Source organism: Streptomyces sp. CC53 (assembly GCF_001865245.1).
In the GTDB taxonomy this organism is placed as follows: Bacteria; Actinomycetota; Actinomycetes; order Streptomycetales; family Streptomycetaceae; genus Streptomyces.
Window position 1 is genome coordinate 39,742 of record NZ_MKXB01000235.1, and the last position, 44,185, is coordinate 83,926.

Annotated in this window: 37 protein-coding genes, 1 tRNA gene and 2 pseudogenes; 23 read left to right on the forward strand and 17 right to left on the reverse strand. The window is 75.4% G+C overall.

Annotated elements, in window-relative coordinates; genetic code table 11:
• Positions 1 to 455 precede the first annotated feature (455 nt).
• Entirely contained in the window at positions 456 to 1,253 is a 798-nt protein-coding gene (locus tag BJP40_RS30565) for a DeoR/GlpR family DNA-binding transcription regulator (protein WP_071284094.1), read from the reverse strand.
• A gap of 358 nt (positions 1,254 to 1,611) precedes the next feature.
• Between BJP40_RS30565 and BJP40_RS30570 the strand changes: the two genes are divergently transcribed.
• Entirely contained in the window at positions 1,612 to 2,448 is an 837-nt protein-coding gene (locus BJP40_RS30570; protein ID WP_071284097.1) for a class II fructose-bisphosphate aldolase, read from the forward strand.
• Between the two features lie 186 nt (positions 2,449 to 2,634).
• Here BJP40_RS30570 and BJP40_RS30575 read toward each other — a convergent pair whose 3' ends face one another.
• A complete protein-coding gene (locus BJP40_RS30575; protein ID WP_071284100.1) occupies positions 2,635 to 3,765 on the reverse strand; it encodes a CapA family protein in 1,131 nt (376 codons plus the stop codon).
• Positions 3,766 to 3,865: 100 nt separating this feature from the next.
• On the opposite strand from BJP40_RS30575, the gene BJP40_RS30580 reads away from it, so the two are divergent.
• The 3 genes from BJP40_RS30580 to BJP40_RS30590 all read left to right on the forward strand — a co-directional run bounded on the left by BJP40_RS30580 (position 3,866) and on the right by BJP40_RS30590 (position 5,866).
• On the forward strand, positions 3,866 to 4,486 hold the full coding sequence (locus BJP40_RS30580; RefSeq protein ID WP_071284103.1) for a Type-2Aa cytolytic delta-endotoxin: 621 nt from the start codon (positions 3,866 to 3,868) through the stop codon (positions 4,484 to 4,486).
• A gap of 89 nt (positions 4,487 to 4,575) precedes the next feature.
• Positions 4,576 to 4,648, forward strand: a tRNA-Cys gene (locus BJP40_RS30585).
• A 48-nt stretch (positions 4,649 to 4,696) separates the two neighbouring features.
• On the forward strand, positions 4,697 to 5,866 hold the full coding sequence (locus BJP40_RS30590; protein ID WP_371258721.1) for a gala protein: 1,170 nt from the start codon (positions 4,697 to 4,699) through the stop codon (positions 5,864 to 5,866).
• A gap of 380 nt (positions 5,867 to 6,246) precedes the next feature.
• Here the strand turns inward: BJP40_RS30590 and BJP40_RS30595 are convergent.
• Both BJP40_RS30595 and BJP40_RS30600 read right to left on the reverse strand, forming a co-directional pair.
• Positions 6,247 to 7,207: pseudogene (locus BJP40_RS30595) on the reverse strand (acetylxylan esterase).
• Positions 7,208 to 7,615: 408 nt separating this feature from the next.
• Entirely contained in the window at positions 7,616 to 8,050 is a 435-nt protein-coding gene (locus BJP40_RS30600; protein ID WP_218153245.1) for a nuclear transport factor 2 family protein, read from the reverse strand.
• Positions 8,051 to 8,254: 204 nt separating this feature from the next.
• Between BJP40_RS30600 and BJP40_RS30605 the strand changes: the two genes are divergently transcribed.
• From BJP40_RS30605 to BJP40_RS30640, 8 genes are all read left to right on the forward strand, one after another.
• Positions 8,255 to 9,010 carry a PIG-L deacetylase family protein gene (locus BJP40_RS30605; protein WP_071284182.1) on the forward strand — a complete coding sequence of 252 codons (756 nt, stop codon included), beginning with the start codon at positions 8,255 to 8,257 and terminating at the stop codon, positions 9,008 to 9,010.
• Between the two features lie 161 nt (positions 9,011 to 9,171).
• On the forward strand, positions 9,172 to 10,128 hold the full coding sequence (locus BJP40_RS30610) for an NADPH:quinone oxidoreductase family protein (RefSeq protein ID WP_071284109.1): 957 nt from the start codon (positions 9,172 to 9,174) through the stop codon (positions 10,126 to 10,128).
• 471 nt (positions 10,129 to 10,599) lie between these two features.
• On the forward strand, positions 10,600 to 12,225 hold the full coding sequence (locus BJP40_RS30615) for an ABC transporter substrate-binding protein (protein ID WP_071284112.1): 1,626 nt from the start codon (positions 10,600 to 10,602) through the stop codon (positions 12,223 to 12,225).
• Between the two features lie 26 nt (positions 12,226 to 12,251).
• On the forward strand, positions 12,252 to 13,217 hold the full coding sequence (locus BJP40_RS30620; protein ID WP_071284185.1) for an ABC transporter permease: 966 nt from the start codon (positions 12,252 to 12,254) through the stop codon (positions 13,215 to 13,217).
• On the forward strand, positions 13,210 to 14,097 hold the full coding sequence (locus BJP40_RS30625; RefSeq protein WP_071284115.1) for an ABC transporter permease: 888 nt from the start codon (positions 13,210 to 13,212) through the stop codon (positions 14,095 to 14,097). Before BJP40_RS30620 ends, BJP40_RS30625 begins: the two co-directional genes overlap by 8 nt.
• Positions 14,098 to 14,138: 41 nt before the next feature.
• Positions 14,139 to 15,179 (forward strand): ABC transporter ATP-binding protein, encoded by a 1,041-nt coding sequence (locus BJP40_RS30630; protein ID WP_071284188.1) that lies wholly within the window; start codon positions 14,139 to 14,141, stop codon positions 15,177 to 15,179.
• On the forward strand, positions 15,163 to 15,810 hold the full coding sequence (locus BJP40_RS30635; RefSeq protein ID WP_071284117.1) for an ABC transporter ATP-binding protein: 648 nt from the start codon (positions 15,163 to 15,165) through the stop codon (positions 15,808 to 15,810). The genes BJP40_RS30630 and BJP40_RS30635 overlap by 17 nt, the downstream gene beginning before the upstream one ends.
• 168 nt (positions 15,811 to 15,978) lie before the next feature.
• Positions 15,979 to 16,173: a hypothetical protein gene (locus BJP40_RS30640; protein WP_071284120.1), complete on the forward strand. Its 195-nt coding sequence runs from the start codon at positions 15,979 to 15,981 to the stop codon at positions 16,171 to 16,173.
• A gap of 7 nt (positions 16,174 to 16,180) precedes the next feature.
• Here BJP40_RS30640 and BJP40_RS30645 read toward each other — a convergent pair whose 3' ends face one another.
• The gene (locus tag BJP40_RS30645; protein ID WP_256220841.1) at positions 16,181 to 17,509 is read right to left on the reverse strand and encodes a phosphodiester glycosidase family protein; all 1,329 of its coding nucleotides are present in this window, start codon (positions 17,507 to 17,509) and stop codon (positions 16,181 to 16,183) included.
• A 458-nt stretch (positions 17,510 to 17,967) separates the two neighbouring features.
• Between BJP40_RS30645 and BJP40_RS30650 the strand changes: the two genes are divergently transcribed.
• Positions 17,968 to 18,639: a polysaccharide deacetylase family protein gene (locus BJP40_RS30650; protein WP_071284126.1), complete on the forward strand. Its 672-nt coding sequence runs from the start codon at positions 17,968 to 17,970 to the stop codon at positions 18,637 to 18,639.
• A 268-nt stretch (positions 18,640 to 18,907) separates the two neighbouring features.
• On the forward strand, positions 18,908 to 19,501 hold the full coding sequence (locus BJP40_RS30655) for a hypothetical protein (protein ID WP_071284128.1): 594 nt from the start codon (positions 18,908 to 18,910) through the stop codon (positions 19,499 to 19,501).
• Positions 19,502 to 20,044: 543 nt separating this feature from the next.
• On the opposite strand, the gene BJP40_RS36145 is transcribed toward BJP40_RS30655, so the two are convergent.
• From BJP40_RS36145 to BJP40_RS30670, 3 genes are all read right to left on the reverse strand, one after another.
• A complete protein-coding gene (locus BJP40_RS36145) occupies positions 20,045 to 22,981 on the reverse strand; it encodes a hypothetical protein (protein WP_071284130.1) in 2,937 nt (978 codons plus the stop codon).
• The gene (locus BJP40_RS30665; RefSeq protein ID WP_071284133.1) at positions 22,978 to 24,828 is read right to left on the reverse strand and encodes an HSP90 family protein; all 1,851 of its coding nucleotides are present in this window, start codon (positions 24,826 to 24,828) and stop codon (positions 22,978 to 22,980) included. The genes BJP40_RS36145 and BJP40_RS30665 overlap by 4 nt, the downstream gene beginning before the upstream one ends.
• Before the next feature lie 642 nt (positions 24,829 to 25,470).
• Positions 25,471 to 26,466 carry a GerMN domain-containing protein gene (locus tag BJP40_RS30670; RefSeq protein WP_071284190.1) on the reverse strand — a complete coding sequence of 332 codons (996 nt, stop codon included), beginning with the start codon at positions 26,464 to 26,466 and terminating at the stop codon, positions 25,471 to 25,473.
• A gap of 482 nt (positions 26,467 to 26,948) precedes the next feature.
• Between BJP40_RS30670 and BJP40_RS30675 the strand changes: the two genes are divergently transcribed.
• The 3 genes from BJP40_RS30675 to BJP40_RS30685 all read left to right on the forward strand — a co-directional run bounded on the left by BJP40_RS30675 (position 26,949) and on the right by BJP40_RS30685 (position 30,040).
• Positions 26,949 to 28,844 (forward strand): FHA domain-containing protein, encoded by a 1,896-nt coding sequence (locus tag BJP40_RS30675; RefSeq protein ID WP_079171593.1) that lies wholly within the window; start codon positions 26,949 to 26,951, stop codon positions 28,842 to 28,844.
• A gap of 91 nt (positions 28,845 to 28,935) precedes the next feature.
• The gene (locus BJP40_RS30680) at positions 28,936 to 29,484 is read left to right on the forward strand and encodes an NADPH-dependent FMN reductase (RefSeq protein WP_071273677.1); all 549 of its coding nucleotides are present in this window, start codon (positions 28,936 to 28,938) and stop codon (positions 29,482 to 29,484) included.
• A 337-nt stretch (positions 29,485 to 29,821) separates the two neighbouring features.
• Entirely contained in the window at positions 29,822 to 30,040 is a 219-nt protein-coding gene (locus BJP40_RS30685; protein WP_071284135.1) for a hypothetical protein, read from the forward strand.
• A 261-nt stretch (positions 30,041 to 30,301) separates the two neighbouring features.
• Here the strand turns inward: BJP40_RS30685 and BJP40_RS33445 are convergent.
• Positions 30,302 to 30,475, reverse strand: a pseudogene (locus BJP40_RS33445) (LLM class F420-dependent oxidoreductase); the annotation flags it as partial.
• A gap of 283 nt (positions 30,476 to 30,758) precedes the next feature.
• Here BJP40_RS33445 and BJP40_RS30690 point away from each other — a divergent pair.
• Positions 30,759 to 31,691, forward strand: a complete 933-nt coding sequence (locus tag BJP40_RS30690; protein ID WP_071284138.1) for a nucleoside hydrolase — start codon at positions 30,759 to 30,761, stop codon at positions 31,689 to 31,691.
• Between the two features lie 109 nt (positions 31,692 to 31,800).
• Here BJP40_RS30690 and BJP40_RS30695 read toward each other — a convergent pair whose 3' ends face one another.
• Complete coding sequence (locus BJP40_RS30695) at positions 31,801 to 32,010, reverse strand: hypothetical protein (protein WP_071273669.1); 210 nt, start codon at positions 32,008 to 32,010, stop codon at positions 31,801 to 31,803.
• Between the two features lie 567 nt (positions 32,011 to 32,577).
• The gene (locus BJP40_RS30700; RefSeq protein ID WP_071284141.1) at positions 32,578 to 32,880 is read right to left on the reverse strand and encodes a hypothetical protein; all 303 of its coding nucleotides are present in this window, start codon (positions 32,878 to 32,880) and stop codon (positions 32,578 to 32,580) included.
• Between the two features lie 418 nt (positions 32,881 to 33,298).
• On the opposite strand from BJP40_RS30700, the gene BJP40_RS30705 reads away from it, so the two are divergent.
• Both BJP40_RS30705 and BJP40_RS30710 read left to right on the forward strand, forming a co-directional pair.
• Positions 33,299 to 34,132 carry a hypothetical protein gene (locus BJP40_RS30705; protein ID WP_071284143.1) on the forward strand — a complete coding sequence of 278 codons (834 nt, stop codon included), beginning with the start codon at positions 33,299 to 33,301 and terminating at the stop codon, positions 34,130 to 34,132.
• 86 nt (positions 34,133 to 34,218) lie between these two features.
• Positions 34,219 to 34,716 carry a hypothetical protein gene (locus tag BJP40_RS30710; protein ID WP_071284146.1) on the forward strand — a complete coding sequence of 166 codons (498 nt, stop codon included), beginning with the start codon at positions 34,219 to 34,221 and terminating at the stop codon, positions 34,714 to 34,716.
• A gap of 198 nt (positions 34,717 to 34,914) precedes the next feature.
• On the opposite strand, the gene mmuM is transcribed toward BJP40_RS30710, so the two are convergent.
• The 3 genes from mmuM to BJP40_RS30725 form a co-directional block, all read right to left on the reverse strand.
• Positions 34,915 to 35,856, reverse strand: a complete 942-nt coding sequence (gene mmuM, locus BJP40_RS30715; protein WP_071284149.1) for a homocysteine S-methyltransferase — start codon at positions 35,854 to 35,856, stop codon at positions 34,915 to 34,917.
• A 143-nt stretch (positions 35,857 to 35,999) separates the two neighbouring features.
• The gene (locus BJP40_RS30720; protein ID WP_071284152.1) at positions 36,000 to 36,422 is read right to left on the reverse strand and encodes a hypothetical protein; all 423 of its coding nucleotides are present in this window, start codon (positions 36,420 to 36,422) and stop codon (positions 36,000 to 36,002) included.
• Positions 36,423 to 36,432: 10 nt separating this feature from the next.
• Positions 36,433 to 36,930, reverse strand: coding sequence for an anti-sigma regulatory factor (locus BJP40_RS30725; protein ID WP_079171594.1), 498 nt, complete (start codon positions 36,928 to 36,930; stop codon positions 36,433 to 36,435).
• A 223-nt stretch (positions 36,931 to 37,153) separates the two neighbouring features.
• On the opposite strand from BJP40_RS30725, the gene BJP40_RS30730 reads away from it, so the two are divergent.
• The 3 genes from BJP40_RS30730 (at position 37,154) to BJP40_RS30740 (ending at position 39,177) form a co-directional block, all read left to right on the forward strand.
• Positions 37,154 to 38,020 carry a helix-turn-helix transcriptional regulator gene (locus tag BJP40_RS30730; RefSeq protein WP_071284155.1) on the forward strand — a complete coding sequence of 289 codons (867 nt, stop codon included), beginning with the start codon at positions 37,154 to 37,156 and terminating at the stop codon, positions 38,018 to 38,020.
• Positions 38,021 to 38,266, forward strand: a complete 246-nt coding sequence (locus BJP40_RS30735) for a DUF397 domain-containing protein (protein ID WP_071284158.1) — start codon at positions 38,021 to 38,023, stop codon at positions 38,264 to 38,266.
• Positions 38,267 to 38,364: 98 nt separating this feature from the next.
• Entirely contained in the window at positions 38,365 to 39,177 is an 813-nt protein-coding gene (locus tag BJP40_RS30740) for an SAM-dependent methyltransferase (RefSeq protein WP_071284161.1), read from the forward strand.
• Between the two features lie 7 nt (positions 39,178 to 39,184).
• Here BJP40_RS30740 and BJP40_RS30745 read toward each other — a convergent pair whose 3' ends face one another.
• The 3 genes from BJP40_RS30745 to BJP40_RS30755 all read right to left on the reverse strand — a co-directional run.
• Positions 39,185 to 41,098 (reverse strand): M64 family metallopeptidase, encoded by a 1,914-nt coding sequence (locus tag BJP40_RS30745; RefSeq protein ID WP_079171595.1) that lies wholly within the window; start codon positions 41,096 to 41,098, stop codon positions 39,185 to 39,187.
• 88 nt (positions 41,099 to 41,186) lie between these two features.
• Positions 41,187 to 42,539, reverse strand: a complete 1,353-nt coding sequence (locus BJP40_RS30750) for a 6-phospho-beta-glucosidase (protein WP_071284164.1) — start codon at positions 42,537 to 42,539, stop codon at positions 41,187 to 41,189.
• A 27-nt stretch (positions 42,540 to 42,566) separates the two neighbouring features.
• Positions 42,567 to 44,185, reverse strand: a 1,619-nt coding sequence (locus tag BJP40_RS30755; RefSeq protein WP_256220842.1) for an FAD-dependent oxidoreductase, incomplete at its 5' end; no start/stop codon positions are given.

Below are 44,185 nucleotides of genomic sequence, written 5' to 3' on the forward strand. Positions count from 1 at the left end.
CCACGCAGCAGACCCGCGCGCCCCGGGCCCCGCCCTTGACCTCCCACCGGCACGGCACCCCGCCGTGCCGGTGCCCGGCCGTCTGACGGACCGTGGTGCGCGGACGGCGCGGGGACTCGGCGGGTAGGGCGGCCGGCGGTCGCCCCCCGCCGCGCGGTCCCGCCCCCGCGGGCGCGGCCTGCCGCCTCCTGCTGCGGACCGGCGCCGCGAGCGCGTGACTCCTCTGGCGAGGGGGCGTCGTTCGAGAGCGGGTGCCGCAGCGGCGGGCACCCAGGGCGATGGCCGGACCGGCCGCCTCGGGCGTTCCCGCGACCGGAAGGACCGCCGCGCCGCCCGCCGCGCCGAAGGAGAGCGCCCGCGGTCCGCCACCGCGCCGGTGGAGGGGGCGACGCCCGCCGGCGGCGCGTCCGCGCGCCGAGGAGAGCCGCCGGTCGCCGGCGCCACCCTCGGCGGGATCAGACGCTGATGACCTCGATGCCCGCCTCGGTGAGGAGCTCCGCCACGTCGGGAGCGAGGCCGGAGTCGGTGACGAGGGTGTCGACCCGGTCGAGACCGCAGATCCTCGCGAACGCGCGCCTGCCCATCTTCGACGAGTCCGTCGCGAGGACCACCTTGCGGGCGCGCTCCGCGAGGAGTCTGCTGACGGCCGCCTCGTCCTCGTGGTGCGTCATCACGCCGATCTCCGGATCGATGCCGTCCACCCCGAGCACGGCGACGTCGAGCACCACCTGGCTGAGGACGCCTTCGCACAACGGACCCACCAGCTCGTACGTCTGCGGGCGCGCCACACCCCCGGTCAACACGATCTTGAACTGCGGGCGCACCGCAAGCTCGCTCGCGATGTTCAGCGCGTTCGTGACGACCGTGCACCTCGGGCCGGAGGATGCCTCGCCACGCTCCACCGCGCCGCCCGCCCGGAGGACCAGGGCCCGTGCCACCTCGGTGGTGGTGGTGCCGCCGTTGAGACCGACCACGTCACCCACGCCCAGGAGGTCCGCCACGGCGCCGGCGATGCGCTGCTTCTCGGAGACGTGGCGGGAGGACTTGTAGCGCAGCGGAAGCTCGTACGACACGCCGTGCGCGATCGCCCCTCCGCGCGTGCGGACCAGCAGCTTCTGCTCGGCGAGTTCGTCCAGGTCGCGCCGGATGGTCGCCGGCGAGACCGCCACCGAGGCGGCCGCGTCCTCGACGGCCAGCCTGCCGTCGGCCGCGAGCAGCTCCAGCAGCCTGCTCCACCGCTCCTGCTTGGACATCGCGCCCCCTCCGTGCCTGACTTCTGCGGTCGCGCACGGCGGGGCCGTGGCAGCCGGGGCGACCGACCGGCACCCCGCCGGGTCCGCGCGGCCTTGATCGTAACGCCGGCGGCCCGCGGCCGTCCGGCGCGAGGAGCGCGCCCGCACCGCCGGAGTCCCGGGCGATCGCCTTATGGACGCCGACGCCCGTGCGCTCGATACTGCACTCACCTCGGATGACGCAGAACGCGTGAGAGGGGTGAGAAACACGCATCTTCGCTCATCCGAGTGGTGCGCGAGGCGGTTCCTCCCTGACGCGTACCCGCCCCGCCGACCGCCCCGCGGCCTTCGGGCCCGCCACCGTGTAGGGAGGCCCCCCATGCCCCTGACCTCCACCGGCGACATCGTCGGCCCCGCGCGCGCCGAGGGGCGCGGCGTCGGGGCGTTCAACGTCGTGCAGATGGAGCACGCCGAGGCGATCGTCGCCGGAGCGGAACACGCCGCGCTGCCCGTCGTCCTCCAGATCAGCGAGAACACCGCGCGCTACCACGGGTCGCTCGTCCCGATCGGGCTCGCCGCCCTCGCCCTCGCCCGCGCGGCCTCGGTGCCGGTGGCGGTGCACCTCGACCACGCCGAGACCCGCCCGCTCGTCCGGGAAGCCGTCGAACTCGGCTTCACCTCCGTCATGTTCGACGCCTCCCGGCTCCCGTACGAGGAGAACGTGGCGGCGACCCGGGCCGTCACCGCGTACTGCCACCGGGCCGGAGTGTGGGTCGAGGCCGAACTGGGCGAGGTCGGAGGCAAGGACGGTGCGCACGCGCCCGGCACGCGCACCGATCCCGACGAGGCCCGCGCGTTCGCCGAGGCGACCGCCGTCGACGCCCTGGCCGTCGCCGTGGGCAACTCCCACGCGATGCCCACCCGCGACGCCGTCCTCGACTTCGGCCTCGTCACCCGGCTGCGGGACTCGCTCGACATACCCCTGGTGCTGCACGGCTCGTCCGGGGTCTGCGACGCCGACCTCGTCAAGGCCGTCGCGGCCGGGATGACCAAGGTGAACATCTCGACGCGCCTCAACACCCTCTTCACCCGTACCGTGCGCGACCGCCTGGAGGAATCGCCCGGCGTCGTCGACCCGCGCCGCTACCTCGGCGCGGCGCGGGAGGCGGTGGCCGCCGAGGTGGCCCGGCTGCTGGGCGTCCTCGCGGCACGGTAGCCCCGCGTCCCTCCTGCCGCCTCCCCGCCCCCGGGCTGCGAGCCGCCCGCGCACCACGGCCCGCCACCTGCCCCCCGGCCGCCGCCTCCCCCCGCCGCCCGTCCCGCGCCGGTCGGCTGCCCGCTCCCGCCGCTCCCTCGTGGCCGACCGGCCACCCGAACCGTCGGCTCCCGGCCCCGTCCTCCGTCAGCCCGTGGCCGGCTCCGCGTACAGCAGCCCGCCGAGCACGTCCGGCTCCTGCCCCACGCGCACCCCGAAGCCCCGGCTCACCCGGTCCAGCACCGACCGCAGCCAGGCGCGCTCCTCTGACGCCGCCTCCTCCAGGCGCAGCCGTCGTGCCCGCACCGGGGCCATCCGCAGCTCCGCCGGCGCCCCGCCCCCCGGCACCAGCCGCGCGAGGTACAGCAGCCGCAGCTCGTCCCGGTACTCCTCGTGGCCACGGATCCCCTCGTAGTCGTCGATCAGGTCCCCACAGCCGTACAGCACCGGCCTGCCCCGGTACAGCTCCAGCGGCCGCGGGTGGTGCGACGAGTGGCCGTGGACCACGTCCACCCCGCCGTCCACCAGGGTGTGCGCGAACTCCACCTGCCCCGGCGGCACCCCGTACCCCCAGTTGGACCCCCAGTGCACCGACACCACCGCCACGTCCCCGGGCCGCTTCACCGCCCGCACCAGCCGCACCACCTCCTCGGCCGCGGCCCGCGAGGCCACCGGGACGTACGCCACCCCCGACCGGCCGGCGCCGGCCGCCCAGTCGGGCGGGACGCCGCTGGACGGCATGGCGCACCCCCACACCAGCACCCTGCCCCCGCCGCGGCCCGCGGGCACCACGGCCGGCCGCCACGCCGCTTCCGCGTCGCGCCCCGCCCCCGCCGAGCGCAGGCCCGCGTCCGCCAGCGAGCCGAGAGTCTCCCGCAGGCCGGCGCGGCCGAAGTCCAGCACGTGGTTGTTGGCCAGCACGCACACGTCGGGCCGCGCGACCGCCAGCGCCGGCAGGTTCGCCGGCGCCATCCGGTACAGCACCGCCTTGTCCGGCGCGGCGTCCGCGGACCGCGTCACACTCGTCTCCAGGTTCACCACCCGGACGTCGGGCGCCGCCTCGTCCAGCAGCCGCAGGGCCTCCCCCCACGGCCACGACGGGTCCACCGGCCGCGGCACCGGGCCGTTCGCCGCCTCCGCCAGGGACACGTACGCGCGGGCGTCCCGGACGTACTCCTCCCACAGGCGCGGGTCGCCCGGGTGCGGCAGCACCTGGTCGACCCCGCGGCCGAGCATCACGTCACCGCAGAGGAACAACGTCACCGCGTCCCCGCGCATGCCTCCACGGTAGGCGCACCCTGCGGCCGGGGCAGGCCCCGCCGGGTGCATACTGGCGCGCGGCGCGGCGCGACCCCTTCCAGCCCCGAGGAGCAGCCACATGGCCGAGCAGGCCACCGCCGGACGGACCCCCGCCCGGGCGGACGGGAAGACCACCTTCGCGACCGTCCTCGAAGTGGACCCGACCCACGAGCAGCGGGCCCGTGACATCGCGGCCCGGTTCCAGCACGCCATCGCCCCCGCGGCCGTGGACTTCGACTCCGGCGGCCTCAGCCGGGCCGCCGCCGCCGTCCCGCACGCCCGTACCACCCGGATCGTGCGCGGCTGGGGCCTCCAGGAGACCGCCCCCGTCGGCGTCATGGTGGTGTCCCTCAAGGAAGCGGTACGCCAGGCCCTGGCCGAGCCGTTCGCCAACCCCCGCTTCTGGGAACGCGTCGAGGCCGCCCTCACGGGTGCGTTCGTCGGCCTCGGCAGCCAGGAGGGCACCCACCTGTCCTTCCACGAGGAGACCGCGGAACGCACCGGCTACTCCTACCACCTGCTGTTCGTCCTCCAGGACGAGGAGACCGGCGACGCCGTCCACGCCGTCGCCCTCCGCCTCGACGCCACGGTCGGACTCGACGGCGCGCGCACCCGCGCCCTGACCGTCGACGACACCGCCTTCTTCGCCCTGCGGGTCAACGCCGTCTCCGTGACGCAAGTGCCGCCCACCGTGGGCTGACGGGCCGTCAGCCGACCCGGAGCCGGTCACCCGGAACGGGCGAACTGGTGATCGACTCCGGGTCGTCGCGCGCTATGATCGCCCGCGGCAAGGCCGTAGCGCAGAGGTCGTCGCGCCCGAGCTGCAAGCTGGAGGACGTCGGTTCGAATCCGGCCGGCCTTGCCGCCTTCGCATCCGACGCACCGTCAGCGCGACACCGGGGGAGTGGTGATGACGCAGGCCACGGAGCCCGTACCCGTGCACGAGCCCCTCGGCACGCCCGTACGCTGCCCGGCGATCCGCCACCCGGACGTCCCGTCCGCCGACCCGGACGCCCTCACCCCCCTCCTCGACCGGCTGGCGGACCCCCGCCCCGTCACCGCCGACGAGACCCACCCCGTCGGCACACTGCGCACCGACGGCCGCGTCGACCTGTGCAAGCAGGGTCTCGGCGCCGCCGGTGCGGCCCGGCTGCTGCCCGCCGCCGCGGCCTCCCCGCACGCCGTCCACGTCCTCCTCGGCACCAACGCCATCGGCGACGACGGCGCCCGCACCCTGGCGCGGACCCTCACCGCCGGCCGCCACGGCCTGCACACCCTCTACCTGGGCTGCAACCGCATCGGCCCCGAAGGCGCCGCCGCCCTCGCCGGCCCCCTCGCCACCGACGGCACCGTCCGCGCACTGTGGCTCAAGCGCAACCCCCTCGGTGACGCCGGTGCCCGCACCCTCGCCGCGATGCTGCGCCGCAACACCGCGCTCCGCACCCTGGACCTCGTCAACACCGGCCTGACCACCGACGGCCTGCACGCCCTCACCGACGCCCTCACCGACCGCCCCGAGCCCGTCGAGCGGCTCTTCCTCGGCGGCAACGGCCTCACTGCCGCCGCCGCGCCGCTCCTCGCCGCACTGCTGCGGACCGGCGTGCGCGAGCTGTACCTGTCCGCCAACCACCTCGGGGACGACGGCGCCGCCGCCCTCGCCGCTGCCGCCGACCCCCACCGGCCCGTACGCCTCGGCCTCGGCGGCAACGGCATCGGACCCGCGGGAGCCGCCGCGCTCGCCGACGCCCTCGGCGCCATCGACACCCTCGACCTCGGCCGGCCCCGCTCCGAACGCAGCCTCGGCGCACCCGGCAACACCACCGGCGACGCGGGCGCGGCCGCCCTGGCCGCCGCCCTGCCCGGCAGCCCCCTGCGCAGCCTCGAACTCCGCCACACCGGGCTGACCGGACGCGGCGCGAAGACCCTCCTCGCGGCCGTACCCGACGGCTCGCCCCTGGAGTACGTCGGCCTCGGCCCCGGGCTGCCCCGCCGGGTCAAGCGCTCGTTCCACCAGCGCCTGCGCCCCGCCGTCCGGCCCGCGCACCCCGACCTGCGCGCGATCGGGAGCGTCTACCGGTGAGCCCCCTGCCGCGCGACGAGGCGGCCGCCTGGCAGCGCGTCCGCCGCTACGCCGTCCCCCGCTGGATGATCCGGGGCGAGGCGGTGCCTCCGGCGAGGTGAGGGCACCTCCGCGCGTGGCCGTCGGAGCTGGATGGGCCTGCCCTGCCGGAAGGGTCAGGGGAGCCGGCACGGCGGGCGGCGTCGGGCCGGTCACCGGTCCTGCACGTCGCAGGCACCCCCCGAGTCCCGACCCTGCCGACGGCCGCTCCCGGTCTGCCCGGTCGGCAGCGGAGACCGCCGGCCCGAGCGGTGCAGGCGCCCGGGGCCGCCGCCGGCGTGCCGAAGAGCCTGCCCGACGGTGTCGCGGAAACCTCCCGCGCGCGCCAGCCGCCGGGCCCGTCAGCCGCTCAGCCGGGCGGGCGGCCAGCGCAGTTGGACCGCCTGCTGGTGCTGCTCGCCGCCCTCGTGGTCGTTGAAGTCGTACACCTCGATCCGCTTCTCCGCGTGCGCGTACGCGTTGAACGCGGCGAAGACGGTCGACGGCGGGCACGTCAGGTCCTCCAGCGCGGTGGAGAACAGCGCCGGTGCGGTGGCCCGGGCCGCGAAGTGGACGCCGTCGAAGCAGGCCAGCGTCCGCACGACCCGTTCGACCTTGCCGCGGTGCGTCTTCAGGTAGTCCCCGATCTCGCGGTACGGCATCCGGTCCGTGACCGTCGTCGCCCGAGGGAAGCCGCACAGGAACGGCACGTCCGGGAGCACGGCCGACAGATCCGGTAACGAGCCCCGCCACGGCCAGCGCGATGCCGCCGCCCTGGCTCTTCCCGTGGACGGCGGTGCGGGCGGCGTCGGCCGACGGGTGCGCGCGTGCGGCCTCCACGGCCCGCACCGCGTCGGCGAACACCCTCCGGTAGTAGTACGCCCCGGGGTCCTCGACGCCCCGCGTCATGTATCCGGGCACGGCGGAGGCGCTGCCCACCGGGTCGCGCGTGTCCCCGGCCGACCAGGCGCCGCCCTGGCCGCGGGTGTCCATCACGAAGTGGGCGTAGCCCGCCGACGCCCACAGCATGTGCGTGTGCGGCAGGCCGCGTCCGCCGCCGTACCCCACGAACTCCACGAGCAGGGGCAGCGGGGCGGACGCGCCCGCGGGTATGACGAACCAGCCCTTGACCGGGTGGCCGCCGAAGCCGGCGAAGGTGACGTCGTACACGTCCAGCGTCGCGAGCCCTGAGTCCTCGACCCGGACGAACCGCGCCTCCAGCGGGTGCGAGCGGGTCTCCGCCAGGGTCTTCGCCCAGAAGGCGTCGAAGTCCCCCGGTTCCTCGGAGGAACTGCGGTACGCCCGCGGGTCGTCGGGTGGCAGGCGGCCGAAGCGGGCCGTACCAGCGCTCTCCTTGGTCGGGGGAAGTGACGGGCACACACCGTACGCGCCGCGGCGGTCCGTTGGACGGAGGAGCCGGCGGAGCCACCGGCGAGGGGACGACACCCGGGGCTGCCCCGCCGATGCGGGCCGTGCTCATCAGGGAGCACGGCCCGCATCCCGGCTTCCCGCTGGGGCGGGAGCGCCGCCGGAGCGGACGGTGAGCGGAGCGGCCGGCGGAGCGGCGCAGAGACGCCCGGACGGTCGACGGCCAAGCACGGCCGCGGTCGCCGTACGGGCCGGGCGTATGCCGCCGCCGCGCGGTACGGAGTCCCGCCGCCCCCGTCCGCCGCCGCACGGCCGCAGCTCCCCGGGGGCGGCAGGCGGGGCGTGTGCCGCGCGCCGCCGGTGCTACCCGGCTTCCCCGGGGGCGAACGCCCGGGCGACGGCGAGGCTGTCCTCGTAGACGTGGTGCCGGGTGACCAGGCCGTCCTCCACCGTCAGATGCAGGGCGAACCGGGCGCGGTAGGCACGCCCCGTGGAGCGGGCCGTCTGACGGATCTCACCGAGGACGACCGCGTCCCGGCCGTCGACGAGGACACGTTCGACCGCGGTGGCCGCCTGCCCGGGCACATGGTGCTCGGCGAGCTCGCGGAAGTGCGCGGCGGCGTCGGCGCGGGTGGACCGGTGGCGTATCCACGGGAGCGTGCCGCGGCCGTGCTCGGCCTCCGGCCAGGCGAGCTTCCAGTCACCCTGCTCGGCGTACATCTCGGCGATGCGCTCGGGATCGCCCTCGCCGATGCGGCGCAGCAGCTCCTCCACGACGGCTCGGGTGGACGCGGGCACTGGTGCGGACACGACTCATCACTCCCGTTCGGCCTCCGCGTCGGGCTGACGCGACGTCACCGGCATTCTCACCGGCGCCGGCGGGGCGGCGCCATGACCTCCGAGGTCATGGCGACCGGCCGCGGGACCACCGCGGCGACAGGCCGCCGTCCGGGCCGTGCCGGGTGCCGGGCCGCGCGTGTGACGGCCCGTATCCTGCGCTCCATGGACGACCGCGACACCGCACCGGAGCACCGCCCGCTCGCCCCCCTGCCCGGCGACTGGGGGCGGGCCCTCGCCGTCGTGGCGCACCCCGACGACCTGGAGTACGGCTGCACGGCCGCCGTCGCCGCCTGGACCGACGCCGGCCGCGAGGTCGCCTACGTCCTGGTCACCCGCGGGGAGGCCGGGATCGACGGCCTCGCCCCCGACGTCTGCGCCCCCTTGCGGGAGCGGGAGCAGCGGGCGAGCGCCGCGGTCGTCGGCGTGACCGACGTGGAGTTCCTCGACCACAGGGACGGGGTGGTCGAGTACGGGGTGCCGCTGCGGCGGGACATCGCCGCAGCGATCCGCCGCCACCGCCCCGAGCTTCTCCTCACCGTCAACCACCGGGACACCTGGGACGGCACGGTCTGGAACACCCCCGACCACGTGGCCGTCGGCCGCGCGGCCCTCGACGCCGCCGCGGACGCGGGCAACCGGTGGATCTTCCCCGAGCTGGCCGAGCGGGGGCTCGAACCGTGGGACGGGGTCCGGTGGGTGGCCGTGGCGGGCTCGCCCCGCCCCACCCACGCGGTCGACGCCCGTCCGGGCCTGGAACGCGCGGTGCGGTCGCTGCTGGAGCACCGCACGTACGTGGAGGCGCTCACCGACCGGGACCCGGAGGCGTACTGCCGGGACTTCCTCGCCGGCCACGCCGAGGCGGCGGCCGAGCGGTTCGGCGGAGTGCCCGCCGTGACCTTCGAGGTCTTCACCCGCTGAAGCCCGCTCCCGGTGGCGGGCGGTGTCCCGCCGGGCCGGGCCCGTCCGGCCCGCTGCGCGGAGCCGGCGACCGGAAGGCCGGAGCCGTTCCCCTCAAGGCAAGCGACTGCTTAGTATGCCCGGGTGCGGGTACCGCGCGGACGACGACCACGGAGGCGGACATGCGGGCATGGCGGGTGCACAGGAACGGCGAGCCGGGCGAGGTGATGCGCCTGGAGGAGACGGAGCGGCCGACCCCCGGCCCCGGACAGCTCCTCCTCAAGGTGCGGGCCGCCAACGTGAACTTCCCCGACGCGCTGCTGTGCCGGGGGCACTACCAGGTGCGTCCCCCGCTGCCGTTCACGCCGGGCGTGGAACTGTGCGGTGTCACGGAGGACGGACGGCGGGTCATCGCCACCGCGGCCCTGCCGCACGGCGCGCTCGCCGAGTACGCCGTCGCCGACGCGGCCGCCGTGCTGCCCGCGCCCGACGCCCTCGACGACGCCGAGGCGGCCGCCCTGCACATCGGCTACCAGACCGGCTGGTTCGGCCTGCACCGGCGTGCCGCGCTCCGGCCGGGCGAGACGCTGCTCGTGCACGCCGCAGCCGGGGGAGTGGGCAGCGCCGCCGTCCAGCTCGGCAAGGCGGCCGGGGCGAAGGTCGTCGGCGTGGTCGGCGGCGCCGGCAAGGCCGCCACGGCCCGCGACCTGGGGTGCGACGTCGTCGTGGACCGGCACGCCGAGGACGTCGTGGCCGCCGTCAAGGACGCCACGGGCGGGCGCGGCGCCGACGTCGTGTACGACCCCGTCGGCGGAGCCGCGTACGCCGCGTCGGCGAAGTGCGTGGCCTTCGAGGGCCGGATCGTCGTCGTCGGCTTCGCCGGCGGCGACATACCGGCCCCCGCGCTCAACCACGTCCTGGTGAAGAACTACGCGATCCTCGGCCTCCACTGGGGCCTCTACCAGCGCCACGACCCGGCGGCCGTCGCCCGGTGCCACGAGACGCTCACCGAGTACGCCGCGAAGGGCCTGATCAGGCCGCTCGTCAGTGAGCGGCTGCCCCTGGCGGACGCGTCCGACGCCGTGCGGCGCGTCGCCGACGGCACCACCACCGGGCGCCTCGCCGTCCTCCCGGCCTGAGCGCCGCCGTCGGGTCCCGCCGCGGCGTCACCGTCCGGCGCCGGTGAGGACGGTCGGGCGGGGCACCGGAGGCTGAGCGGACGCCTTCGGGAACATCCCGCCCGCGGACCGCCCTCGCGGCGGGGCGCTCCGGCATGAGGGCGGTCCGCCGGCTCGGGAGCGCCGGGCCGTCGGGCACGCAGGCGGGACGGGGCTTCGGCGCCTGGTTGCCGGACCGGCCGCCGCAGTCCCCGGGCGTGCTCGCCCGCGTGCAGCGGCCGCGCCGGGCGGCGCGCCTCCGAACACGGCGGCGGGCCCGTTCACCGTTGGCCGGGCCGGTTCGCCGTGGTCGCCCCGCACCGGCGGGCCCCGCCGAGCGCGGACCGCTGCCCTGGGCGCCGGTAAGGGGCAGCGTGACGCGCACCCCTGTACGTGCGGTTTAATTGCGAAGAATTCGCAACAACTGTTGATCTTCACGAGGGGTGCGGCACCATGAACGCCCGATCCGCCCGATCCATACGCGGCCTGGTCGCCGCGGCGCTGGCCACCGTCCTGGCCGGCACCGCGGCGGCCTGCTCCAAGCCGGGCGGCTCCTCCGGGGGCGCCGGCGGGGACGGCGCCGCGGACGCGGTGACCGTCGGCATCGCGTACGAACCCGAAAGCCTCAGCCCCCTCCTCGGCTACGGCCGTGAGGGCAACTCGAAGATCTTCGACGGCCTCCTCGCCCACGGCGCGGACGGACGCCTCACCCCCGCCCTCGCCACCGCCCTGCCCGAGGTCAGCGCCGACGGCCTCACTTACACCTACACACTGCGCCGCGGGGTCACCTTCAGCGACGGCACGCCCTTCACCGCGAAGGACGTCGTCTTCACGTACCGCACCATCCTCGACCCGAAGACCAACAACCCGGCCCGCACCGAACTCGACGCGCTGAAGGACGTGAAGGCCGAAGGGGACCACACCGTCGTCTTCACCCTCAAGTACCCCTACGCCCCCTTCGCCGAGCGGACCGTCCACGCCATCGCCCCCGCCGCCGTCGCCGGCGCGCAGGACGTCAACTCGGGCACCTTCGGCACCAAGCCCGTCGGCACCGGCCCGTACGTCCTCGCCGACTGGTCCAAGGGCGAGAAGCTCACCTTCAAGGCCAACCCCCGCTACTGGGGCGGCGAGCCCGAGGTGAAGCGGCTCACCATGGCGATCGTCAAGGACGACGACGTCCGCGCCACCCGGCTGCGCGCCGGCGACCTCGACGGCGCGATCCTGCCGCCCGCGCTGGCCGGCACGTTCGCCGGCGACAAGGGCATGAAGACGCACGCCGCCCGCACCTACGACTACCGGACCGTCACCCTCCCCACCCATCACGACGTCACCGGCGACCTCGCGATCCGCCGCGCCCTGGACGTGGCCGTCGACCGCCAGGCCATGGTGGACAAGATCCTCGACGGGGCCGGAAAGCCCGCGTACGGCCCGGTGCCCACCGACAGCGAGTGGTTCACGCGCGGCACCGAGCGCCGCCACGACCCGGACGCCGCACGGCGCATCCTCGACGAGGCCGGCTGGAAGCCCGGCAAGGACGGCATCCGCGTCAAGGACGGCGTCCGCGCCGCCTTCCCGCTCTGGTACCCCTCCGGCGACAAGCTCCGCCAGGACCACGCCCTCGCCTACGCCTCCGACGCCAAGAAGGCGGGCATCGACATCACCGTCCAGGCCGGCACCTGGGAGGTCATCGAGCCCCGCATGAAGCACGAGGCGGTCCTCGCCGGCGGAGGCGCCCCCGGCGACCCCGACTTCGACCAGTACCCGCTGCTCCTCTCGTCCCTCGCGGGCGACGGCTTCAACAACATGGCCTCGTACGACAACCCGGCCGTCGACAAGGCCCTGGAGGCCGGCCGCCGCACCGACGACCGCGCCGCACGCAAGGCCGCGTACGACACGATCCAGCGCGAGCTGGTGAAGAACCCCGGCTACACCTTCCTCACCCACATCGACCACGTCTACGTCCTCGCCGACCGCTGGGACGGGCCGTCCACCCTGGTCGAGCCGCACGACCACGGCCTCGCCTCCGGCCCGTGGTGGAACGTCGAGGACTGGACGCCGAAGGGCGCACCGAAGAAGTGACCACCCGCCGCCTGCCCTGGGCGGGGATGGCCCGGCTGGCGGGACGGCGGGCGCTGTTCGCCGTCCCCGTCCTGCTGGCCGTCACCTTCGGCGTGTTCGCCGTGGCCGCCGCTTCCCCGTTCGACCCCGTCGCCGCGTACTCCGGCGCCGCCGGGCTCACCGCCTCCCAGGAAAACCTGGACCAGCTGCGTGCCAACCTCGGCGTCGACCAGCCGTTCACGGCCCGCTGGTGGCAGTGGCTCGGCTCCGCCGCGACCGGCGACCTGGGCGATTCGACGTCCATGCGGCAGCCCGTCGCCGACGTCATCGCCGAACGTCTCGGCTGGTCCGCGCTGCTCGCCGCCACCGCGTTCGCCGCCGCCCTGCTGCTCGGCACCGCCCTCGGCGTGCTGGCCGCCCACCGCAGGGGCGGCTGGTTCGACCGCTGCGCTACGTCCGCCGCGTACGCCCTGGAGGCCGCGCCCGCGTTCTGGCTGGGCCTGCTCGCCATCTGGCTGTTCGCGCTCCAGTGGGGCGTCCTGCCGGCCGGCGGCCTCACCGACACCGCCAGCGACACGGTCACCGCCGACCAGGTGGCCCGCCACCTGGTGCTGCCCGCCGGCGTCCTCGCCGCGTCCCAGCTGCCGTGGTTCCTGCTGTACGCGCGGCAGGGCGTGGCCGACGCGCTCGACGAGGACCACGTGCGCGGCGCCCGCGCCCGCGGCCTCCGGGCACGAACCGTCCTGCTGCACCACGCCCTGCGCTCCGGAATGCTGCCCGTCCTCACCCTCATCGGCTCCCGCGTGCCCGAACTCATCACCGGCGCCCTGCTCGTCGAGACCGTCTTCTCCTGGCCCGGCATCGCCGCAGCCACCGTGCAGGCCGCGCTCGCCGCCGACTTCTCCCTGCTCGCCGCGCTCACCGTGCTGGCCACCGCCGCCGTCCTGCTCGGCAACCTCCTGTCCGACCTCCTGTACGGACTCGCCGACCCGAGGGCGGGCTTCGATGGCTGAGCGCCCCACGCTGCCGGCGCGCGCCGCCGCCCCGCGCCGCCCCCGGGCCGCCGCGGCGGCGCGGCGGCCCCGCGCGGTGCTGCCCGCGGTCGTCGTCGCCGCCACCCTGCTGGCGGTCCTCGCCGTGCCGCCGCTGGTCCAGCTCGACCAGCAGGCCGTCGACCTGTCCGCGAAGCTCCTCCCGCCGTCGTGGCAGCACCCCTTCGGCACCGACGACCTGGGCCGCGACCTGCTGCTGCGCTGCGTGTACGGGCTGCGCGTCTCCCTGCTCGTCGGGGTCGCGGCCGCGGTCGCGGCCACCGTCGTCGGCACCGCGGTCGGCGCGGCCGCGGGAGCGCTCGGCGGCTGGGCCGACCGGCTCCTCATGCGCCTCGTCGACACCGTGTCGTCCGTGCCGCACCTGCTGCTCGGCATCGTCGTCGTCGCCCTGTTCCGGCCGGGCGTGGGCCCCGTCATCGCGTCCGTCGCGGTGACGCACTGGCTGTCCACGGCCCGGATCGTCCGCTCCGAGGTGCTGTCGCTGCGCGCCCGCCCGTACGTCGACGCCGCCATCTCGGGCGGCGCCTCCCGGCTGCGCGTGACGGTCCGGCACCTGCTGCCGGGGGTCGCCCCGCAGGCGGGCATCGCGGCGGTGGTGATGATCCCGCACGCCATGTGGCACGAGTCCGCGCTGTCGTTCCTCGGCCTGGGCATGCCCACCCACCAGGCCAGCCTCGGCACCCTCGTGCAGTCGGGGCGCGGGTCCCTCCTCGCGGGGGACTGGTGGCCGACCCTCTTCCCCGGCCTGTTCCTCATCGTGCCGACCCTCGCCGTCGCGGCGCTCGCCGCGGCGTGGCGGGACCGGCTCAACCCGCGCCGCCGCTCGGAGCTGACGCTGTGACCACGATCCTGTCCGTACGGGGCCTCACCGTGCGGTTCCTGATGCGCGGCCGCCCGCCCGTCGCCGCCGTCACCGACGTGCACCTGGACGTGGCCGCCGGGGAGTGCCTCGCCCTCGTCGGCGAGAGCGGCTGCGGCAAGTCGGTGCTCGCCTCCGCCCTCCTCGGCCTGCTCCCCGCCAACGCGGAGGTGGAGGGCTCCGCCGTGGTCGCGGGCGGCGGCACGGAGGAACGGGCCGCCGTCCCCGGCGGCCGCGAGAGCCCCGCCGCCGGCGAAGCGCCGGAACCGGCTGCCGCCGCCCGCGGCGAGGCGCACTCCGCTGCCGGAGCGGCCACGGACGGCCACGTCGACCTGATCGCCGCCGACGAGCGCACCCTCGCCCGCACCGTGCGCGGGCGCCGGGTCGGCCTGGTCCCGCAGTCCCCGGCCGCCCACCTCACCCCGGTCCGTACCGTCCGGGCCCACCTCGCGGAATCCCTGCGCGAGCTGACCGGCACCCCGCGCGCGGCCCTCGACGGCGCCGTCGCCGCCGCGGCGGAACGGGCCGCCTTCCCGGCCGACCACCTCGACCGCTACCCGCACGAGCTGTCCGGCGGCCTCGCCCAGCGCGCCGCCACCGCCCTCGCCCTCGTCGGCGACGCACCCCTCCTCCTCGCCGACGAGCCCACCACGGGACTCGACCGGGACCTCGTGGACCGCACGGCCGACGAACTGCGCCGCCACGCCGACGCGGGCCGCGCCCTGCTGCTCATCACCCACGACCTCGCGGCTGCCCGGCGCATCGCGGACCGCGTCGCCGTCATGTACGCCGGCCGCATCGTCGAGATCGCCGCCGCCGACCGGTTCTTCGGCCCACCCGGCCCCCGCCACCCGTACGCGCGCGGACTGCTCGCCGCGCTCCCCGAACGGGACTTCACCCCCATCCCCGGGATGCCGCCGGAGCTCGGCGCCCTCCCGGACGGCTGCGCCTTCGTACCCCGCTGCGCCCACGCCTCCGACGTGTGCGCCGGCACGGTGCCCCGCTTCACGGACGGCGCGGCCTGCCACCACCCGCAGGAGGCACAGCGTGCTCGAACTCCGTGACGTCACCGCCGGATACGACCGCCGGGCCCCCGTCCTGCGGAACGTCTCCCTGACCGTCGCGCCCGGCGAGGCCGTCGGGCTCCTCGGCCCCAGCGGCTGCGGCAAGTCCACCCTCGCCCGCGTGGCCGCCCTGCTGCACCGGCCCGACGCGGGCTCCGTCACCGTCGACGGCGAGCGGGTGGGGGGCTGGCGCCACCGCGCCCCCCGGCGGCTCCGCACCGCGATCGGCGTCGTCTTCCAGCAGCCGCGCCTCTCCGCCGACCCGCGGCTGCCGCTGTTCGGCCTGGTGGCCGAGCCGCTGCGGGCCACCGGACGGCGCGCCGACGTGCCCGACGCGGTGCCCGCCCTCGCCCGCCGCGTCGGCCTCACCCCGGACCTGCTGGCCCGCCGCCCGCACGAGGTCAGCGACGGCCAGCTGCAACGGGCCTGCCTCGCCCGGGCCCTGGTGCTCCGGCCCCGCTGGCTGGTCTGCGACGAGATGACGGCGATGCTCGACGCCTCCACCACCGCCGCGCTCGTCGGCGTCGTGGAGGACTACCGGCGGGAGACCGGCGCCGGCCTCCTCGCGGTCGGCCACGACTCCGTCCTGCTGCACCGCTGGTGCGACCGCACCGAGGACTGGCGGAAGTGATCTTGCCCGACGCCGCCGGGTAACGGGCGCACACCCATTCGTACCCGTTCGGCCGACATGCCGTACGCCCGGACGGCGCCGCGACTCCGCCAGACTGGCCGCCGAACGCCGTACACACCCGCTCCACCCGCCCCGGCGGGTGCGGCGGCTGGCCGAGGAGGGTGACCCGTGGCCGTATCCATCTCCGTCGTGCTGCTGCTGCTGATCCTGGCGGTGATCTTCCTGCGCAGTGGTGGACTGAAAGTCTCGCACGCGCTGGTCTGCGCCCTGCTCGGCTTCTTCCTCGCCGGGACGAGCCTCGCGCCGACCATCTACGACGGGGTGTCCGCGACCGCCGACGTCGTCAGCAGCGTGAAGCCCTGACGGACGATCAGCGGCGCACGAACACCCCGATCCCGTTCGGCACCGGCCGTTCCACGCCACCCGTCGGGTGGTTGAGCACGCTCACCGCGCCCGTGCCGCGCCCCGGCAGCGCCACCAGGGTCGACGAACCGCCGCCGTCCAGGTTGACGCCCTCCGAGGCGCCCAGGCCGCGCAGCAGACGGGCCGCCTCGACGAGCGTCAGGCCGCCGCGGAACCCCGGACCGTTGTCCAGGGCGAGCAGCAGCAGGCGGTGACCCGCCCCGGCCACCCCCGCGGCGGTCCGTACCGCCGGGGCCACCGCGTCCAACCCCGGCACCGGCTCGCCGCCCCGCAGCACCCGGAACCCACCCACGGCGAACCGCAGCCCCGCGCCGTCCCCACCGCCCGTGCGGCCCTTGCCGTCCGTGCCGCTCCCGCCCCCAGAGGCCGTACGGACCGTTGCGTCCGCACGCAGCGAAGCGTCGGCCCCGGCCGGTGCGGCGGCTCCGGGGTCCTCCCGCACGGCCAGCCGGTAGCGCACACCCACCCGGTCGCCGACCGCCAGGCGGCGCAGCGCCCGCGCACCCGCCTCCCGCCCCACCAGCACACGCGTGGCGGGACCGATCCGGCCCGTGCCGGGGACGCGGGCCGTCGCCACCACCCGGCCCGCGCGCACCATCACCTCGTACGTCTCCCCGCTGCACGGCGCGCCCCGCACGGTGTCCGTGCCGCACACCGCCCGCAGCCGGGACGCCGACCCCCATTCCGAGGTGAACACCCCGACCGAACCGACCGGCAGCGCGTACTGGTTGAGGCCGCCCAGCCGCAGTCGGCCGCCCGGTGTCAGCACCTCGCCGCGCAGTTCCAGCTCCCGGACCGCCGCGCGGCCCGCCCAGTCCACCCCCAGCACCAGCCGGCCGCTCGCCCCGGGCGGCAGCCGCGGCCCGAAACGCTGGCCCCGCGGGACCGCTCCCTTCACCGCCCGCCCGGCCGCCACCACCGGCCCCACGGCCGCGCCGGTCGCCGGGACCCCCGGATGCTGGCCTTCCATCATGTGGAAGAAGTCACCGTTCACACCGGCCACCGCTCCCGCCCGCCCCGCCATCACCGACAGCCGCTCCCGCGCCGCCACCGCCCCCGCGTGCAGCAGCCCCACGGCGACCCCCGGTTCCCGCAGGTCCACCGTCAGCAGGTGCACCCGGGCGGTCCCCCGGCCCGACGGTACGTCCACCACGCGGTACACCACTCCCGCGGCGACCACCCGCCCGCCTGCCGAGTCCCTTGCGGGGGCTGCCCCCAGCAGCGCACTCACCGTCAGCACCGACGCCAGACCGCGCGCCCACGCCATGCCCGTCATCGGCACCCCCGTTGGTCACCCGCCGCTCACCCAGGACCACAAGCCCTTCCCGCCCCGCACCCCGGCGCGCCCCCGGATCACCCGCACGGCCCGCGGTCTTCCCCCCGTCGTGCATCCGATTCCTGCACGTGCACCCGCCCACCGCGTGCTTGCCGGGAGGGCCCGCCGCACTCCGACGCAGCCCGGCGCGCAGGGGACGTGCCCGGCTCGGGACCGGCCTCGCCCCTCGTCGCGGTGCCGGGGCGATCCGCGATGTCGTCCGGGCATGGCGGGGAGCACGGCAGGAGGCCACTGACGGCTCTCGGGAAGCCGCTCTGCGGTCTGCTCCGAAAGGGAGCCCGTGCGGGGTCTGGCTGGCCGGTGGGGGAGTGGGACGGCTGCCTGCTTTCCGCACGGCCAAGTGGCGTCCGTAGAGGGCCTCTTGACAGGGTGTGTGGTCTAAACCAATGATGCGGCGTATGTCGAGACCCCGCATGCGCGGCACTCTCCGCGCCGTCCTCGCCGTCCTCGTCCCGCTGGTCTTCCTGACCGGCTTCACCCCCTGGCCGCAGCCGGTGCCCGTCGTCTCGCGCATCGACACCGACGAGCCCGTCGTGTTCCTCACCATCGACGACGGCTGGCACCACGACCCGGCGGCGGCGCGACTGCTGCTGGACCGTCGCGTCCCCGCCTCGCTGTTCGTGCTCCCCGGCGCGTACGCCTACGACTCCGCGTACTTCCAGTCCCTCCTCGCACACGGCCCCTCACGCATAGAGAACCACACCGTCAACCATCCCGACCTGACCGCCCTGGACGGCCCGGCCCAGCGCGCGGAGATCTGCGGCGCCCGCGACCGCCACCTGGCGCAGTTCGGCGACGGTCCCCGGTTGTTCCGCCCGCCCTACGGAACCTACGACGAGGAGACCCGCAGCGCCGCACGGGCCTGCGGGGCGAAGGCCCTCGTCACCTGGACCCACGACCTGACGACCTGGGGCGGCGGCACTCCGGCGCCCACGCCCGAGTTGAAGGCCGGCGACATCGTCCTGCTGCACTTCACCGAGAACCTGGCCGCCGACCTAGCACGCGTCCTCGCCGCCGCCGACGCCGCCGGACTCGAACCGGCGCAACTGCGCGACTACGTGACCGAGTAACGGGGCGTCACCCCTGCCGCGCCGATCCGGTCCCGCATCGCGTAGTGGTCCGGGCGGGGCGCACCGAAACCGAACGGCCGCCTCCCGCCCGCCGCCCACCGGGCAGCGGGCGGGGGAGGGGAACGGCGCCCGTGGGGTGGAGCCCTGGCCGGCGATGCGCGCCCCCGCGGGCCGTGACGCCGCCGAGACCGTCCCCACAGGTGCGGGGAGCCCGCCTCCGAGGCGTCCCGCCCGAGGCCCGCCGCAGCTCGAATGGCACACTTCCGCCATGTACTCGACATGGACACGGTCCGCTGCCGAGCACGCCGCCGGCTTCGACTGGGCACCCGTGTGGGCGCTGGGCGGAGTGTTCCTCACCGGGCTCTTCGGGCTCGCCGTCCAGCGGGGCCAGCGGAAGGCCGCCCAGGAGCAGACCGAGGGCCAGGCGGCCCGTGACCTCAGCAGGTGGCACCGGGAGTTGCGTCGCACCTCCTACGTGGACTGCATCGTCACGTACGAGAAGTTCCGCGACCTCGTGGAGCCCGTGGGGAAGGCCCTCCCCTGGCCCGTCAGCGCGCCCCTGACCGCAGAGAAGGCGGCCGAACTCGACGCCCTCCTCGCCGTGTTGGACGAGCGCTATGCGGACGTGTTCCAGAAGTGCCAGATCGTCCGGCTGGAGGGGCCCGCGGCCCTTGCCCACATTGCGCAGGGGCTCATCCTCTCCGCAGCGGACTTCCGGCACGCCACGAAGGAGAGAGCCGGAGCGGCGCGTGCGGGCACCGGCAACGCCGAGGTGTCCACCTGGACCTCCTCGACCGAGGACATGAGGCGCACCCTGGAGGAGTTCATCGAGAGGGCGCGGGGCGTGGTGGCCGTCGACTGACCCGTCCCCGGCTTCCGAACTGACCGCACCCCGCCCGGAGAAGCCGCCCTGCTGATCGGTGCGCGCGGAGGGGAGCACATGGGGGACGGGACCGCCGTCCCCGATGACCGCGGTCCGCCACGGCGGCGTTGCCGCTTCCCGCCGCGCGCGGTGCTGCGACGATCCGGCCGCGCCCCTCCACGGCGGGGGAGCACCAGCGCCGCAGGTCGGCACGGTCACAGGCGCCGCCGTGCTGTGTGCCGAGCCCGCGGTGCACCGGCGGTGGTACCCCCAGGCGCAGCAGGGAACGGACGGCCCGGCGGCCCCGGGGACCGCGGGTACGCCCGCCGGAGAGGAAGCCCCGCTCACGGGCCCCGCACCCGGCGGAGCAGGAGCAGCCCACCAGCCGGCCCCGCCGCCGGACCCGCCTGTCCTCGACCACGGGAGGTGCGCCTCGCCGCCACGGTCCGTCCGGCAGAAAGGCAGCGGCCGCCCCCGGAGCGGTGCCTCCGGCCTGCGGTGGGAGCGCAGGCCGGAGGCTGGACCGGGGCGGCGGCCGCCGGGTCAGGCCGCCTCGGTCAGCTTCTCCAGCAGGAACTCCAGCCGCTCCACGGCCCGCTCCTCGTCCGGTGTCCCGGCCGGGCCGATCGCGGCGATCACCGACCGCACGCGGGACACCGCCGCCTCGACGCGACCCAGGCGCCGCTCGGTCCAGGCGGCCCGGCCGGTGCACTGGACGCGCTCGTCCAGCCCGGCCGGCCCCAGCGCGGCGAAGGCGGCAACCGCCTGGTCGAGGAGTGCCAGCGACTCCTGACCCGCCGTCGCGAGGCCCCCGCCACCGGACGCGTCCCCGCCCGGCGCGTCCCCGTCCTCCGCCTGCGCGTCGGCCACCTCCATCACCAGCTGCGCCGTCTGCGACCAGGTCCGGGCACGCTCCAGCAGCAGCTGCGGATCCCCGTCCGCGGCGACCGCCGCCAGCGCCCGGTCCATCAGCCGCCGGGCAGCGACGAAGTCCCCCCGGGCCTCCAGCCAGGCCAGCGAGCGCAGCGCCCTGGCCAGCGACACGGGATCGCCGACCGTCTCCCACAGCCCGACCGCCCGCCGGTACACGGCGACCGCGTCGTCATCGAGCCCGCCGTCCGACAGGCACTCCGCGGCGAGCGTCGCCAACTGCGCGTGCGCGCCCTGGTGCTCCCACGCCGCGGTGAGCTCGGCGGCCCGCAGGTACTGCTCCGCCGCCCCTTCCGCGTCGCCCAGGGCGCGCAGGCTCCGGGCCAGCGCGTCCCGTGCCCGGACGACGTGCTCGTCGCCGTGCTCCAGCAGGTCGGGCAGCGCCGACTCCAGCACCTCGGCGGCCTCGGCGTGCCGCCCCACCGCTCCCAGAGCCTGCGCCAGCAGCATCCGGGCGTACGCCCCGGGGCCGGCCGGCTCTCCGGCCGCGTCCCACCAGTGGGCCGCCTCCAGGGCGTACGCGACGGCCTCGGCCTCCTTGCCGTCCTGCCGGTACAGGACCTCCGCCAGGGTGGTCCGCAACGCGGCGGACCCGCCCGCGTCCACCAGTTCCGCGCCGTGCTCCACCGCGGTGCGGGCCGCGTCCTCCGCTTCGTCCACCCGGCCCAGGTCCAGCAGCAGCCGGGCCCGCCGGGCCAGGTGCTCGGCGGCGTCCCAGGGCCGGCCCGCGCCGACGATGCGCCGCACCGCCGACGCCAGCAGGGCGTCCGCCCGTTCCGGGTCGCCCGACCGCCTGGCGTGGTCGGCGCGCAGCTGCTCGGCGTCACCGACGAGGTCGTCGACGCCGTCGCCCTCCGCGTACGTGGCGACGAACTCCGCGAGGGCGGCGTCCGTCCACGCACCGCCGTCGTCCCCCGCCTCCTCCCGCCGCATCGACTCGTACCGGATGCGCAGCAGCTCCACGGCGGCCACGCGCCGCGTCCGCGCCGGCTCCGCCTCGTCCAGCGCCCGCGCCGCGTCCGCGGCCCGCGCCAGCAGGTCCCGTACGGCCTCCGGCTCCGCGCCGCCGCGTATCGCCGCCACCGCCAGCCGCTGCTCGGCCAGCGCGGCCCCGGCCGGGTCACCTGCGGCCCGGTACGCCTCCAGCACATCCTGGAAGAGCGGTCCCGCCGCCTCCTCCGCGGCCTGCGCCGCCGCGAGCGCCCGCCGGTCCAGCAGGTCCGCAGCCAGCAGCGGGTCCGGTGCCCGACCGGCCGCCGAGAGGGCCGCCGCCACCCGGTCCCAGACCTCCGCCGTCCTCGGGTGGCCGAGGGCCCTGAGCCTGCGGGCCTCGGCGACCAGCTCCGGCAGGTCCTCGGCTGTGCCGGTCCGAGGCGCGTCCCCGGCGGTCTCCCGGGGCGCCGGCGCGGCGCCCCGGGGCGCAGAGAGCCGTCCCGTGCGCACCCCCAGGGGCAGGCGCTCCACGAGCGGCTCCTGCGCCAGGCGGTCCCGCAACCGCCCCGAGACGGCGGTGCTGCCGTTGCGGGCGTCGAAGCGTGCCGCGATCGCCGCGGCCTCGGCGTCCAGCAGGCCGTGCAGCTCCGCGACGGTGCGCGGGCTCCCGCCGTAGGCGACGGCCGGCTGGTCCCCGTGGCCGAGCGCCAGCAACCGCAGGAGCAGTACGAGGGTGCCTCCCAGCAGGTCGAGGCGGGCGGCCGGATTGCCGTCCGCGGGGAGGTGCGCGGCGTGCTCGGCGAGCACTTCCAGTCCGCGCGCCTCGTTCCCGGTGAGCGCGCAGAACTCGATGTGCCGGCCGATGGCCGGGAGCAGGCTCTCGTTGCCGCGGGCCAGGCGGTGGCCGCGCAGATGGTGCGCGCGGGCCGCGTCGAGCCGCCCGCTGCGCACCAGCGGCAGCAGCGACTCGGCCAGCACCCGGTGCGGCTCCTCCGCGCACGTCGACCTGCCGTCCAGGACAGGGGCCCACGTGTCCAGCGCCCCGTCGACCCGGCCCTGGTGGAGCCGGTACCTCCCCTGGTCGTTCAGCTCGCAGGCGTGGCAGTCGGCCATGGAGTCCCGGTCGGCGGCGGTCCACGCGGCGAACGCCCGCGCGGCGCGCTCCGCGTCCCCGGTCTCGTGCGCCAGGGTGAACTCCGCCTGCCGCACGGCCCGCTCGCTGTAGCCCGCGGTGCGGTAGCGGCGCTCCATCTCGGAGAGCCACCGCTCGACGGTGGCCAGCGGGATCTCCGGGAGGGTCAGCATCCCGGAGCTGACCCACTTGAACATCCAGTGGAACCGGTGGACGTCGTGCTGGTCGAACGCCGACGGGTCCTTGTCCCACTCCTGCATGAGCCGCGCGAACGGCACCAGCATCCGCCCGCGTTCGGTGCTGAACTCGTACGCCGCGATCAGCTCGAACAGCGCCTTCCTGACCAGGTCGCGGTCACCGGTCGACTCGGCGGCGGCGACGAGCTCCTCGGCGCGGGCGTTACGGAGGGGCCCGTTGGGAGCCGACTGGTTCTCCCGCAGTGCCTGCAGGACGGCCTCGGGGGTGTGGGCGGGTGCGGTGGTCACTTCTGTCCTTCCTCTGCGGTCGTGTGCGTGGCCCACTCCAGGAGCCCGAGGAAGGCCCGGTTGAGCAGTGACGTGTCGGCGGGGCGCAGCGGCCGCTGCGCCATGAGCAGGGCCTGCCCGTACAGCGACTCGACGGCGGTGCCGGCGAGTTCGGGGTCCTCGATGGCCGCGATGCGGCGCACCAGGGCGTTGTCGTGGTTGAGCACGAGGCGGGCGCGCGGGGCGGAGCCGCGCAGCGCGCCGAGGATGTCGCTCCACAGGGTGTCGGCGCCCTCCTCGGCGGCGGCGCGGTCCCGTTCCTGCCGGGCCTCCCGGTCGTCGAGGTAGAGCGCCGGTACGGTGACCGGCTGGAAGGCGCGCAGCGCGACGTCGCAGCCGAGGGAGTCCAGGCGCGTCCGGGCGGTCGCGAGGAACCCGGCCAGGGCCAGCTCGCGGTCCGGGGCCACCGGGTCGAGGTGGGCGGTGACGGCGCCCGCGTCCAGCTCGGCGACGCTGACCCCTGGCAGGACCTGCGGCAGCAGGGCGACGAGGTCGGCGTCGTACGTGTACCCGCCGTTCACGACGCCCAGGCCGTGCGCCGCCGCGATGGGCGCGACCTGCCGGAACTCCTCCACGGTCTGCGTGACGTGCACCTGCTGGTACGTCCTTGCGAACCGGTCCAGCGTCACCCGGCCGTCACTCGTCTCGAACGGCAGCCACGGCAGCATGAGCGCGAACAGCTCGGGGTCGTGCCGCGCCATCGACTTGACGCCCAGGTGGTGCACCGACAGGAAGGCCGCGAGGCGGTCGGGGTCCCCGGCGGCCAGGTCCGCGAGCCACTCGCGGACGCGGGCCCCCAGCGCCTCGCGGACGGCGGCGAGCGTCTCGTCGTCGTACAGGTTCTCCCGCGACGCGGTGGGGCGGAGCGTGTCCGTGTCGAGGACGACCCGGACGAAGAACGCCCAGTCCGGCAGCAGGTTGTCGGCCCGGTCGGTGAGCAGCATTCCCTTCAGGTACACCCGGTGCGGGGCCCGGTGCGCCGGGCTCGTGGCCGAGGGCAGCACGTAGGCCACACCGCGCACGCCCGCGACGGGCAGGTCCAGGTCGATGGAGTCCAGCGGCGTGAAGCCGAAGACCTGGGCGCAGTGGCCGGCGAGCGCCACCCGGCGTGCGGTGGGCGTCGCATGGGGCCGGTCCCACACGGGGGGCCGTTCCGTGAGCTGCCGGTCGGTTCCGTCGGGTCCGGTGAAGGTCACCTCGTACGGCAGCAGTGAGCCGAAGTCCCGGGCGAGTTCGGCGACGCGGGCGGGATCGGTCCATTCCTCGGCGCCCGGCCGCGGCTCCAGCCGCACGGTGGTGCCCGGCTCGGGCCGCGCCTCGTGCGGCAGGGTGCGGACCGTGTACGACCCGTCGTCGTCGGCCAGCCACTCCACGGGCGGTTCGTCGGGCCTGCGGGCCGAGCGGGAGACGACGCGGATCTGCCGGGCCGCGACGAAGCAGGCGAGCAGACCGATGCCGAACTGGCCGAGGAACTCCTGACGCGCCCCGTCGAGCGCGTCCCGCTTGGAGCTTCGGCCGATGGTGGCGAGGAGGGTGTGCACCTCCTCCGCCGTCAGGCCGATGCCGCTGTCCTCCATGACCACCGCGCCGCCGGTGGCGGTGAGCCGGATCCGGGCGGGCGCGGCCGGGTCGGTGGCGCGGCGGGCGGTGACCGCGTCGACCGCGTTCTGCAGCAGCTCACGGACGTAGACGCGGGGGCTGGAGTACAGGTGGTGGGACAGCAGGTCGACCAGGCCCCGCAGGTCCACCTGGAAGGTGCTGACGGACGGTTCGGACGGGACGGGCTCTTCGGACGCGTGCAGGTTCATGGGCACCAAGGAGACACGCCGACGGCCACGACGGCGGCCGCGGGTGCGGGGTCGGGCGATCGCGGGGTCCCCCCCTCACGAATCGCGATCGGATGTGGGGACCATCGTAGAGATCACCTCTGACAACGCCCAGGCGGTTTCCCCGCCGCCGCGCAGCCCGCCCACCGCGGGGCCGGGGACGGGCCGTCCCCGCCCGGCCGCTCTCCGGGCCGGGCGGGGGCCATCGGCCCCCGCCGCCTGCCGCCCCTGTCCGTCGGCCGCGCCCCGACCCGGCTCGCCCCCACGTCCCGGCGCCTCCCCGGGCCTTCCGGGGGGCCGCGCCCGCCGGGACACCCGGCGCCCCGCCGCGCCGCGGCCCGCACCCCGGCGAGCGGGGCGCCCCGGTCCCCGCCCGGCTCCCGCAGTCCCCGCCGTGCCTGCGCCCCTCCACGGTGACCGTGCACCGCGGAGCTCCCGGCGGGTGCGCCCCGCACTCAGGAGGTCCCCCGGATCGGCCCGCTGCCCTCCGGGCACGGCCTGCTGCCCCGCGTGGAACCGGCACCTGCCCGTCCCCCGACGGGGCGTCCCGCTGCCTTCCCCCGCGTCCCCTGCCGTCCGCTGCGCTCCCGCGGCTGCGGGCGTGCCGGAAGGGCGTGCCGCGGGTCAGCCGGCCAGGCGCACGGGGACCCTGTCCGACACCATCTCCCGCCCGTCCTCGGGCGAGTCCCAGAACGCGGTCAGCACCCCGGCGCCCGCCGTCGCGGACCGGTACGGGACCGTCAGGTCGTAGGTACCGCGCGTGCCGCTGCCCGAGGAGGCAGTGCCGAACAGGTCCGCCACCACTGCACCGGACGCGTCCGTGATCTTGAACCGGATCGTGGCCTCGAAGGTGTTGGCGCTGCCCCACACACGGACCGGTGACCGCACGGTCTCCCCGATCATCGGGGACTCGACCAGGATGTCCGGCGTCAGGTCCTCGAAGTCCGCGCGCCCCACCGGCCGGTCGAGCAGCACGCCCTCGCCGCCGAACGCCTTCACCGGCTTCCCGTCGAGGGCGAAGCGCACCGAGTCGACCGACGGGAACCGGGTCACCGTGAAGACGACCTGGGCGAGCCGTGACCGCGTCGAGAGGGAGCCGCCGCCGTCGTCGTAGCGGCCGGACAGGTCCACGGTGGCGACCCGGTCGCGCACCACCACCGAGTTGAGCGTGGTGCCGGACGGGATGGCGGTCGAGCGGTCGTGCCCGCGCTCGAAGCCGTTGGGACCGGACAGGAGGGCGCGCAGCGCCCCGGCGGCCGTGTCCGGGCCGCGCACCGAGCGCGGAGCGGGGGAGACCTGCTCCCCGTGGAGGAAGTAGACGGCGACGCCCACCTTCTCCGCTCCGCCACCCGGGTGCTTGCGCGGCCCGGTGGAGTGGCTCGTGGCCGGTGTGCCGGCCGTGGGCGGTTCGGCGGACGGCGTCCCGGCCGGGTCGGCGGTGCCGGACGCGGAAGGGGAGGCCGGCGCCGCGGTGGAGGCCGGCGCGGCGGGTGACGGGCCGCCGGCGGCCCTGCCGTCGCCGCCGCTCCCGCAGGCGGTCAGGGCGAGGGGCACGACCAGCGCGGCGGCGAGCGCCGTCGGCCGGAGGCGCCGGAAGCGGCGCAGTGGTGCGTGTGTCATCTGGGTCTCCGAGCCGTGGGCGTGCTCCTGACTGTTCTCCAGCAAACACCCTGACGGGCGGGTGGGAAAAGACCGGGTCCGGTAACGGCCCCGCCGGTCACCGCTCCGGTGCCCGTGCCGCACGCCCGACCGATTACGGTTCGGCTGCGACGCCACGGGAGGGTGAGAGCAGTACCGGACGTGATCGTGGAGAATGACGGCTGCGTTGTTCTCCACCGTCGCATTGTGTGCCCCACAGGAATTCCCTGCCCCGGTCGTCACGTCCACCCCGAGAGCCCCCGCACGGCCTTGCAATTCCACCCGTTCACAGAACGGGCACAGGACGGTCATCGGACCGGCTTACCGCCTTCTCACCGGACCCGTGGCCGGATTATGCTGGCTGCGCGTTCCGGTCTGCCCGCGGGGGGTGTTGCGGGTGGCCGTTTCCCATGCCCGGTCCTGCAAGTCGTCATCGTCGTGTTCTCAGCGGAAACGGGTGACTCATGCCTCCTCGGCTCGTCGGCCACCAGGGCTCCTTGGCAGGAAAGCAGTTCCCCGTCGGTGCCGGGCCCGTGACCCTGGGGCGCCACAGCGGCAACAGCGTGGTCGTACCGGGAGCGAACGTCTCCCGCTTCCACGCCGAAGTGCGCCGGGAGGGCCACGGCTTCGTCCTGTACGACCGGGGCAGCAGCAACGGCACCCGGGTCAACGGCGAGCGGGTCACCTCCCGCGAACTGGAGCCCGGAGACCTCGTCGCGATCGGAGGCGAGACCTTCCGCTTCGAGGCCGCCGACCCGCTGGAGACCATCCTGGACTTCTCCGTCCTCCAGCCCGTCACCCCTTCCCGGGCGGCCGTGGCCGCGGGGGACGTCCTCAAGGTCACCGTGTCCGGCGGCGGGCCCGTCGGACTGAGCTTCGCGCTGCTGCTGGAGCACCTCATGGGCCACCGCGTGGACATCACCGTGTACGACGGCCGGTGGATGCAGGACGGGGCGGAGGTCGTCTGGAAGAGCGAGGCGCAAGGAAACGTCCGGCGCCGGCAGGTCGTCACCGTCCAGAGCCGCCAGTACCTCAATCTTCCCCAGCAGGTGCAGGAAAGGCTTTTCCGCGGCGACGCCTACTCCGAAATGTGGCCGGTCGGCCCTGACTCCCTCCGTGGATACCAGCCGCGAAACCTGCGCATCGCGTATATCGAGGACCAGCTCCTCGCACTGGCGAACGAGATGGGCCACATTCGCTTGGTTCCCGAGACGTTCGACCCCGCTGACTACGGGCCGGAGAACAGGGGGCACGTCCTCGCCATCTGTGAAGGCGGGCGCTCTCGGACGCGTGAGCACTTCGCCGACCGGTTCGGAAACGCCGACACGTCCATATACTCCCTGCACGGCCGTCACATCCAGGACGTCGTCCTCGGGCTGCGCGTGAAGTCGTCGCTCAGCGACCCCATGACGGTCCTGCTGACCGTGGCACAGAACCGGTTCCTCCTCAACGCCCTGCGCGGTGAGGGATTCCTGAACATGCGCCTCACCGACGAGGAGGCCGCCGAGGTGATCGGCATCGACCCGGTGCGGCACGTCTTCGAGGACTGCATCGCGTCACGTCCGTGCGTCATGGGCCGCGACGATCACGGCGACTTCCAGTGCGCGACGCACAGCACGCTGTTCCTGCCCGCCATGGTCCGAGGCTCCGCACTGTGGAAGCGCGTACGGGAAGGACTGTCGCTGTTCGGCGTCGCCGAGCAGGATCTGAGCGCCGTCACCGCGTTCCGGCTCGACATGGTGCAGCGGCCCCGTTTCACCACCCGGTTGCACCCCGCCACGTCGACCGGCCCGGCCACCTACGGGTTCCTCCTCGGTGACGCCGCCAACGCCATCCACTTCTGGCCGGGCCGCGGGCTCAACAGCGGGCTCGGCTCCGCCATCTCCCTGGCCCGGTCCCTCAACGGAGCCTGGTCCGGACGCCCCTTCCGGGACGCGGACTTCACCCGCCACGAGGCGGCCATGTCGATGCTCCAGTACCGGCACAAGAGCCGCGCGTGGAACGCGATGATCACCACGGACGAGGACGGGGTGAGCTGCGCGATCAAGGACAAGATCGCGCAGAGCATCGAAGCGGGCGCCGAACGGGGCGACCAGGACAGGAGCTCCGACCTCGACGCCTTCGTCGAGCGGCTGCGCGGCATCCGCGACCGGCTGGCGGCCCGCGTCCCGGGCATGCCCGACGACGCCGCCCTCCGGGCCCACCTGGAGACGCTCCGCTCCGACACCCTGCGCACCCTGCTGGACAGCGGAGCGTGGGACACCCTGATCGTCGGCGGTGAGGAGGTGGACATCGACATCTTCTACCGGGAGGCCCCGTCGGTGGCCGCCGACGCGACCCGGACCGCCGCCGCCTCCTGACGCCACCCGTCCCGGCCAGGCGAGTGCTCCCGCATCCCGCAGGCCGGGGGGCTTCTGCGGGCCGCGCACCACCGCGTGAGAGGGTGGCCGGATGAAGTTCGTCGGGATCTCCGGAAGCCTGCGGGACGGATCGCTGAACACGGCGGTGGTGCGCACCGCCGCCGCACTGTGCCCGCCCGGTGCCGCGCTGACGGTCTATCAGGGTCTGCGGGACCTGCCGTACTTCGACCAGGACCAGGAGAGCGCGGGTCCGCCGCCGGTGGTTCGCGCGTTCCGGGCCCTGCTGGAGTCGGCCGACGCGGTGCTGATCTCCAGCCCCGAGTACGCCCACGGGACCTCCGGCGTACTGAAGAACGGCCTCGAATGGGTCGTCGGGGGCGGGGAACTGGTGGACAAGCCGGTCGCCGTGGTCACCGCCTCGCCGTCGAGGACCGGCGGGGACCGGGCCCAGGCGTGGTTGGAGGAAACCCTGCTGGTCATGGGGGCCAGGGTCCTGCCCGAGTCCCTCCGCATCCCGCTGGCCAGCGCGAAGATCGCGGACGGCCGTGTGGTGGACGTGGACACGTTGGCGCAGCTGCGGCAGGTGCTGGACGCGCTGGAGCGCGCGGCGGAGGAGAACCGGGCGCACTCTCCGCACTGACCGGCGCCCGGGAGCGGCACCGCTGCCCGGGCCGGCCCTCCCGCCGCCGCACCGGTCCCTGCTCCCGCACCCTGCCGGTGCCGAGCGCCGCGAACCCCTCGGCACCCCTCCGCGCCCCTCCGCGCCCCTCCGCGCCCACGGGGCGGGGTGTACCGCCCGTGGGCGGTGGCGGCGGGTGTTCTCGTGCCCGTCGGGGGTATTCGTACGGCGCTGAAGCACCATCCACCGGCCGGGCGGGGCGCACGCCCAGCGGCCGGCCACCGGGACCCGCTCCGCAGCCGTGAGCGTTTCGCCGGATGCGGCGCGGGCGACCCGGTCGCCCTGGAGAGGAGCGCCCGTGACCGCTCGCATCGTCGTCCTCCGTGTCGTACCCGCAGACCCGCCCTTCCGCGTCGTGGAGATCGACGGGCAGGTGGCCGGCACCGCCCGCGACCTCACGGACGTGGTCCGGATCGCCTACCAGGCCGGGCTCACCCACGTCGACCTCGACGACCCCACGGTCGTGCGGTGGGTCGGCGGCGGCAAGTACACCTGGAGCAGAGGGCACGCCTGGTGACGAGGAGCACGCATGGTGACCCGGCCGGGGCGCCCGCCTCCGGCAGGAGGCAGACGGCTGCCCGGCCCGGCGCCGGGCGCTCCGACCCGCTGGGGCGTGCCGCCCCCGGGCCCCAGGGCGGCTCTCGCCCGCCGTCCCCGGCCCGGCGACACGTGACCGGGGCTTCGTGGCGGACGGCTCCGCAGCTGTGGGACAGGAGGGCCGGCCGATCGGCGGAACGAGGCCCGGCGCCACAGGAGTGGCCCCGTCCGGGACCGCCGCTCAGGCCGGCACCCCGTCCGGTTTCAGTGCGCGCAGCCGCGTGTCCAGCTCCCTCCGGTAGAAGTCGAGGAAGCCGTCCGGATCGGGCGCCGCGTTCTGGGTGACCAGCCGGTCGAAGCCCGCGTCGACGTACTGCTGCGCCATCCGGGTGTACCGCTCGGGGGTTGTGGCGCACTCCGGGTGCGGCCCTCCCAGGTACCCCTCCGGCCGCGGCCGTAACGAGTGCCGGCGATCCCGGGGGCGCCCGGGGAGGACCGTGCGTGACGCCCTGTCAGCGGACCGGCCGGCTGTCCTCCCGCGCGTCGCCGGGGACGTTCGTGACAGCCGTACCGCCTCGGGGGAGGCTGGGCCACGGCGCCTTTCGCGGTACGGGCCGCCGGTACCGGCCGGGCAGCCCGCGTGGGCGAAGGACCCCGCCGGGAACGAGGCCCGGTGCGGGCCGGGAGAGGAGACGCAGATGGCCGTTCCCGTGATCCTGGACTGCGACCCGGGCCACGACGACGCGTTCGCCCTCATGCTCGCCGCGGCGCACCCCGCCGTGCGCCTCCTCGGCATCACCACCGTGGCGGGAAACCAGACCGTGGAGAAGACCACCCTCAACGCCCGCCGCATCTGCACCGCCGCCGGCATCCACGGGGTGCCCGTCGCCGCCGGACTTTCCCGCCCCCTGCACGGCGCCGGCATCGTCGCGCCGGACATCCACGGCGAGTCCGGGCTCGACGGCCCCGGCTTCGGCGAGCCGACCGTGCCCGTCGACGAGCGCGACGCCGTCACGTTCCTCCGCGACACCCTGCTCGCCCACCCCGAACCCGTGACGCTCGTGCCGACCGGGCCGCTCAGCAACATCGCGACGCTGCTCCTCGCCCACCCGGAGCTGTACGGCCGGATCGAGCGGATCGTGCTCATGGGCGGCTCCACGGGCCGGGGGAACCGTACGCCTGCCGCCGAGTTCAACATCCTCGCGGACCCGGAGGCCGCCGACATCGTCTTCAGCAGCGGCCTGCCCGTCACGATGATCGGGCTGAACGTCAGCCACCGGGCACTGGCCACCCCCGACGTGGTCGCCCGCGTGGCCGCGCTCGGCACGCCGCTGGCCCGGCTGTGCACGGAACTGCTGACCCGCTTCGGAACGGCGTACCGCGAGGTGTTCGGTTTCCCCGCCCCTCCCCTGCACGACCCGCTCACCGTGGCGCACCTCATCGATCCCGCGCTGGTGACCCTCGTGCACGCTCCGGTGGCGGTCGAGCTCACCGGCACCCACACCCGGGGCGCCACCGTAGTGGACCTCGACGGCGTCACGGGCGCCCCGCCCAATGCGCACGTCGGCGTCGACGTGGACGTCCCCGCGTACTGGGACCTCGTCGTCGACGCCGTCCGCACCCTCGGCTGAGGAACTCCGCCGCCGACGGGCCCGGCGGCCCGAGCCCGGGCTTTCGGGCCCGCACGGGCGGTGTCCGCCGGCCAGGCCGACGGACACCGGTGCCTGCTGCCGGGGCCTGTTACCAGTTCGCGCCCATGTAGGAGCCCTCGTGGGTGTCGGCACCGAAGATGACGGCGCCGCCCGCGGACTCCAGGTAGTGCAGGTGCGTGGCGCTGTACTCGCCCGCGTGGAAGCTGCCGCCGTCTTCGTCGGTGGCGGCGGCGGGGGCGGTTCCGAGTGCCATGGCGGCCGCGACGAGCGCCGTGCAGGCAAGAGCCTTCCTGATCATTCTGTTCCTCCGAGTGCGTGAGCACGCCCCGCCCGGTCGGTCCGGACGGTTCCGGAGTGAGGGGTTCCCCGCAGGTGGGGCCTGCCACGGCGGTAGCGTCCGAACCCCACTCTTTCGAGCGGCGCCCGCCCGTGTCGCCGCTGCCCCCGCCGCGGCGCCGTCCACGGGCGGTGCACGCCATCTGGCGGCGTACCGGCGAGTACGGCCGCCTGTCCGGCTGCGCCGCGCCCGGGCCCGCCGGGCGGCCGGTGCCGGTCCGGCTGCCCGTGTGGGGCGCCGGGTGGGGTACGCGGTGGCTCGTCGTGCGGCACGGCCGGTGCCGGCTGCCGTCCACGGCGTCCCCCGCGTCCTCCGCGGTCCGCAGGGCACCTGGCCGCCGTCGCACCGGAGCGCGCCCCGGCCCGAGGGCCGCCGCGGTCGTGCTCCCAGCGCGGGTCGGGCACGGCGGGGTACGCGGCAGCTGCCGTCGTGCGGCGCAGCAGAAATCCGGCGTGAGCCGGCGGGGCGGTCACGGGAGCCGGTGCGCGCCCCGCCGGCCGGCTCCCGTGACTGCCCCGGGGATCCCCGTCAGCCCCGGTGCGCCCTCGGCGTCCTGCGCTCCGGCATCGGGACGCGTTCGCCCCCGATCTCCACGGTGCACTCCGGGGCGCCCGGGCCGAGTGCGGGCTGCCGGACGCGGACGGTGAAGGGCCGTACGGGGTCCTCCGCCAGCTCGCCGTCGAGCAGAGTGGTGCGGCCGCTTCGTTCCCGTACGTAGCCGATCACCTTGCCGTCGACGAGCAGCTCGGCGGAGCCGCTCCGCCCCGCCCCGAGACTCACAGTGATGGAGTGGCCATCGATGTCGGTGTGAAACTGGCGGCTGCCGTGCATGGCGTCCCTCCGTGCCTGCCCCGGTCCCGGCGCGCCTCCTGCCCGCGGGCCGCCGCGGCCGTGCTCCCAGCGTAGGCCGGGCGCCGCACACCGCACCGGTGCCCGGCGCCGTGAGGGGCGCGGGTGTGTCAAGCTCCGGGCCCCGCGACGTGGGCGTCGGTGTGCCTCGGCGGCGTGCCGCGTCCAGACCCGCCCCGGCGAGCAGCCCCTCGCGGTTCTCGCACGTGTGTGGAGCGACCAGCAGGTGCTCTGGTCGGACGTGGTGTCGCCCCGCCCGCACCGGCGTGTCCCGGGCTCCCGCCCCTTGGGCGGCGGCGGTCTCCCGGCCGCCGGCCGCTCCGGGTGCCCGCGCCCTCGGGATAGGTTGCGGACGGGCCGCCCGGCCCCGGACCCAGCCTCTCCGGAAAGCAGCAGAATCGTGTCTCCGTCCGCCCGCCCCCGCCTTCTGTACGTCACCGACCTCGCCTATCCCGCGCGCGGCCGAAGGTACGGCGACGAGGACATCCACCTGGCCTCGCAGCTCCGCGACTACGCCGACCTCGCCCTGTGCCACCCCCGCGACGCCGCCGCCCTGATAGACGGCTTCGATGCGGTCGTGGTCCGCAACAGTGGCCCCGTCCTGCACTATCAGGCCGCCTACGACGACTTCCGGGCCCGCGCGCTCGCCCGGGGCGTGCGCGTCTACAACGAACTGACGGGCAGCGCGGACATGGCGGGGAAGCAGTACCTCGTCGAGCTGAGCGCCGCGGGATTCCCCGTGATCCCGACCGTCGACCGCCCCGACGACCTCGAACGACTGCCCGCCGCCGGCGCGTACGTCGTGAAGCCGAAGGCGGGCGCCGACTCGATCGGCATGCGGACGGTTCCCCGGGACGCCCTGCCCGGGCTCGCCGCCCCCGACGTCCTGGTGCAGCCGCATGTCGACTTCCGCTACGAGGTGTCCTTCGTCTTCGTCGACCAGGACTTCCAGTACGCCCTGTACGCGCCCGATCCCGAGCGGCGCTGGGTGCTCGAACCGTACGTGCCGACCAGCGGCGACCTGGAGTTCGCGCGGCGGTTCATCGAGTGGAACACGATGCGGCACGGAATCCAGCGGGTGGACGCCTGCCGGACGAAGGACGGAGAGCTGCTCCTCGTCGAACTGGAAGACCTCAACCCGTACTTGTCCCTCGACCGACTGCCGGCGGAGGTCCGCGACCGCTTCACGGCCGCGTTCACGGCGGCGCTGCGCGGGTATCTCGCCACCACCTGACCGCGGCGGACCGCTGTCGGCACCGGACGCTAGAGTGCCCGGGCACGTAAGCCCGTTCGAACGGCGGGTGCGGCGGAGGGGAGATCATGCACACGCAACTGAGAGAGGCAGCAGCCGAGTTGGGCCCGCTGTTGTGGAGGGAGCACACGCTGTACCGCGAACGGGGCGGGGGAGTGGTGATCCGCGGTGAACACGTCGGCCGGTGGATCAGCCTCGCACCCCGCGGCACCCGGGACGACATCCTGGTCCGCGCCGGGCGCATCCTCGACGGCGGGACGACGGCGCCCGCCCGCTCCGAGGCGGTCGTCAGCCTGGCGGTCGGCCGCGACGAACTGGCCGCCCTGTGCCGCCGCCTGCTGGCCGACGCCGCGGACGGGTCCGGGGCGACCGTGTTCGTCCCCGGCCCCCGCACCGCCGCACACCGCGGCCGTACCGGTGGCCGGCCCCGGACCGCGGCGCGCCGGAACCGTGCGGAACGCGCGCGCGGGCGCCGCTCACGCCACACCGGGCTCGCCTCGGGCCTCATCCTGCTGGGCATCCTCGGAGCCGTCGGACTCTACGTGTACCTCGCCGCGGCCGCGTAGGAAGTACCGGGCCGGGCGCGCGGGCTCGCCCCGCCCCGTCTGCACGGTGCGGGCCCGACGGGACCTCCGCCGGTCGGCGCCCCCGCCCGGCGCGGAACGAGGGCTCACTGCCGACACCCGGTCGCGGCCACCCGCGCCACCGCCGACCGCGAGCCGCCGGCGCCCGCACGAGGTGGGCCCGCCGGGAACGGGGTGCCCTCACGACGTGTCCGACCGCAGCCGGGCGGCCACGGTCGCGATGGCTTCCGGGCCCACCCGGCAGCAGCCGCCGACCAGACGCGCCCCCGCCCGACGCCACTCCTGCGCGCGGTCCGCCGTGAAGGCGGTGCGCCCCCGCCAGCCGCGGGTGACCCCGTCCCAGGTCTCGCCGCTGTTCGGGTACACCACGACCGGTTTCCCGGTGACACGGGCGGCCACCTCGACCGCGCGGCGGGCGTCCTCGGGCGCGCAGCAGTTGACGCCCACGGCCACGACCTCGTCCACACCGGCGTCGGCGACCAGCCCGTACGCCTCCTCCAGCGGCTGCCCGGCCCGCGTGCGGTCGCCCTCCACCGTGTACGACAGCCAGGCGGGGACCCCCAGCCCGCGCACCGCGCGCAGCAGTGCCGCGGCCTCGTCCGCATCGGGCACGGTCTCCAGGGCCAGCACGTCGGGCCGGGCCGCGGCCAGCACTTCCAGACGGGGACGGTGGAACGCCTCCAGCGCGGCCACGCCCAGCCCGTAGCGGCCGCGGTACTCGGAGCCGTCGGCCTGCAGGGCGCCGTACGGTCCCACCGACGCGGCCACCCACAGGGGCCGGGCCACCCCGCGGGCACGGGCCCGGCGGGCCGCCTCCCGCCCCAGGCGCACGCTCAGTGCCATCAGCCGGGCGGCGCGCTCCCGGCCGAGGCCGCGGCGGGCGAATCCCTCGAAGGTCGCCTGGTAGCTCGCGGTGGTCGCGACGTCCGCGCCCGCCTCGTAGTACGCGAGGTGGGCTGCGACCAGCGCCTCCGGGTCCTCGGCCAGCAGCCGCGCGGACCACAGCGCGTCGCCCAGGTCGTGACCCGCGGCCTCCAGCTGGTTCGACAGCCCGCCGTCCAGGACGACCACGCGGGACGGGTCGGACAGTACCTCGCGCAGGCTAGGTGTCACGGGCTCCATGCCACCGACGCTAGCGAAAGCAGCCCTCCTCCGCCCCGCCGCCCGCTTCGGTAGTCGTAGTCCTGCGGCGCCGCGGTCGTGCCGCCGCCGTGACCCACTGCTCCCGTGTGCCCCGGCCGTACCGGGCCGGCGGCGGCCGCCGGTCAGTGGCGCGAGCCGACCCCCGGGAGCGTCCAGGAGGGCGCCGTGCCGGTGAGCTGGCACACCATGAGGTAGAGCGGGATGGGCGGGGTGTAGGGCGACGTGCAGCCGGGGCGGTGGATCAGGCGGGGGCGGCGGTCGGGGACGTACGCACCCGGCGCGTAGCAGGCGGGCAGCGGCCAGCGCAGGTCCGCGTCGGAACCGGCGGGAACCAGCCACCACCACCAGTCCGGATCGGCGAACACGCAGCCGTTGCCCGGCAGTCGGCCCAGCAGCCGCGCGCCGTACCGGGACGGCACGCCGACGGCGTCGCAGCCGAGCGCCGCCGTCAGGTGGGGCGGCGGCGACAACTGCACGTCCCGCAGGTGCGGCGGTCCCGGCTGCGTGCCGCGGACGGTCGACAGGCTCACCACGGACCTCAGCACGGCGCGGACCTCAGCACGGTTCCGCCCGGTCGTGCGTCAACTCCGCCCACACGACGCGCCCCGCGCCGTGCCGGGCGCCGTGCGCCCCCCACGCGCTGCACACCGCGTCGACGATCAGCAGTCCGCGGCCGCACTCCTCCGCCTCCGCCGGCCGCGGTGTGCTGACCGGGCGGCCCTCGTCGTGCACGGCGAGCCTCAACCGGTCGCCGCGGTCGCGCACTTCGCACACGACCCGGCTGCTGACCGTGTGCAGGACGGCGTTGGTGAACAGCTCCGACACCACGAGCTCGGCGGCGTCCAGGATGCCCGGGTCGGTGCCCCAGCGGCCGAGCCGGTCCGTGACCAGGCCGCGGGCGCGGGCCACCGACTCGGCGCGGGCGGGCAGCTCGAACGCGAAACGGCGCAGGTCGGCGGCTGTGGGTGGAGGGGCAGTGGTCCGCTGTGGCGGCACCGCGGCATCCGGTCGTGGCGCTGTGAGCCGGGGGGTGAGCGCGTTACCAGGTGCCACGACCGATTCCTCACATGGGGGCGCGGCCCTACGCGCCGCGCCGTCACCGGGGCGCAGCGCGCAGCAGCCGCGTGAACTGGTTCACCAACTGGTTCATCGGAATACTTTCCTCCCGTCGCCAACACTTGGCAAGTGGCACTCTGAAATTTGCAGAGTGCTGTGTCCTCTCTGCTCTTCGCATGGCAGACTCGACGCACACACCGGCACGTGGGGGAGGTCACCAGTGAGCGAGCCGCGGTCAGCCCCCACGGTCGGGCAGGTCGTCCTCGGCAGGCGCCTGCAGGACCTGCGGGAGCGAGCCGGCCTCAAGCGCGAGGAGGCTGCGAAGATCCTGCGCGTGGCCCCGGCCACCATCCGCAGGATGGAGACCGCCGAGGTCGCCCTCAAGATCCCCTACGTGCAGCTGCTCCTCCAGGCGTACGGGGTCGAGGCGGAGGAGGCCGACGGATTCGTCCGCCTCGCCGAGGACGCCAACAAGCCCGGCTGGTGGCAGCGCTTCCACGACGTCCTGCCCGGCTGGTTCAGCATGTACGTCAGCCTGGAGGGCGCCGCGAGCCTCATCCGGGCCTACGAACCGCACTTCGTCCCGGGCCTCCTCCAGACCGAGGACTACGCACGGGCCGTGCTCCGCGCCGGGGCGGTGGGCCCGGTCAAGCACGACGACATCGAACGCCACGTGGCCCTGCGCATGGAGCGGCAGGCGCTGCTGACCCGGCCGGACCCGCCGCGGTTCTGGGTGGTCATGGACGAGACCGTGCTGCGCCGCCGGCCCCCGGGCACCGGACCCGCCGTCATGCGGGCCCAGGCGGACCGGCTCCTCGAAGCCGCCGAGCTGCCCCACGTCACCCTGCAGATCGCGGAGTTCGCCACGGGCCACCACCCCGGCACGTACGGCCCCTTCGTGCTCTTCCGGTTCGCCATGCCGGAGCTTCCGGACATGGTCTACAGCGAGTACCTGACCGGCGCCGTCTATCTGGACGCGCGCCCCGAGGTGGCCTCCCACCTCGAGGTCATGGACCGCATGGCGGCCCAGGCCGCCACAGCACAACGTACGAAGGAGATCCTCCGGGGTTTCCGCAAGGAGCTGTGAATGGATCGCATCTACAACGGCATGCGCGCCGCGGACCTCGGCACCGAGGGCTGGCACAAGCCGTGGAGCGGCGGGAACGGCGGCAACTGCTTCGAGGCCATGAAGCTGGCCGACGGCAGGGTCGCGGTGCGCCAGTCCGCCGACCCCGACGGTCCCGCCCTCATCTACAGCCCCCACGAGATCGCCGCCTTCATCGAGGGAGCCAAGTCCGGGCAGGCCGACTTCCTGCTCACCCCGACCGGCTGAGCCGTCCCGGCACCCTGCATGATGGAGCGTCACCAGCGTTGCCCAGGCGACGTGTCAAGCCCGACCAGGAACCCGACCCCACACCACGGGAGCGTCAGATGACCGACGCCGCACGGCCCGCCGTCCGGATCGACACCAGCAAACCGCACCCCGCGCGGATGTACGACTGGTTCCTCGGCGGCAAGGACAACTACCCGGTCGACGAGGAGATGGCCCGCCAGCTCCTCACCATCGACTCCCGCGGCCGCGACATGGCACGCGTCAACCGGGCGTTCATGCACCGCGCGACCCGCTGGCTCGGCACGGAAGCCGGGATCCGGCAGTACCTGGACATCGGCACCGGCATCCCCACCGAACCCAACCTCCACCAGATCGCCCAGCAGGTCGCCCCGGAAGCACGGATCGTCTACTGCGACAACGACCCGATCGTCCTGGCCCACGCCGAGGCGCTGCTGCGCTCCACCCCGGAGGGCGTCACCTCCTACATCCAGGCCGACGCCCGCGAGCCCGACGCGATCCTCGAACGGGCCGGGGAAGTACTGGACTTCACGCGTCCCGTCGCGCTGTCGCTGCTGGCCCTGCTCCACTTCGTGGACGACGAGGACGGCGCGTACGGCCTGGTGGACCGGCTCGTCGGGACGCTCGCCCCCGGCAGCTACCTGGTCCTGTCCCACGTCACCGGCGACTTCGACCCCGAGGGCGCCGCGAAGGCCCGCGCCGTGTACCAGGGCCGCGGACTGACGCTGCGGCCCCGCAGCCGAGACGAGTTCGCCCGCTTCTTCGACAAGCTGGAACTCGTGGAGCCGGGCGTCTCGCTCACCGCCGAGTGGCACCCCTCGCTGGGCGAGGCCGTCCCCGTCAGCGGGGACGGCCCCATCCCGGGCTACGCCGCCGTGGCCCGCGTCCCCTGACCGGACGTCAGGGCGTGGCCGGGGGCACCAGCGTGACGAGGAACCTTCCCGCCGCACCGGTGTTCCCGGCCGGGTCGATCGTCCGGTACTCCACGGTGTGCGTCCCGTACCGCGGGGTCGCGTCGTCCCACGGCACCGCGCGGGCACTGCCGAGCTTCCCGTACACCAGCCCGTCGATCACCGTGCCCGACGGGGTGAAGAGGAACGGCGCCCCGGCGTCCGTCGGCCAGCCGTAGTACGTGTACCAGCCGTCCCCGTTCACCCGGAACTGGGTGACGACGTGCCCGCCCTGGTCGTCGGCCGCGTCCAGCCGCATCGTGAACGGCCCGTCGTACACGTACTCCACCGGGCGCCCCGGCCCGCGCACCGTCCGCAGCGGCGCGGACAGCTCGTACGACGCCGCGGCCGGCGCCGCGTCGACCGTCCAGCGCAGGACGCGCCCGGTCCCCGCGATCCGCGCCGTGAGCGTGTGGCTGCCGGGCCGGATGCGCAGGGACGACAGGTCCAGGTCCCGGTCGTTGCCCGGGTTCGCCACCGGCCGGCCGTCCAGTGCCCACCGCACGGCCAGGGCCCGGTCGTGCGGGTGAGTCGTGTCCGCGTGCACCACCGACCAGGCACCCACCGGCGCCCCCGTCGGCGTGTGCGCCGTGAACTCCGCCGCCACCCGTCGCGCACGGGTCACCAGCCGGGTGTCCACCGTCCACGCCACCGACCGGGTCAGCGCCGCGGAGCCGCGCACCGCCGGGTCGCGGACGAACGGCGTCGGGTCCGTCACCGTCGCCGTCAGGGCGCGCCGCCCCGGAGCCAGGGACAGCCGCCGCAGGTCGACGGTCCGGGCGCCGTCCACGTCCAGGGGCCGGCCGTCCAGCCGCCACACCACGGCCAGCTCGCCCCCCAGCGGGTGCAGCGTGTCCACCCACACCGTGCGGTCCGCCCCGATCGGCGCCCCGTTCGGGGTGTGCCCCTGCACCAGGTCCACCTTCGACGAGACCGCCTGCACCATCACCTCGCGGCCCACCTCGTCGAAGGGGTACCCCAGCGTCTTCATCAACGAGTGCCGGCTGGGCCGCCACACGCCCGCCGCCGCGTACAGCCCGCCCTCGTACCGCCCGATGACGCCGCCCGCCTCGCTCTCCTCGCCCAGCCACCGCCACCACTTGGCGCGCCGCTCGCGCAGCTGCCGCTCGGTGAGCACGGTGTGGTGCGCCGACGCCGGCTCGCCACCCGCGTACGCCCCGCCGGGGGTGCCCCGCGCGTAGTAGTCGTACTCGTCCTGCAGCCCGCCCAGCGAGTGCCCGATCTCGTGCGGCGTGATCTGCGACGACAGCGCGTTCCCGCCGGACGCCGTCGCGTACCTGCCGCCGGCACCGCCGTACGTGGAGCTGTGGGCGAGGGCCACGATCTGCCGGTTGGCGGGGGACGTCCCCGCCACCAGGTCCGCGTACCGGTCGGCTGCGGCCCCGTCCACGGTGAGCAGCCGCTGCACGCTCCGCGGGTCGCAGCCGCCCCAGAAGCCCATGCCGAGCGGGGTGTCACGGCGCGGCGCGTCCAGCGAGGGGTCGCAGTCCACTCCCGACTCGGGCGACGGCACCTGCACCGCCCACACGTTGACGTAGGAACGGTACGACCGGAACGGCTCGATGCTCCACAGCACCTTGACGTGCCGGTCCACGTCCGCGCGGAACCGCGGCAGCTCCTCGGCGGTGTAGCCGTCGCCGAGGAACACCATGTTGAACCGTTTCGCCGCGGGACCCGTGATCTCCACGGGGACGACGGCCGCGGCGGCGTCGGGGGGCGCCGCGGCGGCCGCGTCGTACCGGCCCGCGGCGGACGCCCCCGCGCCCGGCACCGCGGCCCACAGCAGGCAGGCGGCGGCCGCGAACACGGCGAGTCTGCGCAGTCGTGCGCCTTGAGCAACCATGAAGCCGGAGCGTACGAGCGGCCCAACTGCCCGTAAAGGGGCTGTTATCGGCCGCGCGCGGCTGCGGCAGTCATCCGCGGGCGCCGCCCTACGCCAGGTACGCGAGCCCCGGGTGTTCCCTGCGGTACGCCTCCAGCAGTCGCCGCGCCACCGTCACCGAGTCCACCAGCGGGTGCAGCGCGAACGCCTTCACGGCCGCCTCGCGCGAGCCCGTCGCCGCTGCCTCCAGCACTTCCCGCTCCACTGCCTTGACCGCCGTCACCAGGCCCACCGCGTGGTACGGCAGCGGGTCCACGGCCACCGGACGCGCACCGTTGGCGTCCACCACGCAGGGGACCTCCACCACCGCGTCCGCGTCCAGCCCCGGCAGCGCCGACCCGTTGCGGACGTTCAGGACGAGCGTGGTCCGCTCCCCGCGGGCGACGGCCCGCATCAGCGCGAGCGCGACCCGCTCGTACCCGCCCGGCTCCAGGTCCTCCTCGGCCCGGCCCCCCGTGTCGCCGGACGCCGCCCGGTTGGCCGCCATGTACGTGGCCTCCCGCTCCGCGAGGGTCCGCAGCCACGCGTCGAGGGCTTTCACGCCCGGCCGTGCGGCGTCCTCGTAGAACCCGGCCTGCTGGCGCAGCAGGTACGCCCCCCGCGTCCCGTCCGCGCCCGCGGCCTCCCGGTACGCCTGCACGGTCTCCCGGCCGAAGTAGTAGTAGTGCAGGTACTCGTTGGGCACCGCGCCCAGCGACCGCAGCCAGTCCGCGCCGAACAGCCGGCCCTCCTCGAACGAGCCGAGCAGCTCCGGGTCGGCCAGCAGCCCGGGCAGCACGTCGCGCCCGCCGACCCTCAGCCCCCGCAGCCAGCCGAGGTGGTTGAGCCCCACGTAGTCCGGCCAGGCGTCCGCCGGGTCCACCCCCAGCACGCGGGCCACCCGGCGGGCCAGCCCCACCGGCGAGTCGCAGATCCCGATCACCCGGTCGCCCAGCACCCGGGACATCGCCTCCGTCACCAGGCCCGCGGGGTTCGTGAAGTTGATGACCCAGGCGTCCGGAGCCACGGCCGCCACCCGCCGGGCGACGTGCACCGCCACCGGAACGGTCCGCAGCCCGTACGCGATACCGCCCGCGCCCACCGTCTCCTGGCCCAGGACCCCCTCGGCAAGCGCCACCCGCTCGTCCGCGGCGCGTCCCGCGAGCCCGCCCACGCGGATCGCCGAGAACACGAAGTCCGCCCCCCGCAGCGCCTCGTCGAGGTCCGCCGTCACCGTCACGGCGGGGGCGCCGGGCACCCCGGCGGCCTGCTCGGCCAGCACCCGGCCGATCGCCGCCAGGCGCGCGGCGTCCACGTCGTGCAGCACGACGCGGGTGACCCGGCCCTCGCCGCGGTCCGCCAGGAGCGCCCGGTACACCAGCGGCACACGGAACCCGCCACCGCCCAGAATCGTCAGCTTCATGGGTCCGCACGCTACCGGGCCGGGACGCTATCCGAGATCGAGTGCGTGGGGGAGCCCCATCCGGTAGCGGTACAGGTCGTGCCGCTTCAGGCCCTCCAGCTCGGGCGGCCGCAGCAGCGGGCGGACCGGGCAGCGCGGCGCAGCCGAACCGGCGCGGTCCAGAAGGGCGTTGACGGCCTGCCGGGCCGCCGCGTTGGCGCCCTCCATCGTGGCGAGGTCGATGTCGACGGACACGTAGTCCCCGGCGAGGAACAGGTTGGGCACGCGGGTGGCCGCCTGCGGCCGGTCGTGGAACGTCCCCACCGGGTGGATGAGCAGCTCGTCCTCGTTCGTCGGATGCGGAGTGCCGAGTCCGTCCACCGCCGGGTCCAGGAACCAGCCGTGCAGGGAGCCGTCCTTCAGCGCGGGGTGCCCGGTGTCGTTGAGCGCCGCCTTCAGCTGCGCCCACACCTCCCGTGCGACCTGCTCCCGGGTGCACTCCTTCGCCGTCTTCCCGTACAGGATGCCGGGCTTGTCCCATTCCGAGATGTCCACGGACAGGCAGTCCACGGCCACCCCGTCGCCGTAGTCGGCGGGGAAGTCGCGGTCCCAGTGGTGGGCCTGCGCGATGGCGGTCAGCGACCACGGCGAGTCCACGCAGTTCACATGGCCCCTGACCAGGGGCGGCCGCTCGGTCAGATAGAACTGGATGCCGGTCATCCAGTCCGTGCGGAGCCGGTCGCAGCGCGCCAGCTGCGGATCGGCGGCCCGCAGCGCGGGGCCCCAGGTCCGCCGGGCGTGCTCCACCGGCAGGGCGCAGACGTAGTGGTCCGCGGTCACGTCCCGCCGTGCACCACCGGGGTCCTCCATGCGCGCCGCCCTGATCCTCCCCTCCCCGTACACGAGCTCGCGCAGCGTCCAGCCGACCCGCAGGTCGACGCCGAGGCTCCGCAGGTGCTCGGCCCACGGATCGATCCACGCCTCGTTCGTGGGCGCGTTGAGTATCCGGTCCGGCGGGCCGTCCGCGCCCCGGCCCAGCGCATTGAGGACGAACGCCTCGCCGAGGGTGCCCACCGTCCGGGTGCTGGCCTCCTCCGCCTTCGTGGCGACGATGTTGCGGGTCACACCGATGGCGAGGATCCGCTGGTAGTCCTCGGACATCCGGGCGGCCCGGGTGAACTCCCACCACGGGGTGCGCTCCCACTCGCCGTCGCGCCGCTCCTGGCAACTGGTCAGGAACACCAGGGCCCGGCCCACGAAGTACGCCGTCTCGTGCGCCGGGAGGTGGACGGCGGTCTCGACGAACGCCGTCAGCGCGCGGCGCAGCTCGTCCAGCGTCAGCCGCTCCGGCCGGTGGCCCGGCCAGGGGATCGCGAACCGCAGGTCCTCGCGCCCGCTGCGGGCGAACATCATCTCGCGCGGTGCGACGAGGTTGTCGAAGACGCCGCGCGGGTTCCCCGGGAACGGGATGCGGCGCATCGTGTCCGGCAGGTTGTGGTAGATCCCCGGAATGAACCGGAACCCGTGCTCCGCGGGCAGCGGCCGGCGGCCGCCGCGCGCGCTGCCGGGCACGTCCATGCTGCGGGCCTTGCCGCCGAGGGCGCGGCGCTCGTAGACGGTGACCCGGAAGCCCCGTTCGGCCAGCTCGTGCGCGGCCGTCAGGCCGG

What these genes read in the sequence shown, in the direction of transcription:
- BJP40_RS30710 (WP_071284146.1), top strand. Translation starts at nt 34,219, where the DNA reads ATGCACACGCAACTGAGAGAGGCAGCAGCCGAGTTGGGCCCGCTGTTG.
- BJP40_RS30695 (WP_071273669.1), bottom strand. Translation starts at nt 32,010, where the DNA reads ATGATCAGGAAGGCTCTTGCCTGCACGGCGCTCGTCGCGGCCGCCATG.
- BJP40_RS30605 (WP_071284182.1), top strand. Translation starts at nt 8,255, where the DNA reads ATGGACGACCGCGACACCGCACCGGAGCACCGCCCGCTCGCCCCCCTG.
- BJP40_RS30580 (WP_071284103.1), top strand. Translation starts at nt 3,866, where the DNA reads ATGGCCGAGCAGGCCACCGCCGGACGGACCCCCGCCCGGGCGGACGGG.
- BJP40_RS30615 (WP_071284112.1), top strand. Translation starts at nt 10,600, where the DNA reads ATGAACGCCCGATCCGCCCGATCCATACGCGGCCTGGTCGCCGCGGCG.
- BJP40_RS30750 (WP_071284164.1), bottom strand. Translation starts at nt 42,539, where the DNA reads ATGAAGCTGACGATTCTGGGCGGTGGCGGGTTCCGTGTGCCGCTGGTG.
- BJP40_RS30575 (WP_071284100.1), bottom strand. Translation starts at nt 3,765, where the DNA reads ATGCGCGGGGACGCGGTGACGTTGTTCCTCTGCGGTGACGTGATGCTC.
- BJP40_RS30565 (WP_071284094.1), bottom strand. Translation starts at nt 1,253, where the DNA reads ATGTCCAAGCAGGAGCGGTGGAGCAGGCTGCTGGAGCTGCTCGCGGCC.
- BJP40_RS30590 (WP_371258721.1), top strand. Translation starts at nt 4,697, where the DNA reads ATGACGCAGGCCACGGAGCCCGTACCCGTGCACGAGCCCCTCGGCACG.
- BJP40_RS30645 (WP_256220841.1), bottom strand. Translation starts at nt 17,509, where the DNA reads ATGACGGGCATGGCGTGGGCGCGCGGTCTGGCGTCGGTGCTGACGGTG.
- BJP40_RS30690 (WP_071284138.1), top strand. Translation starts at nt 30,759, where the DNA reads ATGGCCGTTCCCGTGATCCTGGACTGCGACCCGGGCCACGACGACGCG.
- BJP40_RS30570 (WP_071284097.1), top strand. Translation starts at nt 1,612, where the DNA reads ATGCCCCTGACCTCCACCGGCGACATCGTCGGCCCCGCGCGCGCCGAG.
- BJP40_RS30665 (WP_071284133.1), bottom strand. Translation starts at nt 24,828, where the DNA reads ATGAACCTGCACGCGTCCGAAGAGCCCGTCCCGTCCGAACCGTCCGTC.
- BJP40_RS30740 (WP_071284161.1), top strand. Translation starts at nt 38,365, where the DNA reads ATGACCGACGCCGCACGGCCCGCCGTCCGGATCGACACCAGCAAACCG.
- BJP40_RS30625 (WP_071284115.1), top strand. Translation starts at nt 13,210, where the DNA reads ATGGCTGAGCGCCCCACGCTGCCGGCGCGCGCCGCCGCCCCGCGCCGC.
- BJP40_RS30620 (WP_071284185.1), top strand. Translation starts at nt 12,252, where the DNA reads ATGGCCCGGCTGGCGGGACGGCGGGCGCTGTTCGCCGTCCCCGTCCTG.
- BJP40_RS30655 (WP_071284128.1), top strand. Translation starts at nt 18,908, where the DNA reads ATGTACTCGACATGGACACGGTCCGCTGCCGAGCACGCCGCCGGCTTC.
- BJP40_RS30610 (WP_071284109.1), top strand. Translation starts at nt 9,172, where the DNA reads ATGCGGGCATGGCGGGTGCACAGGAACGGCGAGCCGGGCGAGGTGATG.
- BJP40_RS30675 (WP_079171593.1), top strand. Translation starts at nt 26,949, where the DNA reads ATGCCTCCTCGGCTCGTCGGCCACCAGGGCTCCTTGGCAGGAAAGCAG.
- BJP40_RS30670 (WP_071284190.1), bottom strand. Translation starts at nt 26,466, where the DNA reads ATGACACACGCACCACTGCGCCGCTTCCGGCGCCTCCGGCCGACGGCG.
- BJP40_RS30700 (WP_071284141.1), bottom strand. Translation starts at nt 32,880, where the DNA reads ATGCACGGCAGCCGCCAGTTTCACACCGACATCGATGGCCACTCCATC.
- BJP40_RS30630 (WP_071284188.1), top strand. Translation starts at nt 14,139, where the DNA reads ATGCGCGGCCGCCCGCCCGTCGCCGCCGTCACCGACGTGCACCTGGAC.
- BJP40_RS30650 (WP_071284126.1), top strand. Translation starts at nt 17,968, where the DNA reads ATGTCGAGACCCCGCATGCGCGGCACTCTCCGCGCCGTCCTCGCCGTC.
- BJP40_RS30745 (WP_079171595.1), bottom strand. Translation starts at nt 41,098, where the DNA reads ATGGTTGCTCAAGGCGCACGACTGCGCAGACTCGCCGTGTTCGCGGCC.
- mmuM (WP_071284149.1), bottom strand. Translation starts at nt 35,856, where the DNA reads ATGGAGCCCGTGACACCTAGCCTGCGCGAGGTACTGTCCGACCCGTCC.
- BJP40_RS30680 (WP_071273677.1), top strand. Translation starts at nt 28,936, where the DNA reads ATGAAGTTCGTCGGGATCTCCGGAAGCCTGCGGGACGGATCGCTGAAC.
- BJP40_RS30735 (WP_071284158.1), top strand. Translation starts at nt 38,021, where the DNA reads ATGGATCGCATCTACAACGGCATGCGCGCCGCGGACCTCGGCACCGAG.